The sequence below is a fragment of the Ornithinibacillus liuyingii genome (assembly GCF_055550225.1).
Map to the genome: position 1 here is coordinate 115,343 of NZ_JBPWOS010000002.1, position 57,671 is coordinate 173,013.

Here is a 57,671-nt window from a genome sequence, read left to right on the forward strand (position 1 = left end):
GATCTATCTAGTCATGTTAAGGGAGACTTCCTTACGTTAAGTTATTTGGTTCCAGAAGCATTAGACGAGATGCATAATCAAAATATTATCTCAGAAAACCAATATAAGGTAAACCGCTCCATTTTATTAAACGCGCCCATCTCAGAGGCAGGCTTTTTTCCGCAGAACTATTATCCCAATGACCAGCGCTATGAATATGATTCGGAGGTTAATTTAATCGATCAATATTATATCGGTTATCACCGTGCGTTATGGGGTGGTGATGTTTCTTCCTTGATTACGTTTACAAAAGAGACCTTAAATCAATATGATGGCAAATTATTTGGGCGGTTTTCTAGTGAGACGAAACAACCTACTGTTCAATATGAAGGGACTTCGGTATATGCACTGGCCATTCTTATGTGTCTAGAGATAGGGGAAAAGGAATTGGCAAGGGAATTGTATGACAGGATGAAAGAATATCAGATTCGTGATGAATCAAGTGAATATGATGGAGGATATATCGAGCTTACCAGTTTAAAAACACATGCTTTTGATAATTTGCTTCCATTAATTGCAGAAAGGAAAGGAATAGATGAGGGAGTTTTTGAGTGAAGAGAAACAGTTATTGTTAAAAATTTGCCTACTTGTGGCTAGCTATTTAGTAATGTTTGATTTTTTATGGACAAATGGTCAGGTAGGTAAATTGTTATTCCTATTATATGTTGGGATAACCTTTATAGCATTATTTATGGGAACACTTGTGGGACTGATCATCAGCTTATTCTTCTTATTTGTAGTTGGATCGATTCTTTTATATAACGGATTTCAGAGCTTAGGATATCGTGAAGTTTACACGGAATTCTTAACGATAGAACATTTTGTTTTTTATGGGGTGGGGTTATTAATCGCGGATTTGATTAGTGGTTCCATTCAGGAGCAGCATCGAAGAATAGTTCTAGAAAGAAATCGATTTAGACAGGAAGTAAAGCAGTTTGTTGCTGTTGACCCGGATACGTCCTTTGATAATAGAGAACGCATGGAAATCGAGATTAAACGAGAAATGAATCGGGTTATCCGCTATGGTGGAAAATTTACTTTTTTAGTTTTGGAATTAGATTATTACCAAGAGTTTCTCAAGACTTATGGTCGGAAAGAGGTAGAACATCTGATGAAAGTAATGGGGGAGAAAGTAAGAAAATCCTTACGCTTCTCAGATCGTAAATATAGATACCGCGATAATAAGTTTGCTTTTTTACTAATGGAGACTGGGAAGGACAAGGTTGAAATCGTAGCAGATAAATTAGCAGAACAATTGCGAAATCATCAACTGCTAAATGGGAAAACCGTAACCCTGACCTTTCATATCAGTTTTGAGGAATATCATGATCAAATGAAAGAAGTAGCGTATTTGGAATTTGTCCAGGAAGTAGATAGGGAGACTGTGTTTTATGCGTTATAAAAAGTTAAGCCTATGGAGCGTTCTATTCCTTCATTTTTTTGTATTACTACAACCGGTTGTTACAGAGGCTGGGAATTCGCTTCCTACATTGGATGAACGAAAGGTATTACTCACGTATTATGGGACAGATGATACGACGATGGCTAATATTCATTTTCTAGATAGCTCGTTAAGTGGCTTATTTGAACAGGTTGACATGATAGAACTAGATAAGTTGAAAGAAGAAGATTTGCATCATCATGATATTGTGGTTTATTACGCATCAAAGGAAGGTGCCAGCAAAAATAAATTAGAATTATTTGCTCCCTTCCAGGGTGAAATAATCGGTGTTGGAAAGGATGCACAAGCCTTACCACAATTTCAGGATTGGCAGGTTTTAGGAATGAATTCGGTGCATCGTGTGGGAGGTGTTGACTTGGGTTACCCGATTCAGCTCTTGAGTGTTACACCGCCCGCTAAAGCCAAAGTCATCGTGGAAGGGCAGAAGCATAGTCAATCCTATCCGTTGTCATCCAAGATGGTAAAGCCTCGCTCATCACCATCTCAAATGTATTTGCAGAGGCAAAATATGCCATATCTGCGTCATTCTATGATTTGTTTCAGCTTTCAAAGCCGACTACACATCCAGCATATATCCGATTAGAGGATATTTCACCAGTATCGGATCCGGAGCTCGTGTATGAAACGGCCAATTATTTGTTGAACAAACATATTCCGGTATATTTAGCGGTTATCCCTACTTATGTTGACCCAACAACAGAAGAGATGGTCACATTAGCAGATAAACCGAAATTGTTAGCGGTACTCGATGAATTAGTAAGTCGAGGGGCTTATATAATCGCACATGGTTATACCCATACATATCGGTATCAGGAAACAGGGGAAGGGTTTGAATTTTGGGATTCCGAATTAAATCAGCCTATTACTACATTAGACATTAAGGAAATACCAGAAAAGCTCAAGCCAGAAGATCAATTCCAAAACCGGGAAGAGTATGACCAATATATTCAGGGGAATACAATAGTGGAAACCGAATATGTTACCGCAAAATTAGAGAAATCAATCCACGCATTGACGAAGCTCGGCTTTCCCCCTATTGCATTTGAAGCTCCACACTACACGATGAGTTCAAATGGATATCAGGTGGCATCGCAATATTTTTCAGCGATTTTTGGTCAAATCCAAGCTTCTGATCGAGACTGGCAGGTTATGTTTAGTCCATTATTTATCAGCAAGCCTACGATATTGAGCGGGATGACTTTATATCCTGAAACGATAGGATATGTAGACCCTAACTCGATTAATCCAATGCTTGAAATCGAGGAAGCGATAGACCATGTTTCACAGGTACCTGGATCCGTCATTAGCGGATTCTATCATCCGTACTTAGGATTGGATTATTTGAAAGAGATGATCGCATTGATGGAAGCTGTTCCTAATATGGAATGGATTCAGCTATACAATGAAACACATTATGTTAGAACAGATGCTGTTGAAATCATAACTAGTGGTAATGGTGAGATATCGGTAACAAGTGAATTATCCTGGAAGATGGATATAATGGACAAGTTAGCTGAGAAGTCATTGGAAAAATATTTATGGCTCATTGTATTGGTTACCGCGATATTTGTTTCTTTATTTATCATTCATATCGTGACATTAAGAATGCGTTATCGCAAACGTTTATTTAAGGAGAGAGTACATGGTTAATCTATTATTTTATATCTCATTAAGCATTATCTGGATCATGTTACTCTATCATATGTTTCTTGCCCAAGGAGGCTACCTACACTTTAAACGTTATGAGCGAGTAATCCCTTCCTGGGAAAAGAAAATGAGAAATATAGAAATTCCAACTGTTAGTGTATTTATTCCAGCTCATAACGAAGAAGTTGTTATCAAACAAACATTAACTGCCATGTCGCGACTCTATTATCCTAAGGATAAAATAGAGGTTATCTTAATTTGCGATAATTGCAGTGATCGCACAAAGGAGATTGGGGATCAATTTGCAGAACAGTTTCCATTTATTCGCGTTCTGGAAACAGAAGGTGAGTGGAAAGGGAAAGGAAAATCTAGTGCGTTAAATTATGCCTTACAGAATTCTAATGCGGAAATCATCGCCGTTTATGATGCTGATAATACACCTGAACGTAGAGCCGTCTGGAACCTTGTAATGGGTCTAGTTAATGACCAAAAAGCAGGGGCAATGGTTGGAAAGTTTCGGGTTATCAATGCTAATCATACTTGGCTTACTAAATTTATTAATATTGAAACCATATGCTTTCAGTGGATGGCTCAAGCTGGGCGTTTTCATTGGTTTAATATTACAACGATACCGGGTACGAACTTTGCTATACGACGAGAGATTATGGAGCAATTAGGTGGTTGGGATACCTCTGCTTTGGCGGAGGACACGGAGCTGACAATACGAGTGTATAACTTAGGCTATACCATTCGTTTTTTCCCAGCAGCCATTACATGGGAACAAGAGCCTGAAACATTAAAAGTATGGTGGAGACAGCGAACGAGATGGGCTAGGGGTAATCAATATGTTGTTCTCAAGTTTTTAGGAAAGATGTTTAGTCTTAAACAGAAGAAAATTATGTTTGATATTTTTTATTTCTTCTTTACATACTTTCTCTTTTTCTTTGGGGTTATTCTATCTAACGTCATTTTTGTATGTAATTTAGTTGTAGACCTAGATCTTCATATTGGCAATGTCGCATTGGTATTATGGGGTATGGCGTTTTTACTATTTTTAACCGAAATTATGATTAGTTTAAGTATCGAAAAAAATCAATTAACGATGAAAAATATGTTCTATGTCATCCTTATGTATTTTACGTATTCCCAAATGTGGATAGCCCTTGTGATCTATGCACTAGTTTTAGAGACAAAAAGAGTATTAAAAAAAGAAGAACAAGTTTGGTATAAAACAGAACGTTTTAAAGTAGGAGAGGGAGGCAATAAATCTTGAGTAAGAAAAAGATTTATTATGTAGTCATTATTGTTTTATTTTATTTATCTAGTTCGTTTCCGATAGAAGTATTTGCAAATAAAATGATAGAAATAGATGAACAGTCTATTCAAATTGTCCATAAAGAGGTTACGGAACAAACATTAACGAACGAACCAATTGAATTATACGGTCCGTATGCGGAAGCTCAATTTTATTATGAATTAGACGCGGATGTTACGGCTGAGAACCAATATATTCAATTGGAAATCGCCAAATCAAGCTTACTGATCGATCCTTCGTCAATGACGATTAAGGTGGATGAGGAGCCTATTTATACGGAATCTTTATCTGATGATGATATCGAAACGGTTAAGGTTCCATTAGAAGGTGCAGCATTGGCTGAGGGTGGTCATCTTATTACGGTGAGCTTTGATGGTTTTGTTAAAGAGGGGATCTGTGTTCCGCAATATACAACAGGGAATTGGATGACGATATTAACCGATTCGTATTTGCATATCCAGTCATTACCAAATAATACGGGTGATCTTTCTTTATCCCAGTATCCAAAGTCCTATATTGGATCGTTAGAAAATCAAGTATTAGTGGTTATTCCAGAAAGTCCTTCGATGGAAACCTTGCAAAGTGGACAAATGATCGCGAATTTCTTATCGAACCAATCGCTGGAGGATACCGTTGCAGTGGTTTCCGAGCAGGAGGTTGATCAGATTAATGGGAATGTGATTATCGTAGGCGGTACTGAGGAATTTGAAACTGCATGGGTTAAAAAAGCTATAGAAGGTGAAATAAAACAGGTAGAGCCGGAATTACTTTATCTTTCCCAAGTTCAGCTTCAGCAAGAGGATCGGGCTGTCCAGGCACTAATAGTCCTAGGGGATAATACCGATACGATTCTAAAGAATGTAGAATTATTAACCAATAATCAATACTATGAGCAATTCTCTGGTGAGATAATACAGGTAAGTGAACTACCTACAACCATGGATGACGAATCGGAAGATGGTGAGGTAACTTTTAGTGACATTGGTATGCCGGACGTAGAATTAAATAGTTTGCATACGAAAACCGAGACCTATTATTACGCTCTTCCTATGGAGACGAGCACGATTCAAAATCCATCCATTGAACTTAATTTGAAGCGTTCTGCTACATTAACCTCCGAAAAAGATACGGAGTTGAAAGATGAGGTTGAATTGCTTGTATTAATCAATGAAATACCTCATTCCGTGGATGTTCGCGCTTTGGAAGAGGATGAGAATGGTAATATCCATGTGGTGATACCTATCGATCTAGAAACGATTAAATCACGAAGTTTACTGACACTTCGAGTGGAAACAACTGGTTTACGAATGGATCAATCCTGTGTCGCACTTGATCAAAATAGATGGATCTATCTATTTAACGATAGCAAGCTAAATCTCAAGGCAAGTGGGGATAGGGAGAGTGAGGAGAAATATTTTAATTATTTTCCTAAGCCTTTTGCCAATCGAAACGAAGAATTAATCCTTGTCCTTCCAGAACAAGGAATCGCAAATGGAGATTTACTAGCTTTATTTAATGTGCTATCAACCAGTAATAGACTTCCAGTGATGAAGCTTAAACAAACAACGGAATTAGAAGAGGACGAGTTGAAAAATGGTAATGTTATTTTTATTGGCTCCTTGGAGGAACATAAACAGTTAGTGCCATTCAAAGAGGACCTAATTGTTCATTATGAAGAGGGGGTTCCTCAATTAAGTGAGCAAGGTTTTATTGCCTCTGAAGTTCGTAACTATGGATTTATCCAAGCTAATCCGTGGAATGAACACTATTCTATGGTAGTCTTAGATAGTTTAGATGGAGAAAATCAATACTTTTCCAAGGATTTCTTATCTTATTTACAGTATACAGAGAATGTAGCATCCGTTGCAGTTCAAACTGGTCCAGACCAGTTCTTCACGAATTCCATGCAATTAGAGCAACATAAAACAGACAAAAGAGAAGCAAAGCATGAAGCAAATGATACGAATACAGTCGTGTGGGCGATTGGATTTATCGGATTACTCCTCGTGATTGGTATCTTGATTGTTTATTACATGAAGAGAAGAAAAAGGTTTCATTCAGATAACGAGCAGAATGAGTGAGAGAAGTGGATTATTATATCATAGGAATGTAGCGGCTTTAGACAAAACGAAAAGAATTAAATGTAAAACCGAATGATACACGATACTAGCTCCGGAAATATACGTAGACTCCTGCGGGAGGAAAGGCATCGGTGAGACCCCTAAAGAAGAAGCACGAGGAGGCTCAACAGCCGCCCGCGAACCGCAAGTATATTTCCGGAGCGGGGTCTTTGCTCGTTATTCGGTTTTTCCATTGAGATAAATCGTTATGTCTAAAGCCTAATCAACTAGATAATAAAGAATCGTAGACTTTCCTTATCGAATCAGAGGGATCTAGACCTAACTCCTCAGCCATTAACTTACAATAATCAAAATATAGCTTTATCGCATCAGAACGATTATTTTGCTTGAGAAGGATTTCCATGCTCTTCTTAATATTTTCATCTAAATATGGCTCTATCTTACGCTGAAACTGTAAGTAATAGAGTGCTTTCGTTAAATCTTTTTCTTCATAATATTGGATTATATCGTGGAGTAATCGCATGATGATGTGATGATATTCCTGGGTTTTTTCATATGCCCATTCATATCCATTCAATTCTAAATAAGGCTCTTGATATAAGTGTACTGCTTTTTCTAATTTCGTAATGTTTGATTCGTCGACACGCTCTAAATTATCTACTACATCATATAATTCATAGGCATCACAGGATTTTAGTTCTAGTGATCCTGAATTTATTAAGGTTCCTTCTATCTGGGATGATTATTTTAATAATTTGGACGATAGAATTAATGTCGGGTCATATCGGTTGGTCGTTACGGTACCGGAGGAGGATGAGTATGCTATTAGTGTCCAGTCCATCCGACATGCAAGTCAAATATACATAAACGGTGAGTTAGTGGGTGGACTAGGTACACCTTCATCAAATTCGGAGCAATATGAATATCGTGAAGGGAAAAATATTGTTCGTGGGAAGAGTGAAAATCACCAATTGGATATAGTGGTCCATGTTGCGAATTCCTCCGTGATAAAAAATGGCGGAATAGTAAAATCGATAATGTTTGGTAAAGTAGACCCAGTATACGCTAATTCTGCTAAAGGTAAGTTCTTTGATGGTGTTGTTGTAGCTGGTTATCTCATACTAGGTATTATCTTTCTATTTCAATTTTTACTGAATAAAAACGCTCGTAACGAATTGTATTTCTCTATCTTTTGTTTCTTACAAGGTATTTATGTATCCACACAGACATTCCAATGAACGGGTTATTAAGTATTCAATTGTCTTTCATTAGTCTAGCTGTTCTATTTTTCTTCTTATTCATTCGACATACCTTTCATTTTAATACAACACCTCGGTTAGTAAAATGGATGAAGTGGATTCTTCTAATTCAAACTATTTACTTTGGAATTCCCAAGTCGACTAACTATTTGAAGGAATTATCGTTCATCGTACAATGTACTTATATCGCCGTACTTTCGATGGTGTTTATTTACATTATTGTCATGATCATAAAGGCTTTCCGGCAAAAGGTAGAGGGATCTGACTATCTATTAGTCGCGACTACCTGTTTCTCAGCTTATGGTGCTACTTTAGCATTGGAGTTGCTATTCCAAATTAAAGTAGATCAGATTCCGGTGTTCTTATTTTTAATGATGACCATGACGTTTTCATTCTTTATCGGCTATCGTAGGAAGTTATCCTATGAGAAAATCGATAATCTGTCGAAGGAATTACTAGTGTTAGGGCAATTCAAGGATCAATTCTTGGCTAAGACAACAGAGGAGTTGAAGAAGCCTATATTTCAGATTACCCAGGATACGAATGCATTGATAGAGGGAAATAATGGTCCATTAAAAAAGACCAATATGATTTGGTTTATCGAATGCATTATGCCAGCAAACGTTTACGTAAATTAGTGGATGATTTACTATTTTACGTGGGGAATATGAGCATTTGAACCTGGATGTAAAGCCGATTCGGTTAGATGTTATCAATGAGATAGTAGAGGAACAGAAGTATTTTCTAGGGGTCCAAAATCGGATTATTATAAAAAATCAACTAGCCCATGATTTACCCTATGTGTTAGCGGACAAAAATGGGCTACGGCAAATCGTCTTTCAACTTTTACAAAATGCGATTACCTATACGGAAGAAGGAACGATAACGATATCTGCCATCTATAAAGCAGATAAGGTCTTTGTATCGATTGCAGATACTGGGATTGGGATAGAAGAGCAATATCAGGAGCAAATTTTTGAGAGCTTCTTCCAAATAGCACGGCCGAACCGTATGCAGCAACAAAATTTAGGACTAGGCTTGAGTATTACGAAAAAAATAGTAGAATTAATGGATGGAGAAATTTCGGTTCACTCTACTCCAGGTAAAGGATCATGCTTTACATTTTCTTTACCAGTCTATCAGGCTCAAGAAGTAGCTGCTTCTGTTACTTATGAGGCCACTTAGGAAGAGCGTTACCCCATAAAACAGTACCCAACAGCAACATTCGAAAATTATACTCCTGTTAGACCATGATCATCAGCATCTTCGCTATATGATGAAAGTGCTGGTAAACAATGGTTATTCAGTTATTGGATGTACGAATAGTAGTGATGCGTATACGTTCTTCAAGCAGGAAGCGATTGATTTGGCAATCATTGATGGAGTAGCCGAGGACGGAGTAGGTCAAAAATTAACAAAGCAAATTCGAGATGAGTATGCGTTAGCTGAATTACCGATATTAATGTTATCTGTTACAGGTCAAAATATGCCGTATTATATTCAATTAGGTGCGAATGACGTGATAGCGAAGCCAGTGGAAATGAGGGAATTTATTTCAAGAGTTCAATCGTTATTATTAATTAAAGATTCATTTCGTAAGAGTATCCAAAGTGAATTGAACTATTACAGGGGACAAATAGCTCCACATTTTCTTTATAATACATTGAATACTATAATCGCATTAAGCTATGAAAATCCAGAGAAATCTCGTGAGGCCTTGGAGCATTTATCGATCTATTTTCGCTCGAAATTAGATTCTCAAATCCACCAGGAGCTGATTCCGTTAGCTAATGAAATTGAATTTGTTCAATCGTATGTGGCGATAGAGAAGCTTCGGTTTGGGGACCGACTACAGGTTATCTATGACATAGATGAGGAAATCGATATGGTGATTCCAACGATGACGATTCAGCCATTAGTTGAAAATGCCATTACTCATGGAATTTCCAAACAAAACCAAGGTGGAACCCTAACTTTCACTGTGAAGCGAGAGGATGGAATAGTTCTCATTATAGTCGAAGATGATGGGATCGGCATTCCAGAGGAAAAACAAGAAGAATTGCTTTACGGTAGTAGTAACAGATTAGGCTTTAAAAATCCATATGAAAAAATGAAATTAATTAAAAATACAACCTTTGAGTTAATCAGTAGTGAAGGCAAAGGAACGAAAATAATTATTCGAATGAAACAATGATGAGAAGCGGCTACGTTTAGGTTATATGACCTGAACGTAGCCGCTTGTTTGTAATAGTCGCGATTTATTTTTTGTTCCTAACGGAGGATTCATAATTTGCTGCAACATGTAAAAACTAAACGTGGAGGTGTTCTTATGAGCAAGAAAAAGCTAAGTAGTGGTGGTTTTAGTGATGAGCAGGCAGTAAGAGAAAAGCTATCCAAGCAGTTCGATCATGAGTTTGCTAATGAGCCACTGACACCGAATGAGAAGTATAACAATAAAAAGACTAAAAAGCGTCAATAAAGGAGTAGTTACATGCCACGTCGTTATACGGAATCCATACCACATTACGATGGGAAACAAGAAAGTTTGCTATACCAATCATATGGTACGCAAATTGGGATGACCTCCCAAGTGGGAATGACTACCAATATTAATCGAAATGCCCTCGCTTCCTTCAACCAAATTAAGGATGAGAAACAGAAGCGATTTGAGGAAATGCATCGAGAGAAGCGGTTTGAATATTAGTGGGAGTGCTTGGCGTAAAGCCGAGCACTTTTTCTATTATGAGTGCCATATCATTTGCTTTGACTAATAACTTTGATGTATGGTAAAAATCAATTATGCTATCTCATTAAGGAGTCATAGTTTCGATGAAAATTACAAAAGTATTGAATAATAATGTCGTGATAACGGAAAATGACCAAAAGGAAGAATTGGTCGTGATGGGCAAAGGACTTGCTTTTCAGAAAAAGGTCGGGCAATCCATTGATCCGTCAAAAGTGGAAAAAACCTTTGTACTTCAGAACACAGGTATTTCCGAGAAGCTAGATCAATTGTTAAAGCATACATCAGAAAAATACTTGGACATTGCATATGAAATACTGCAATATGCCCAGTCTAAACTCCCATATAAACTGGACGAATATTTGTATGTTGCCTTAACCGACCATATAAGCTTTGCGATTAGTCGTCATAATCAAGGAATACGTCTTAAAAATGCTTTATTATACGAAATTCGTAAAAATTATAAGCAAGAATATGAAATCGGTTTAAAGGCTATTGATTTTATTGAAGAAGAAACGAAGATACGTCTGGATGAAGATGAGGCGGCTTCGATTGCCTTGCACTTAGTTAATAGCGAAATTTCCGGAGAAAATATGGAAACTGCTATCCTTGTAACGGAGATGGTCAATAATATTCTTAATATTGTGAAATATACCTATCAAATGGAATTAGATGAGGACTCCATTAACTATGAACGCTTTCTTACTCATCTAAGATACTTCTCCATCCGCTTTATTCGGAAAGAAAAGACGGAAGATACTGTTGATGACTTCTTTGTGGAACAAATCCGTCAAAAGTATGTGAAAGCTTACCAATGCACAAGAAAAATAGCAACCTATCTTCAAAGTGAATTTAATTGGGAAATATCGAAGGATGAAGAAATGTACTTAACCGTACATATTCACCGTGTTACGTATCGCCAAAAAAATGGCTAACTATGAAAACGTTTAAAAAATGGTTGACTTAGGTTAAAAGTCATGGTAAATTGTAATTGTTAATTAATTAACACTAATTTAATAATAATTTTAGGAATGTTACCTATTTTGGGCATAACCTGAATTAATTTGATACACACGATAGCTATGCGTGTTTTCAAATTAGTTCAGGTTTTTTATTTACCAAAATAAAATTGAACATTCCGAAGTTTCAAAAATAAAATAGGGGAAAGAGAAGGTGGCCGATTATGAAATACGAACAATTGGCAAAAGACATTATTGCTAACGTTGGTGGAAAAGAAAACGTTAACAGTGTCGTACATTGTATTACAAGACTTCGCTTTAAATTAAAAGATGAAAAGAAAGCGAATACAGATGTGTTGAAAAGTATGGATGGTGTCGTAACCGTTATGAAAAGCGGTGGCCAGTATCAGGTCGTGATAGGAAATCATGTGCCTGATGTGTATAAATCTGTAGTAGCTGTAGGTGGATTTGATTCTGCACAGCCAGTTGAGGCAGACAGTGGGGAGAAAGGGAGTCTATTCAACCGATTTATCGATATGATTTCTGGAATCTTTACGCCAATTCTTGGTGTGTTAGCAGCTTCCGGTATGATTAAAGGTTTCAATGCTTTGTTTGTAGCAATTGGTTGGCTTGATGAACAAGGTGGAACTTATGAGATTTTAAATGCTATAGGTGATGCACTATTCTACTTCTTACCGATTTTACTAGGTTATACTGCAATGAAGAAGTTTGGTGGAACACCGTTCTTAGGAATGGTTATTGCAATGGCACTTGTATATCCTGCACTGGAAGCAATTCCAAACGCAGGTGAGCCATTATACACCTTGTTCGCAGGGTCTATGTTTGAATCACCAGTTTATATTGAGTTCTTTGGAATTCCAGTAATCTTAATGACGTATTCGATGTCTGTTATTCCAATTATCCTATCAGCATTTTTCGCGGCTAAGCTAGAAAAATTCTTTGCAAGAGTCATTCCAGACGTAGTAAAAATGTTCCTTGTTCCAATGTTTACACTATTGATTATCATTCCACTAACATTCATAATTATTGGACCTATCGCAACATGGGCAAGTCAATTACTTGGTCAAGCAACAATTTGGGTCTATGATTTAAGCCCAATTATTGCAGGGGCATTCCTTGGTGGATTCTGGTTAGTATTTGTTATGTTTGGTCTTCATTGGGGACTTGTTCCAATTGGAATTAACAACTTTACTAGCCAAGGCTGGGATCCAATTTTAGCGTTAATATTTGTTCACTCCTTTGCACTAGCAGGGGCAATCCTAGCAGTTTGGATTAAAACAAAAAATTCTAATACGAAAACACTAAGTGCACCAGCATTGATTTCTTCTATATTTGGTGTAACAGAACCGGCTATGTATGGTATTGCATTACCACTTAAAAAACCATTTATCTTTACCTTAATCTCATCTGCAATTGGTGGAGCAATGTTAGGGTTCTTCGGTTCAGTAGGTTATGTGATGGGTGGTTTAGGGATTTTCCAAATTCCTAGTTTCATATCCCCAGACGGTATTGATATGTCACTGATTGGCGCGATTATCGCGGCTGTAGTAGGATTAGTTCTAGCTTTCGTATTAACATTCTTCTTCGGAGGAATTAATAAAAATCAAGACGAAGCACCAACAGAAAAAGGAAATACTACGATAACTAACCGTAAAAGTGAATCTATTGTAAGTCCTTTAAATGGGGAAGTAAAAAACTTAGCAGATATTCAAGATGCTGCCTTTGCATCTGGAGCATTAGGTAAAGGGGTAGCGATTGAGCCAACAGAAGGTAAGTTATTTGCACCTGTATCTGGTACGGTTTCCGCATTATTCCCAACGAATCATGCGATAGGTATTACAACAGATGGTGGAGCAGAAATCTTAGTACACATTGGAATGGATACTGTTCAATTAGAAGGTAAATATTTCACTGCCCACACCACACAAGGTAACCGTGTAGAAAAGGGACAATTATTAATCGAATTTGATGCTAATGCTATTAAAGAAGCAGGATTTGCCTTAACAACACCTGTTGTAGTAACCAATCAATATGACTATGAGATTACACTAGTAGAAACAGATAAGATTCAATCACAAGATCCATTATTAGAAGTAATACCTAAGTAACAACAGTTCTGGCATTCGCCACTAGTAGACGAATGCCAGGTCTATACATGATGAGGGAGGAATACAAAATGACAAAACAATTTCCAAAAGGATTTTTATGGGGTGGCGCTACAGCAGCGAACCAATTTGAAGGTGCCTATCAAGAAGGTGGAAAAGGGCTAAATCTAGCAGACGTTTTACCAGGAGGAAAAGCGAGATTACAACTATTATCTCAAACAGGTTTTGACTTTGAAATTGATAAATCAACATATTCGTATCCGAATCATGAAGGAATAGATTTCTATCACCGTTATAAAGAAGATATCGCATTGTTTGCTGAAATGGGCTTTAAAGTATTCCGTATGAGTATTGCATGGAGTCGTATCTTCCCTAATGGGGATGAATTAGAACCAAGTGAGGAAGGCTTAGCATTTTATGACCGTGTATTTGACGAGCTAAATAAGCATGGAATTGAGCCTTTAGTAACGATTGCCCATTATGAAACACCATTACATTTGATTAAAGAATATGGCGGCTGGAGAAATCGTGAATTGGTTGGTTTCTTTGAGCGCTATGTAAGAACAATCTTTACTCGCTATAAGGATAAAGTTAAATATTGGTTAACATTTAATGAAATCAATGGTGCAACCCATATGCCATTATTTGGACTTGGTTTCTCTCCTGAAAGTGAAGAAACACGCTTACAAGATAGCTTCCAAGGCTTACACCACCAATTCGTGGCAAGTGCACAAGCTGTAAAAATTGGACATGAAATTATTCCAGGATCTCAAATCGGGTGTATGCTTCTTTATGCTCCTGTCTACTCATTTGATTCGAACCCGAATAATGTCATGCATGCTAGACAAGAATCGGATATTTTTAATTTCTTCTGCGGAGATGTTCAGGTTCGCGGGGAATATCCTTACTTTGCTAATCGTTACTTCAAAGAGAATAATATTGAACTAGATATTCAAGAAGGTGATTTAGAAACAATTAAAGAAGGAACAGTAGACTTCATCTCCTTCAGCTATTACATGTCTCGTACGGATAAAAAAGAGAAAACACCAGAAGAGCTAGGTGCAGGTAACTTAATCGGTGGCGTGAAAAATCCATTCTTAAAAGCAAGTGACTGGGGATGGGAAATTGATCCTGTTGGCTTAAGAATTGCTTTAAATGAGCTATATGGCCGTTACCAAAAACCACTCATGGTTGTGGAAAATGGATTAGGTGCTTATGACAAAGTAGAAGAAGACGGATCAATCCAAGACGATTATCGTATCGATTATCTTCGCGAGCATATTGAGCAAATGGGCGAAGCAATTGAAGATGGTGTTGACTTAATAGGATATACAAGCTGGGGCTGTATTGACTTAGTAAGTGCATCATCAGGGGAATATTCGAAGCGTTATGGATTCATTTATGTAGATAAACATGATGATGGTAGTGGTACACTAGAACGTAAACGTAAGAAATCATTCTTCTGGTATAAAGATGTCATTTCTTCTAATGGAGAAAACCTATAAAAATAATAAAATGAGGGAGGGGATTTCCTCTCTCTGATTGATTATGAGGAGGAGAAAAAATATGTCTGGATTTCCAAAAGGATTTTTATGGGGTGGCGCTATTGCAGCGAACCAAACAGAAGGAGCTTATTTAGAGGATGGGAAAGGATTAACAACAGTCGATTTACTCCCAACTAGAGATAAACGTTTTCCCGTAATGCTAGGAAAGCTTTCTTCATACGAACCTTTAGAGAGCGAATTCTATCCATCCCATGAGGCAATTGATTTCTACCATCGTTACAAAGAGGACATTGCACTATTTGCTGAAATGGGATTTAAAACTTTGCGTTTATCCATCTCATGGGCTCGAATTTTCCCAAATGGCGATGATGCTGAGCCGAATGAAGCTGGACTACAATTTTATGATGATGTATTTGACGAATTAAAGAAACACAATATCGAACCACTAGTAACACTTGCTCACTTTGATGTTCCTGTTAATCTAGTAAAAGAATACGGTAGCTGGAGAAATCGCAAATTGGTAGATCTTTTTGAAAAATATGCGAGAACCGTATTTACTCGTTACAAAGATAAAGTGAAATACTGGTTAACCTTTAACGAAATTAATATGCTACTCCATTTACCATTTGTAGGTGCTGGACTAGTATTTGAAGAAGGCGAAAATGAGCAACAAATAAAATATCAAGCAGCACATCATCAGCTTGTGGCAAGTGCTCTAGCAGTAAAAGCTGGCCATGAAATTATTCCAGATGCCATGATCGGATGTATGCTAGCTGCTGGGATGACTTATCCATATTCTAGTAATCCGGATGATGTAATGGATGCGATGGATAAAGACCGTGAATCCTTCTTCTTTATCGATGTACAGTCAAGAGGGGAATACCCAGGATATGCTAAACGCTTCTTCCAGGAGAATGGAATTGAACTAGAAATGGAAGAAAATGATGCAAACATTCTAAAAGAAAATACAGTCGATTATATTGGCTTTAGTTATTATTCAAGTCGTGTCACTAGTACTGATCCAAAGGTTCAAGAAAATCAAACAAGTGGAAATGTATTTGGCTCAATTAAAAATCCTTACTTAGAAACTTCAGAATGGGGATGGACAATTGACCCGAAAGGACTTCGTATTACCGCTAACCAATTATATGATCGTTATCAAAAGCCATTATTTGTCGTCGAGAATGGACTAGGTGCAGTAGATGTACCGAATGAGAATGGGGAAGTTATCGATGACTATCGTATTCAATATTTACAAGCGCATTTAAAAGAGTTGAAAGAAGCGATTCAAGATGGTGTCGATATCCTTGGTTATACGAGCTGGGGACCAATTGACATTGTTAGTGCCTCCACAGGTGAAATGAAAAAACGCTACGGCTATATTTATGTAGACCGTGATAATGATGGGAATGGAACATTAAAACGTACCAAGAAGAAAAGCTTTGATTGGTATAAGCAAGTGATCAAGACAAATGGAGAAGAGCTATAATTAGTTCTTGAATGGATAAAAGCTAGGAAAAACATAGGAAAGAAAAGAGATAGTCCAACTGGTGATAATTGCTTTTGACTCGGGAATAGACACTGCGGTTAATTGGTAGTAGGGAGCACGCTTATGCTTACAATCGCAGATGTCTATCCTACAGGTTAGTCGAGATATCGTTATGGAAGCAACTATTATTCATTATGGATTTTATATCTATTTCTTTTGTGTTTTTCCTAGCTTTACTTTTGGTAACCATCGATTCATTTTACTACTAGTAAGATGAACATGGTATAAAGACCCAAGACATATTAGTTATTTTGATAGGAAGGGAGAGTAAGATGAAGTTAATTGCACTTGATTTAGATGGTACAACATTAGATTCTAATAAAGAAATAAGTGAAGAAAATCTTCGAGCCATCTTAAAGGCCCAAAGAGAAGGCCATATTATAATGGTGTTATCTGGTAGAGCAATGAATAGAATCAAGCCTGTATTAAAGAAATATGGGTTGAAATGCCATATTGGAGCCAATAATGGTGCTTCTTTATATGTCAATGATGAGTTGATTCACAGGACGGTTTTTAAGCCAGAACAATTTAGGCGTATTTATTTGGAATTGGAAAAAGAAGGTATTCCGTACAATATAACAACTAATAAAGGTGTATTTGCGCCAAGAGACTGGGGAGAACGACTGGAAAAGGTGCTTTCCTCAGGATTGGTACCACAGGAGAATTACGAAAATAGGCACTTTGGTATTTTTACCGTATTACCAACAGTCCATGGGCATAAGTTGTTCGATAATATAGATGACATCATAGAAGAAGATTCGTCGGTACAGAAGTTTATGGTCCTAACTTTAGATCCAATACAGAAAAAGAGATTAGAAGAAACATTAGGATTAATAGATGAAATTCATGTTGCGTCTTCTTCTATCAATATAGATATGATGCATCAGGATGCAAATAAAGGAAACGCACTTAAAATAATGGCAGAGCACTTTAATATCGCGTTAAAAGACACGATCGCTATTGGAGATGAAGGTAATGATATTACGATGTTTAAGGTGGCTGGCTTAGCCGTTGCCATGTCAAATGCTACTGATGAAGTGAAAAGTCATAGTAATGTCGTTACGTTATCTAATGATGAGGATGGAGTTGCTTATGCTATAAATAACTATGTGTTAAATACATAAATCAATGCTACCTTGTCCTTGAAGAAAGCCCTCCTCTTGACCATGAGGTTATGCCATACGTTAGATATCCATAGTGAGGAAATGGAAGGAAAGGCGGATTGGGTGCTACATGTTGTAGGAGAAATGAATAGTCCAAAGTTAATATTAATGAACAAATACGGGCTACAAATAGACAGATAAATGATATACTTACAATTGTCGGCTATTTCTCTTTACATTTTATAACTGTAATGGATAGCGTAACCAGTATAAAGAATAGCCTAAAATAATCATACGAGGGGTATACATAATGAAGAGAATTTTTTGGCTAGTGCTGCTAGCGGCTTTATTGTTTATGATTAGTGCATGTTCCGCACAGGATGAAAATCAGGAGAATCATCATTCGGCTTCGGATGAAAATGTCGGTACAGAAAACAATCCAAGCGATGAATCAGAAAGTGCAGAAGAAGCTTCAACATCAACACCTGACTCGGCAGACGGTACATTAGATGTAGAAAGCTACTTAAATGAGCATTATGTAATGGAAAACCTACATTATGTAGCAGAAGCATGGGAAGATGCCGAGGTGGACAAGACGAATTATACCGTTAACATTCTTCCTGATACGAAAGAATTTGGGCAAGAAATAGATGCTATTTTTAAAAATGGCTCGCCTAATGTCGATGATGAACGAACAATAGAAATGTTTGCTATGGCGGAGAAGATAATGGATGATATGCCTACGATTGACGAGACGATTCACATTGATTCCGTTAATTGGGTGTCATATGATGGAAGTAATTCGGTTATGTTAATACAAGATTATGAGAATAGTAATGTACAAGAAGGGAATCAGGATAGCGTACTAACGCAATACTCTAGTGAACAAATCGAATATGCTCGGGTTTGGTTGCAGCTTGGACCTAACCAGGATATTGATGGATTGTATGTTAACTATATTCCAGCTGGTACACCGATTAACCCGATTGATGAGACCAGTGCTAGCTATCCAGAAGATGTTATTCAGCTATCGGGTTCTCGCTTAGTGGATGGTTCGGTAACGTATAGTGGTAATGGAGATGGAACGATTAATGTTTACAATGTTCCGAAACGCTGGGATGGCCAGTACCCTGCAGGTGAGAAATTCTATACCGATATCATCGATAATACAGCATTAGTGTATATTGACCCGGGTAGTGATGAAAAGGTGGCGGAGCTCATCAAGTTGCTACAGGTTAGTGAATAAAAAAAGCTGGAGGATTACTCCTCCAGCACTAAAGCAACAAGCTGATCCCCCTCATCGAGCGTGAGTTTTTCCTTCAACGTAACCAAGACAATGTTGCCATTTTTCTTTTTAATACATAATGGAGTACCTGTAAATGGCAGGTCTTCCTTAAGGACAGTCTTTTTCTCTTCAATAAAGAAATTCTTTAGTTGATAGCCAATATTAACCTTTTTGTTTAATTCGGTAAAGCTTTCTCCCTCGCCAAATAATAGGTTGGCTTTAATAGAAGGTGGGAGCTCTGCCCCTTTGGAATTCTGCCTTTTAGCAGGGAGGGCAAAGATATTTTGGTAGCCAAACTCTGGAATATACGATTGGCAAACGAGTGCATTGTATGCGACATCGCCTGTCATCGCTAGCATCCTATCATACGGAGTCATATCAATATCGAATTCGCTTTGCTCGGATAAAATTTCCCCATGATATGTTTCTATCCCTAATGTTCTTGCTTGGTGTAACCGGGTATTAGACGTATCGGTAATTAATACCGGTGTCCCCATCTCTTTTAAATGAGCGGCTAATGCAATGGAAAAACTGCTAGCCCCAACCATCACGACACCAGTTGATTCATTATTAGCCAAGCCTAGCTTTCTCGCGATTGGACCAATTGAAAATCCATGTGCACAAACCGTGATCAACACTAGTGCTAAGGTTAATGGTGTTAAGATAGTAGCATTGGAATAGCCATCCTCAACCAGTATTCCTGCAAAATAACCTGAAACCGTCAGTGCGACAATCCCTCTCGGTGCAATCCACCCAACTAGTGCTCTTTCTTTTAAGGTCATTTCTGTACCAATGGTGGAAGTCCAAATAGAAAACGGCCTTACGACAAACAACATAACAAGTACAAAGGCAATAATTGGCCATGTGAAGACATCAACTATCGTTTCTCTTGTAAGGGAAGCCGTAAGTAAAATAAACACGGTTGATGTAAGCATGACAGAAATGTTCTCCATGAAATGGGTCACACTACTGATAGAGTGAACATATTTTTTCGTTCTTGCGAGTGTTAATCCCATCACCGTAACAGCCAGCATCCCAGTTTCATGCATAATCGATTCTCCGATGGTAAAGCAAATGAGCACGAAACAAAAGATGATAGGAGACTTTAGGTATTCAGGGAACCAGCCTTTTCCTGCTAGAAAACTTACTACTATTCCAATCACAATCCCCACTACCACCGCTAAAAGGGAGTCAATAAAGAATGGAATAAAATTATGAAAGCTAAACGATTCTAATGATGTAATCTTAATAATCTCATAGGCAAAGAGGGCAAGCAACGGCCCGATTGGATCAACAATAATACCTTCCCACTTTAAGACAGAAGATACCCGTGAGGTTAATTTTGCTTGTCTTAATAAAGGGATAATAACGGTAGGACCTGTTACGACAAACAGGCCACCAATAATAAACGATATTTCTAAACTAAGTCCTGCAATGAAATGAGCAGCTAAGGAGCCACCAATCCAGGCTAACGTAGTACCAAACGTGACGATTCGGAATACCGACTTCGATACCCCCTTTAATTCCCGTACATCTAAGCTTGTACTACCTTCAAATAAAATTAATGCCACTGCAAGCGAGATAATGGGACTATAAAGACTCCCAAGCGCTTCTTGCGGATTAATTAATCCGAATACCGGACCAATTAATAATCCGGCAACAGACATGATGACAATAGATGGCCATTGAATTCTCCAGGCTAACCATTGTGATAAGATACCGAGTGAAATGACAATAACAATACTAATGAGTACAAATTCTGTATGAATATCTAGTCACCTTCTTATGTTATATGTAAATGATTGGAATAAGCGTATTTTATCACTGGCTTCGTTCAATAGCTAATGTAATGTTTTATTTTTTTGCTAACATAGAAAAATGAATACGACTACTAACATCTTATCCCCAAATTCCTTTTCTATTAGGGTGAAAATAGAAAAGGAAGCAGGGCAGACGAGTTCTTTCGTTAGTTCTTTGCAAATTCACCATCAATTTCAACGGTTTGAAAGATGTTAATAAACGCTTTGTCATCGTGTTGACGAACGATTTCTTTAATTTTCACGGTCTCATAACGGGTCACGACCATCATTAGAATTTGTTTCTTTTCTTCTGTATAACCACCGAATCCCTCCGTAATCGTAATCCCACGATAAACGGATTGCAGTAATTCTTTTCTAATTTGATCTCCTTTTGATGTCACAATCTGCATGGTCAGTTTGATATGACTTGTGTGAATCGCATCGATAACTTTCCCCGTCAAATAAATAGATAAAAGGGTATATAATGCAATGTCCCAGCTGAAGATAGCACCAGATAGCAGGACAATGACACCATTCATTCCGGTAAGGAGTAGCCCTACACTAATATTACTATTACGGGAAATAATAATCGCGATAATGTCCAACCCACCAGAGGTTCCGGAATATTTCAGTATGATACCGACTCCAATTCCACCAATAATTCCTCCAAAGATGGTTGAAAGCAAAATATCATCCGTTATCGCAACTACTGGTAAAATATATAAAAAGAAAGATAGGGACACGACACAAATCAGCGTATTCACGGTAATCCTCTTCCCTAATTTAACATAGCCCAATAAGAGTAACGGTAAATTAAAGATAAAGGTCAGAATTCCGATATCAAGTGGCGTAATGAGTCCAATTAAAATAGCTATACCACTAACGCCACTACTTAAGATACCAAAAGGGACCAGAAAGAAATTAAAGGCAAATGCAACAATAAAGGATCCGATGATGACGATTATATTTTTCATGATGTAACTCTCCCTAGTGTATGTAAATTAGTATCTTTAGCTAAAATTCTGCTGAATCATCTAAATGGGCGTTGTCTGCCTGTGAACTACTAATTTACAGAAATAATCAAGCTGTTTTCTTGCTCGCTGTATGGTTTCCTCATCTACTATTGGTATTTCCCTCTGTTTATTGATTGTTTGATCCAATAGGTAGAGGCCTTTTAAATTATGCGCCTTTAATGTGGCTAATAGTGGCTTCAGTGTATATTCGAGGGCTAAAAGATGGGAAGGACTCCCACCAGTCATAATCGGAAGGACTGGCTTATGCTTCAACACATCCTGTGGCAGAAGATCAATGAATGCTTTTAACACCCCGGAATAAGCTCCCTTATAAACCGGTGACCCAATCAGGATACCGTGGGCATTTTCGATTAATGCTGTCATTTGTTTTATTTTTGGACTGTTTATATTCATGTCAAAAAGATCTTGATATGGTACATCTCTTACCGAAATATGGGTTACTGAAAATTGTCTATCATGTAATAGGCTCCCGAAATAACGTAATACCTGCTCAGAGCCAGATAATGTAGCAGTACTACCAGAAAATATAACGATCTCACTCATTCCTACTCAACCTTTCCTATTTCCTTGCATCGATTCATTTGAAAAATGGACATTCGGTCCTTTTTGCGATTGTGTTTTTTCCTAGCATTTACTTCCTATCAGCAGAAAAATCCCTTATTCTTCTGGTGAGAATAAAGGGATTTTACATTGTTGTATGTAATCTCTTATCTCTCAAGAATAATCTCGTCGGAATTAGCACCTTTCTGACATGATATATCAGAGGTTGCTGAAGCGTCATCGGGCCTGTTCCCTCGACTTCTCTTGATAAGAAGTAGTGGTGTGCAATTATTGTTATATTCTATTCGAACAATTCCTATCAGTCAAGTAGGAATTAATGATTGACAAGGTGGAAAGGGTTACTTTATGATAGAGGAAATAATCAAATAATTTTTGATCTTATCAAGAGAGGTGGAGGGACATGGCCCTTTGAAGCCTCGGCAACAGGTTCTTTCATAAGAATACTGTGCCAATTCCATCAAGCAATTGCTTGGAAGATAGGAGAGTGCAAACTTATTTTTAGTAGTTATCTCTTTTCCTATCTAGGGAAGGAGATTTTTTTATGTTTTACAGATAGAACACAAGTGGATGAGGAGGAAGTTTTATGAAGTACGGATTTTGGTTACCGATTTTTGGCGGGTGGTTACGTAATGTCGAGGATGAAAAGATGCCACCAACGTTTGACTATGCAAAGAAAGTAATTCAATCAGCAGAAAAATGGGGCTATGATACTACCTTAATTGCGGAGCTTTACTTGAATGATATTAAAGGCACAGACAAGGATTCCTTAGAGGCATGGTCTACTGCAGCAGCTTTAGCAGCCGTAACAGAAAAAATCGAGATCATGACAGCGGTTCGTCCCGTGTTTCATAATCCAGCTGTTACAGCAAAAATGGCGGCAAACATCGACCATATTAGTAATGGACGCTTTACCTTAAATGTTGTTTCTGGCTGGTGGGCCGAGGAGGCGAAGCAATATGGTGGTGATTTTACCGCACATGATGAACGATATGACCGAACAGCAGAGTTTATTGAGATTCTGAAAGGATTATGGACGGAGGAAACCTTCTCCTATCAGGGCCAGTTTTATCAAATAGAGAACACCAAGCTTTCCCCTAAGCCAGTCCAACGGCCAAACCCAATTTTATATGCGGGTGGCGAAAGTGAGAAAGGGAAACAGGTCATTTCATCGCTTTGTGATGCGTATGTCATCCATGGACATACGGTGGAGGAAGCACAAGCCAAGATTGCTGATATGAAACAGCGTAGACAAGAAGCAGGACGAGAGCCTTTCCGCACAATTGGGATGGCAGCCTACGTCATTTGTCGTGATACAGAGGAAGAAGCACAGGAAGAATTAAAACGAATCACAACCGTAAACGACCTAAGTGGATATGCAGGATTTAAAGACTTTACATCGAAATCAGAGCTGGAACAGCAGATTCAACTACAGGATTATTCCGTATCCAATCGAGGAATTCGTCCAAATCTGATCGGCACACCGGAGCAAATCGCGAAACAAATCATCGCCTTTGAGCAGGTAGGGGTAGACTTACTATTGTTACAATGCTCCCCACAGCTAGAGGAATTAGAGCGATTCTCACAACAGGTAATGCCTAAGGTAGAAGAATTACGCTCCGCATTAACAAATTAGAAGCAGGGGGTTTTTATGATGAGTAAAATTTATGTGATACATGAGAATAGTGAATGGACAGAGCATTTATTCAAGCGATTGGAAGAGTTAGATTTACCCTATGAAGATTGGAATCTAGTACATGGCACGGTGGACCTTACCTCCGTTCCACCTGAAGGAGTTTTTTATAGCCGTATGAGCGCCTCCTCCCATACAAGGGGACATCGCTTTGCCCCAGAATTAACAAGTGCGGTTCTTTCCTGGTTGGAGCATCATGGCAGGGTCGTCATTAATGGAAGTCGTGTGCTCCAGCTAGAAATAAGTAAGGTCCTACAATATTTGGAGCTTGAGAAATTCGGAATTAAGACCCCGAGAACGATTGCCGCAGTAGGAAAAGCTGACATTTTAAAGGCAGCGAAGACATTTGAAAGAAAGAAATTTATTACCAAGCATAACCGAGCAGGGAAAGGGCTTGGTGTACAACTTTTCACTTCAGTGGAGGCATTAGAGCAATATTTAGATGGGGATAGCTTTGAAGAACCAGTGGATGGCATTACATTACTTCAAGATTATATCGAGTCCCCGGACTCTTTTATCACTCGTTGTGAATTTGTTGGAGGGAAATTTCTCTATGCTGTTCGCGTTGATACTTCGGAAGGCTTTGAATTATGTCCGGCAGACGCATGCACAATAGATGATCTCTTCTGCCCAGTAGGCGAAGAAAGCTCCCAACCAGCAAAATTCCAGATAAGAGAAGGCTTTAACCACCCGATCATCGAAAAATATGAACAACTACTAGCAGCTAATCATATTCATATCGCTGGAATTGAATTTATTGAGGATAAAGATGGCAATATTTTTACCTATGATATTAATACGAATACAAATTATAATAGCGAAGCAGAAGCAAACGGTGGGGTATATGGAATGCTTGCGGTTGCAGAGTATTTAGGGAAGGAATTGGCGAAGGTTGTGGAGTTGGTAGATTTGTAGAGTGTGTGGGTAGGCTTGGGCTCGCGCGGGTGTAGGTGTATTTCGCGCGAGAAAGGATAAGTGTCGCGCGAGGAATAGTGAAAAAAGCGCGAGCCTGGAGTGAAATCGCGCGGGGTAGTGAATGTGGCGTGAAAGGTGATGGGAGTCGCGCGAAAATGGGAGAAAGTGTCGCGAGTTAAGGGGTTTCTCGCGCGAAAAGGGTAGAAAGTCGCGCGAGAGTAAGTTTGATTGAGAACGGAAAGTAGAGTTCGCGCGGGGAGAAGTAAAAAAAGCGCGAGCCTGGGGAGAAATCGCGCGGGATTGTGAATGTGGCGCGAAAAGTGATGGGAGTCGCGCGAAAATGGGAGAAAGTGTCGCGAGTTAAGGGGTTTCTCGCGCGAAAAGGGTAGAAAGTCGCGCGAGAGTAAGTTTGATTGAGAACGGAAAGTAGAGTTCGCGCGGGGAGAAGTAAAAAAAGCGCGAGCCTGTGGAGAAATCGCGCGGGGTAGTGAATGTGGCGCGAAATAGGATAAGGTTCGCGCGAAAAGGGAAGAAAGTGCCGCGAGTTTAAGTGATTCCCGCGCGAAAAGGAATGAATCTCGCGCGAGTTAGTAATATTCTCGCGCGAAGTTTTACTACTACTTCGCGCGATTTCTTTCCATGTATAAATGAATTAAAATGCTGCGGTCCATCCACCATCTGCAGTGATGACTGTACCATTTACAAAGCTAGATTCGTCGGATGCTAGGAATAATGCAACTTGTGCTACTTCTTCAGGTTTTCCAATGCGTGGGATAACACCTTGGACTGGTTTGGTGCGCTCCATTCCAAATGGGTTAATGTTTTTCATGGATGCAGAAATGTTGGTTTCCACTGCACCTGGAGCTATTGCATTACAGCGGATGCCTTTTTGTGCATACATGTAGCCGGTATTTTTAGTAAGACCAATTACCGCGTGTTTAGAGGCTCCGTATGTTGCACCAGCATGGGCACCATTCATGCCACCTGTTGAAGCGGTGTTGATGATGTTGCCTTTTCCTTTTTCCAAGAAAATAGGAATGGCTTTGCGCATGGCACGCATAACACCCTTCGTATTAATGTCGAAAATTAAATCCCAACGCTCGTCCAAAATATCGCCAACAGGTTCAAAGCCATCCATAATACCAGCATTGTTAACTAAAATGTCTAATGTTCCAAATTCATTTACTGCTGTGTCAATCATGTTATCGATGTCTTCTTGTTTTGCGACGTTTACTTGAATAGCCTTCGCTACTCCACTGTTTTCTTTGATACCGCTTACAACCGCTTCCGCACCGTCCAGGTTTAGATCAGCAACAATCACTTTAGCACCTTCACTAGCATAAAGCTCTGCAATAGCCTTCCCCATTCCAGATGCTGCACCAGTTACAACGGCAACTTTGTCTTTTAATTTCATGTAATCTCCTCCTATACTTGTCAAAAATAATGAACATGTGTACAGTAAAATTATACGACAGCTCTTCGTGATTAACAAACAACGAAAAGTCGGAAAAACGTTGATTAGTCAACACTTTAGGAAGCATATGTTGATTTTAGGGGTGAAAAAATTTGAAACATGATTTAAGAGTGATCAAAACGCAGGAAAGTTTACGCCATGCTTTGTTGGAATTATTGAAAAAGAAGCCTTTAGAGGATATTTCGGTAGCGGAGTTATGCCGCTTAGCACAGATTAATCGTGGGACATTCTATTCGCATTACAAAGATGTGCATGAAGTATTTAAGCGCTATTTAGAAGTGATTGTGGATGATTTTAGACGGGCTTACGAGGAACCGTATCTTAAAACAAGTTTTAACATAGAAAAAATGAGTGCAGACATGATCCAAATTTTCCATCATGTGAAAAAATATCAATCCTTTTATCAAATTGTCTTTGACCGACAGATTCCGATGATGTATTATTATTTGCTTTTTGATACGGTTCGTTCGTTTATACAAGAATCACTTGAGCAGTCAAAGCTAGTACCGGATAGTACAGTACATATCGATTATTTAATTAGCTACCAGTCCAATGCCATCCTCGGATTGTTAATGGAATGGCATCGACAGGATTACCAATCATCCGCTGAAGAATTAAATGAACAATTAATCATGATTCTCTCGCTTAATAGCCCGTTTCGAGCAGGGCGGGGTTAGGATATATTTGTTTTTAAAAATTCCATATCTTCTTTGGTCAAGGGCTGTTGGTTAATGGTTAGGGAGCTTGGCTTGGTGATGTATCCATTCTCTAAATCTTTTTCTGGTAGGTAGCTCGGAATGGGGTAATCGACCAGGTTTCCGGCAATATCATAAAAAAGATAGCCCTCTTTTTCGTCGTAAAGAAATGAGTTAATTTTCATATTTGGTGTTATAAATAAGGTCATTTTCTCCTCATCATTCCAAATCATCTTGATGAGGACTTTTTTATTTAGTTTCTTTTCTACTAATGCTTTCCATGTGGTTAATGAGATTTCCATTGTTGTTCCTCCGAGTTATTGATGTGTTTTAGTTTACCACGAATGAGGTAATTATTCTCTTCTCATACTATAGATGGATGTCTTATTACGGTCATAAGGAAGATGAACTGATGGAAGAATTTAAGTTAACCGCGGAGGATGGGCTAGAATTATCTGTAGCGTTGTTTGAGGCAGTTAGTCTGCGGGAGTATGAGCCTGCTTCGGGAGAATATGTGGCCGTGTGGGGAGAGGATGAGCCCGAAGTGAGAGAAGATGCGCCCGTGTGGCGGGAAGATGCGCCCGAAGAGGAGGAGAATGCGCCCGTGCGGCGGGAAGATGAGCCTGAAGTGGAGGAAGATAGGCCCAAGGCGGAGGAAGATGCGCCCGTGCGGCGAGAAAATGAGCCCGAAGAGGAGGAAGATAGGCCTGTCCCGCGAAAAGATGTGCCCGTGCGGCAGATACATGAGCCCAAAGAGGAGGAAGATGCGCCCATCCGGCGAGAGAATGAGCCCGAAGAGGAGGAAGATAGGCCCGTCCCGCGAGAAGATGCGCCCGTTCTGCGAGAAGATGCGCCCAAAGTGGAGAAAGATGCGCCCAAAGTGGAGAAAGATGCGCCCGTTCTGCGCGAAGATGAGCCCAAAGTGGAAGAAAATGAGCCCGCCCCGCAAGAACATACTAAGAAATCAAAAGCAATAGTACAAATAATTCATGGTGCGAACGAGCATAAGGAACGGTATTATGATTTTGCTAACTATTTGGTTAGGCATGGGCTAACTGTCATTATTTCCGATACACGGGGGCATGGTTATTCTGTTAGTAAGGATTATCCATTAGGGTATATGAATGGTGTGGAAGAGATTGTGGCAGACCAGCTTCTTATTACGCGCTATGTGAAAAAGCGGTTTCCTAATCAGGATGTTTATTTAGTTGGTCATTCCCTTGGGTCTATCTTTGCTAGATGTTATCTGCAGGAGCATGATCATGAGATAAAGAAGCTAGTATTAAGTGGAACCGCTAATTATGTACCAGGGGTTAGCCTTGCTCTTATGATTGGTAGCGTGCTTTCGTTTTTCTCTGGTAAGCATGGCTATAGTAAAATCCTCCGTGATATGGGTGGCAATAGCGAGGACAATTCCTGGCTTAGTTATAATGAGGAAAATATCGAGAATTATCTTCTTGATCCTTTGTGTAATTATGAATATCAAAACAGTGCCACCTTAACGGTATTTAGCGCCGATCGTGAGCTCCATCGCTTTCACAAATATCAATGCAGGAATCCAGAGCTGAAAATTCTTAGTATCGCTGGGGCTGAGGATCCGATTACAGGTGGAGCGAAAGGGTTGAAGGATTCTTTAGGTTCTTTGCGAAAAGTGGGGTATAAGCATATTACGAGTAAGGTGTATCCGAGGATGAAGCATGAGGTGTTGAACGAGGTGGAGAATGCGGTTGTTTATCGAGATGTGCTGGAATTTTTATTGGGGTGAATTTTCTTGATGGTGTTAGATAGGGCTGTCAGTTTTCTGCGCTAACCTAGTCACTACAAGCCATTTAAATAGTGGTTGGTCATTTTGATGTGTGATGAAAAAAGAAGTAATCGCTATCCACTGAATCTGGGGCGGTTACTTCTTTTTATAAAGGATATGGAATTTTCCGTAAATGCTAGACAAAATGGAACATCTAGGATTCGGAATTATCTTTTCCTCGCTTCTTCTCGATAAAAACCCAGCATAGTAGAATACCCAAAATAATAGGACTACTAGTGTTGCGAAATATTTTTGACCTATAGGAAGATAAATTCCCAATAGAACAGCAATGATGAGAAAGGGTGGTAAAAGTATTCCGTATTTTTTCCAGTGCATAGGATGTTCACTCCTTTATCATCACATTTTACCACGAATAAACAGATTATTCTTTCATTATCCTGAGAACTTTTCTCTAAAATAAGCAGCAGCCTGTATCATCTTAGCCCCATACCAAAACATCTCCCCATCGACAATGACTGGTTTTACATCGGGTAACATCGCTTGAAATTCTGTTATATGTTTTTCCCGGAATGGGTATGGTTCGGTGGCTAATAAGATGAAATCAAGCTCTGCTTGGCGAAAATCTTCTTCTGTGACTGCTGGATATCTGCCTTCCAGCGCTGTGAAGGGGTTAGTAAAGCCCATTTCCGTAAGTAACGATTGAATGTATGTGTCTTTTCCCACGACCATGTACGGTCTTTGCCAAATGACATAGGCAGCGCGTTTGCCCTTTACATTTGGTAGATGTGAGATTTCGTGTTGAATTCCTTCTACTAGATTGGTAGATTCCGCCTCTCGCTCGGTTAATCTTCCCAAATCAGCAATCATCCGATAAACATCTGCAATGCTTTTCACTTCAAAGACGAAGACAGGGTAAAACAGCTCAAGCGTCTCGACAATCTCTTTCGTATTCTCTTCTTTTTCCGCGATAATAAGATCAGGCTTTAAATCATGAATGCGGTCAAGCTTAATTTCCTTTGTTCCCCCAATGTTTATTGCTTGTTGGACTTTGTCCTTTGGATGAATGCAGAATCGTGTGCGTCCAACGATTTTATCTTCTAGTCCTAGGTGGTACATCGTTTCGGTGATAGCTGGGACTAGGGAGATGATTCGTTTTGGTGGGTGGGGTAATGGAACTGTTCTTCCAATATGGTCTTTTATCGTCAGCATAGTGAACCTCCTATTTATAATAATATAAACTTTAAGTCTAGCAAGTATAATTTATTCTAAAGATAACGATTACTTCAACCGGAAGGGAGAGCATCTTGGTTATAATCCCAAATTTCATTGATTTTATGGCTAATTAACAATATTAGTATAAATTATAAAGTGAATTCCTAATTGCCCACTATATTACTATGTATTTTGTTAATATTAATTTACCACAATAGAAGAATAGGGAATATAAAAACGGAAAGTATGTTATTTCTAATTTCGTATGCTAATCATAAAAAGGGTTTACTATGTTGGGCCTTATGTAGATTTGTCAGTATTTGTTATTAACTTACATATTTATGTTTAATTTTATTGTAATATTGCAACGAAATAAATAGTCTTAAAATGTCTTTTTGGTTAGAAACGATAATTTACTAGTTCATTTATCACGATTTCGTTCATGATTTTCAATTAATCTGTGATAAAATAACTACATAACAAGAAAATTTTAACAATCTAAAATTTTTTAGACAAAAATCGAATTTGGATATATGTATTGAAGTCTAATTTGAAAAAGTCTATGAAACTAATAGAAAGGGTGATAACTTTGCAATTAGAAAAGCTAAAAAGTAGAAAATGGAAATTCTCACCAATCCCAAATATAGAGGAGTCTAGCTTTAATAAATCGTTAGAGTGGTTTCATGATATGGGAGTAAATGGATTAACGAGAGAAAACATACAAAATTCACTTGATGGTCGTCTGTTACACGCTGAAGGACCGGTAGTCTTGAAAATAAAAACTGGAAGTATTAATAAGAATGATATCCCTGGGATTGAAGATGTAATAGAACGAATTTTAAATCTTGAAGGACGTAACAATTACACAAATGAAACAATTAATCATATGAAAATGAAGATTAATCAGGAAGATGTTAGATATATATCTTTTGAAGATATAAACACTAGGGGATTAACAGGTGCAAAAAATGGACAGAGCAACTCCAAAAAAGATACATGGGGTATTTATGCATACAATAAAGGGGTTCACTTTGAAGAGGATAATAATGAAGTAGAGGTTTCAAGGGGAGGATCTCATGGTATTGGTAAAATTGCTTCGAATGCTGCATCTGATTTGCACGTTATGTATTTTGCTAACTGTGATGAGAATGGGGAACAACATTTAGGCGGAACAGTACAATTGATTGAGCATATGTATGAGGGTCAGGCTTTTAGATCTACCGGCTATTTTACTGATATTGAGCTTTTAGGAAATAATATTTCGAAGTTTTATCCATATGAGAATCACTTCCATGACGTATTTAAAAAAGATACAAGAGGATTAAAGATCATAATCCCATATTTTCGAGCAGATTATGATGACGAAAGGTCCATCATTAAAAGTATTTGTGATAGTTTCTTTATATCGATTATAAACAATAAGTTGGAAGTCCATGTGAATGAGAAAGTAGTTTCAAAAGATACAATATTAAATTATGTGAGAGATCAAGCGTATTATAACCAAGATATTACGGAGGCAAAAAAGGAATTTACTCCTTTGTATCTAGATACATATTTGAATGCGCCTTCAGAGGAGATCGTTGTATCAAATGGAGAAGAGGACTTTCATTTTAATCTTTATTTTACGTATGATGAAAGAATTCCAAAAGGGAGAGTAGCGGTTGTACGAACGATTGGGATGAAGATCGAGGACTTTACGGTTAAAGGAAATGCTACTAAACCATTCAATGCAGTATTAATAGGTGGCCCTAATGAAGATGCCTATTTAAAATCGCTTGAAAATGAATCACACACGAAGCTGACTAAAGACCACTTTAACGATGCAAAGTTAAAAAGGCTAGCTAAGAAGTTTATAAATAATCTATCAAAGGAGATTGCTAAGGTAATTGAGGAGGCAATAAAGAAAAACAATCCTACAGATGGTCCAATGAATACAGAAGATATTCTCTATGTGGTAGAAACCCAATTTAAGAAAGACTTAGAGAATTCACTAGGTACTGTCAAAATAAATAAAGGTAAGACTCTAGTGAAGACTACCGGGAAGCAGTCAAAAAAGGAAAAGCGTAATAAAAGAGTAGATAATGGGCAAAAAGTAGATAATAAGAAAGATCTTACTAAGAGAAAACGTGATCCCTTAAAATGGCAAAGGAGCAATGATGAATTTGATAACACAATTGCAGAAGGAAAAGAGCGGTATAGTGCGCATCCAGAGATAGTAGAAAGGGTAATTTTGAATGATAAAGAATTGATTAAATTCGATTTTGCCAAAAGTGATCAACTAGGTGCAGCAAAAGTTTGTGATATTTCTCTATCGATTATCGATGGGATGGGTACTGAATATAAAAATGAATTTAAAATACAGGACAATTATCAGGAAATTATAGACATTAATGCTGGACAATCCTGTGATTTTAATAAAAATGTAATTAAAAATGTCCAAATTGAAAATGGAGTTGCTCAGCTCAAGTTAAAGCTAAAGAATACGTTCAATCGATCTTTGAAGTTTGTTTATTATGTGGAGGTGTAATAAGTGATTTATCGAAAAGATGCTAACTTTCCATACCCTGTCTTATCCAACACATCTCACAGTTATGAAGCGGGTGGTTTCGACCTGGATGTAAATGTAAGTGAGAATGTAGATTGCTTTCATTTTGACTTTACTTATGAGATTGATTCTGAATTTATAATTAGTCTATTAAAGAGAAGGAAGGCCCAATTAATCTTAATTATCCAATCTAAGGATAATAAATTTTTTAGACTAGAGCCAGGACAAAGAAATGTGAGAATTCATAAATCTCGTATATCCCTTAATAAACGTACTTCCATCCAATTACATATACAAGCTTTACAAGATGTCAATTTTGCTGACAATAATGATTTGGCTGAATTCTACATCCAATTTAAAGAAGAATTGAATGTTCCTAAGTTTTCATTATTAGGATATTCAAATGTAATTGTATTTGATGGTAGTATTACAAAACCTTTTGATCTTTTTGAAAAAAAGGTAGATGAGAATTTGAAATCTGATATAAAGATTGAGCTTGGACAAGAAACCATCATAATTCATTATAAAAAACCGGAATATCAATTTAACCATCTTCCCAAAAGTAATGTACTAAATAACCCTTATATCTATACAGGTTTATCTAAAGCTCTACATACCTTTATATTAAATAATAGCGAAGATGGAGATGTTGATTTAGAAAGCTTAGATGAACCGGACGGGTCCCTAGATTTGAAACTTTATAATTTGATGAGGAAAAAGAAGGTTACAAAAGTGAATATGGATAATATTGATGAAGTCATATATTGGATTTCTGATCGTATTATTGAAAGATACACTTCTGCATTAGGAGGGTTAGTTACTGATGGAAATTAGATTATTAGCAAAAGGCTATAAGTCATTTGTTGGGTTATACCAGGATTTTTTAGAAGATAGAATAAACTTAAATGATGATTATTTTTCTAACGAGGTTGTCTATATTAGAGAGGCCCCTGATTTTCCAATATATTTAGGAAAGGGAAGTGAAGAAGAAAAAAGAGAAAAATTCCTTAAAGCATTTCATGTAATCTCTCAATCTTATTTAGATATGGATAGAGAACTAGTTTTAGATGAGAGATTTTGGCATTCTTTACTTTTGACACAAAAAAGAGAGTTTATTTTAAATCATTATCCTGAGGTTAAAGAAGGAATTAGTAAGTTTAATAATGTGGTACTAAAAAAGTTTGATTGGGAGAATTATATTTATAAAAGTATACTCGGAGCTCAATATATTATGGACAATACTAGTAATGCTGATGAGCGTGAGAGATATTATGAATTAGTTATTGAGAACTTAGATCTTTATAATTATATTATTAAGTATGAGATTTTTCGTAATGATAAATTCTTAATGAATATATTAGATATAATAGATGAACTAAAAATATCAAAAGTATTAAAGGCAAAAATAAAGGGGCGCGAAGATCTTGGAGATGATGAACGTTATGGAAGACGAGTAATATTTGAGTTTAATAAAAGTTATCCGGTGATTATGGCTCCAATGCTTGAGAAAGAAGATTTAAAAAAACAATTTCTTACGTATCTGAGTTATTACTATGATATATCACAATTGATTTCAAAAGAAGAGGATAGCAAAGTTAGAATTGGAATATAAAATTTATATTCCAACCATCCTGACAACATTCCTTTTCAAGTTGAATCTGCTAATCTTTTCTTTGGAATTAATATCTCTAATATAACTAAAAATGAAAAAATGGGTAAGCAAGATGGCTTATTCGCTGTTCTAGATAAGAAAATCAAGCAACAAGAGGAATTTAATATAGAGGAACAAGTTGAGCTTCTAGCTTACTTGAAAAATATGAATTAGAATTTATTGGCCATCAAGATAAAGTTTGCTCTTTTTGGGTTATAGGTGATAATAGAATTGAAGCATATTTAAATCATTAAAAGGATTAGGAGATTTATATTAGATCTAAGTCGTCTGGTGATAGGTCATCGAAACATAAGCTGATTGGTTTTGATATAAATAGTGGAAAAGTATTGCTAAAAATTGTCAGCGTTATTATTAGTCAATAAAATAGAAACTATTATGAATTATAACTTATAACTTATAACTTACAGTATAAAAGGGTGGGGATTATTTATGGGGTATCAAAATAACGAAATAACTAGAAATGACTTTGAAAATGAGATTTTGGAAATGGAAAAAAAGTACTTTGAAAAATTGAGAAATGTAATAGAATCATCAGAGTTTATTAATGACTTATTATTAATTGAAAAAGAAATTAAAGAGAACTATCCTGAATTTAGAGATATTTGGGATTTGAAAAACAAGATAAAGATACCTGCTGAAAGAGTAGTACTTCATCATATATATACACAATGGCATTCTGAGATTCAGGGAATATACCCTTCCCCAGTTAGTTCTGATGTAGGAGTCCGGATGGAAGATGCAGTTATTTGTGTAGATATAAAGACAATTGATACAAATGGTAATAGTGGGGATATTAAGTCTACTCAAGTGGAAAAAAATCAAACGTCATTTGTTAATAAAAATTACCCATATATTTCTACAGTCTCCAATTTAAAATCAATAGATCATTATTCTAGATTGCCAGTATTAACATATATTGTAAAAATAATATATACAGATGATAATTATAGCTTTAAACTCTCTAGAGATAATCATCCATCGTTAGTATTAGTTTGTATTCCTAACGGTGAAATTTCTAAATTATTCGATTATAATATAATTGACAATATTAAAACCTATGATTATTTCTCAGAATCTGAAGATAAACGTTTTAAGATGATAGAGATACCATCTAATCTAAATAATAAGGATGAGATTGAAAGTTTTATGGACAATGAATGTGTAAATAAACGTAATTTTAATAAAGTTAGAGTTGGAAATAAGACTGCTTATTTCGACATGGTATCAAGAACTCTCTGGTGGAAGACAACGCATAACAAAAAAAAAGTAATTAGAGCAGTGAAATCAGGTTCAAATGTTAGATTTAATAATGAAATACTAAGAGAAAGAGTAGATACTTATGGAAACGAATGGAAAGGATACCTTGAATTACAGTTACCTTCCCCCTTGTAAAAGGTATTATTTAAAAAGAAATAGCCCCAAACGGGACTATTTCTTTTTAGTGTGCGTCAGGCATGACGACTACCTGAGTGGTTGGTGAAAGTCCACTGTGGGGTACCCATCAACTAACCACTATAAGAAACGAAGGTTCTTATCGCGAGGTAAGGGCAGAAGGATGCGTGTATCAATATCATGGCTCGACGAACAGAAATCTGATACCAAGGCTCTATTGGTGGAAAAGACTTCAAAACAAGTCAAAGTCTGAAAGATGTGCTTAACCCTATCGAGTAAAAGAGGAAGATAGTTGTCTTACCCTGAGGGACTCGCGGACAACTGAGGAGTTCCATATAAAGAAAGCTGGTCTTAAAAGTTTATAGCGAGAAGTCAGCCGATGCAATAGTAGTGACGAAATCATGAAAGGCTGAACAATTTATAGTGTTTTCTACGTCATAAAATGTACGGTAGATATATTTCTGAATGTGTTAATGAGGAAAGTATGAGCGTATCTCGGAGGGTACTCAAAAGAGAAGTTTCTTACCTTCACGTGAAAGAAAGAATCAAGTGTGGAACTTTTAGAAGAGATTTTAAGCAATAAGTATATGAACCGAATCCGAACCACAAGCCTATAAGCATGTATATCGCAATAAAAGTGCAAGTGGAGTAGATGGGGTGAGTGTAGGTGAGTTGAAAGAATATCTTAATGAACATAAAGGAAAACTTCGTGCTCAAATCCAGAAAAGGAAATACCAACCTTCGCCAACACTTGGAATAATAGACATAAACTCCGCTCCAGATTGCGAGTAATCATTTGGAAGCAATAGAAGACAAGTCCAGCAAGAAGAGAATAAAAGCCCTTGTCCAATCGGCATTTCTGAAGAAGAAGCAAAGGGCTTAACGTACAGTAGAAGGAGGCATTGTTACATTTGACTATCGAAGGTAATTCAAAAAGCATTATCTAAAAAACGCCTAAGGCAAAGGGGGATTCCTTTTGCCTTAGGCCGCTACTTAAAAGTAACACATTGTAATATAAATTGAACCGCCGTATACGGAACCGTATGTACGGTGGAAGGAACTTAACTTTCTTCTCTACTCGATTAGTATTTATTACATATTTGCAACTAAATTCTTTTCACTTTGAGTGGTACCTAAGAGAAGATTATCTTTATTACATATAAGTTGTTCTTTTATACACTCTGCGATCTTGTATGATAGCAACACTGGTACTGCATTGCCAACTTGACGATACTGACTGTTTAGACTTCCTAGGAATTCAAAATTATCAGGGAAAGTTTGTAAAATAGCACATTCTCTTACAGATAGACGTCTTAACTTATTGATGTGAATTTCTGGTCCGGATGCTGTTATTGTATCACTAGGACGTTCCCAATTAGTTATTCTAAGAGACTGCTCATATCTAATCTCTTTTTCTTCATATTCAGTTACAAGTTTATCGAATTTATTATCGAAACCAAGCAATTCTTTTAATTTCCACCAATCTTCAGGCTTTGGGATAGAACCAGAGTTGTTATCCTTTCTAAACCAATGACCAGCCGTATGTCTATATCCGAATATTTCATCTATTTTCTTTACTGATAACCCTGATTTTTTTCTCCATTCTTTTAAGTAGTCACAGACATCAGCTTGATTTACTTCATGCTTTCTACCATAAAACTTATCGCTTACATTGGTGGAAGCGATATGGTTAAAAATCATTTTTCCTTCATGCTCAAAAGGTAAATCTCTAGTTCTTACATTAGCTAAATGTCCTATTGCATCTTTGACGGTAACAAATGGTTTTTTGTTCTTTAAGAACAACTCCTCTTCAAGTAGAGTACTATTTTCAAAGTCTGCATGTGTTGGTTCAGGGAATTTGTTTTCCAAATCTAATCTATTTCCCATTATGAATACTCGTTCTCTCGCTTGAGGAACACCATATTCAGCTGCATTTAAAAGTTTAACATTAACTTTATATCCTAATGAAATGAAGTCATTTTTTATCATTTCAATGACTTTACCTTGCTCCATGGATAATATGCCTTTAACATTTTCTGCTAAAAAGAACTTTGGTTTTTTATCTTTTATTATACGTAGCATTTCTTTATATAAAAAATTCCGCTTATCTTTCATATTTCTTTTAGTGTTTGCAACCGAAAATCCTTGACAAGGAAAACCTCCTATAATTACATCTGGAGAATCAGGGATATCCGAGCTATCAATTGTAGTTATATCCCCTAAAACAATGTGATTTCCTATATTTTTTTTATAAGTTTCTACTGCATCTTTCTCAAAATCATTGGCCCATAGTATGTCAAAACCAGCATTAACAAATCCTTTATCCATACCACCTGCACCTGCAAAAAGGGAAACTACTGTAGGATTATTAGTCATAATATCACCTAAATTCGATTTTATTCTCCAATATATCATAACATAGATCAATAAAATATATTGTTAATTCATATTATAAAGAACACTTGCTCTAATTGCAAGTGTGATTTAATAAATGAATAAAGTAACATTTTATCATAAGCTTATAAATTTTGTATACATAATAGATTAACTAATAGAATAATTGTTTAGTTATTCTTATATTTGGTTCTATTTTTTGAAATATAATATATAAAACTGTATAATAATTGAAAAATTATAAGTTTCTGGTATAGGGGGAGGAGCATGTTAGATAATGATGAACTAATGAGTTTAGAACTAAAGTACTTTAAGATTATTAGTGAAATGATTGAAACTCATTTAGGAGAAATACTTGGTCAAATCTCAAGTCATAAGAATTTGGTTAGAACAGCTAACCCAGGTTCCAAAAGCAATATGTTTGAAAAGAAAGTCGAGAATGTATTAGAGTCAATAATTAGTCGTCAATTAGGATGGTATGTATCTTCTACAACTATATCTTCTGATAGTTGTTATGAGTGTGGTGATGCAATAATACATATTGATGCAAAAACTAGATCTACCGCACCTGGTTCTGATCTGGATGCTAGAGGAAACAAAATAACTGTCGAAAGAAATGAAACGACATATGATTCAAATACCACTTTAACACAAGGGACTAAGACTTGGGAGGCAAACCTTGAACATTATGTATATCATAGCATAAGCGGGGAGATTCCAAATTTAACTTATTTCTTCATAATGGACTATAATGAAAATGATAATATTGTAAGACTTTCTTTTGTTTGTGTTCCACATGGTCAGTTCCAATCTATTTTTACTAATCGAATTTTAGGTGCTGGTAGAACAGTAACTGGTTCAATTAGAAATAATATTAGATTTCTAATAAATGAATTTACGGCACAACCTGGTCACAGTTGGAGGGAGAAAGTAGTTTACGTTAGAAGATAAAAATATCAATCTTGCTAAATTTAGTGTACTTGTAGACAAGATTTATAAACTATTAATTTGTAGTTTTCTGTAGGAATAGGATTTTACTATGTTTAATATAACTGCCATTACTCGGTAAATGTAAAAATGGGACTTCTATTATTAAACTAATAAGAAATTTGAGGAAAGGTTCATTTGTTAATAAAGAAAGTATATAGTTTCAGATTAGAATACAAGCCAAGGAATATTATTCATTAAAGAAAAAGGAAGTCTAATCAAATGATTTTGGACCCCAAAGTTAGTGAAGATCTAAATTCTGGGGTCTTATTTTATATAATTAATTTTAAACCACTTTTGACTCTTCAATGATGTACAAGAGCGTTCCCACTACCTGTAATCGTTCTTACTTTAATTCACGCCCTCAGAAAAAATTCCACCGAGTTACAGCAAAACAAACCATTCTACCAGCTCGTTCAGACTTAAATTCAGATAAGAAATCCTCTCTTTACTTCTATCAACCCTGCATTTTGAAAAATCGTAATCACGCTTGGATAATATACCGAAATTTGCTCATAATTGAAAGGATAGAATAAGAAATTCCCATTGTACTCATATAATACGTCTTTGAAAATCCTACCATTGTTCTAATGTATTTTCATATCCGATATCTCGAAGATAACAGTTGGATGATGACCTTGCATTTTCTCTCTAGTAAGTTGATGGGATAGAGATAAGATAATCATCAGATTTTTTACCAAGTTAATTTTATAATAGAGTACATCACTTCCTCAAAAAATTCTCCGTATAAAACGGCTGATTCTCCTCATTAAAAGCAACCCCAACCGCTAAGGAATCAAATCCAGCTTTTAAGATATTTTCCCTATGACCCAGCGAATTCATCAATCCTTCATGGGCAAAGATACTGCTTGGTTGACCGGTTGCGAGGTTTTCGCCAGCTCCACGGAAGGATATGGCGTCGTCGGCCATTCGGTCAAAGGGGGATTTTCCTTCTAGGTTTTCATGGCTAAAGTAGTTATTCTTCGCCATGTCTGCACTGTGATCACGGGCTGTTTTTCGTAATGGTTCTTCCCAAGAAAGGACAGAGAGCCCTCGCTTTACTCGTTCAGCATTCGTAAGGTCGAATAATTGATATTCTAATCCTTGTTGTAATGCAGGTGTTGCATCTCCAAAATAGGCTGCTTTCTGTTTTTCTAAATCAGCGCTGATGATTTGAATAGCAGTCACTCTATTGTTTTCATGCAGATCATAAAAGATCGTGACATAATTGTTATCGATTAGAAAGGTATTGTACTCGTCGGTTTCTTGTACCTGGTAGAGAATCCTCCCCTTGCGAATCGCTTTAATCGGGTCATCTAGAGTGGACAATACGTCATTTCTCGAACTGTTGAATGTTATTCCGACTTTCGATGCTAATAAGTCTTGATTCGTGTATAGTCCAGCAACCTTGTCTGAGGAATCATACGCTACCATGAGGAAGTTATGGTAATTCTCATGGTAGGTAGCCCATTCGACGCCGTATTCATTTAATGTGGAACGCTTTGGTTTTCCAACTTGTTTTTCCACCTCGGAGCGCATATCACCAATTTCAATATTATGGATTGAAAAGGTTTGATCTGTCGGCTGCGTTAATTTTGGCGCTTCTGGTGTTGGTTCTGTAGGAGAAGTATTCTCCTTATTCGAGCTGAACTTATTCCAGAGAAGCTCAAATTCTTGTTTAAGGGTATCCAGTGTTAAGGCAATTCTGGGACTATCCATTATTTCTTCTACATCGTGCTTCATTTTGTCATAAGTACCTCGGTAGCCAGATTCCTGGAAGGCATCACCATAAAAATGCCAAAGTACCCCTATCAATAATACTAAAAATAGTATAGTTCTTAATTTAGGCATGATCGTCATCCTTATTTTTATAGCTTTCTAGATTATTCGTAATAACAGTATGAACAAAAGGGTGGGGAAATAGTAGTTTGAGAATTAAAATATTATACGACAATGTTTATTCAAAGGAAACAGTAATTGCTTATTTGATTCGGAGTTTTTACTGAAAATTAACATTCCTATGAAATGGGAAGCGATCTTGTACTATTAAAAATTCCAAATAAGCATGTAATATTCTATTTCGTATTATTGGTGTTTAAACAAAGCGCTTTTATCTATCTCTTAACTCATTTAATTCTGGAATTTGTTTATAAATATCTGATAGCTTATCGACAACTTCTAATTTCATTTTATCCCCGCCATTCCCCGTCATAGCAGTATTAACAAATCCATAGGTTAATTTTAACAACGATTTAGCATCCTCTTCCGAAAGATGATTAATAGCATGTATCGTATTCTCAAACTCATTAGTCTCTCTATCTTTCAATATAATCCCTCCATCTAACATAGATTCCTTAAAAACTAACTTGCTCACCTTGTTTAACGCGTGCGCCCGCTTATGAAATTTATCATTGTTTTCCAGTTAAGATTTCAAATACCCTCTCGGAAGCTGCTTCAGATAACGTAACATAATTCGATTGTCCGACGATGATCAGTTCTAATGTTCCATTTTCATTTAACCAAACATGGTGTTCATAAGAATTCCAAGTAAATTGATAATCTGGGGGACGTATATCAAGTTTGATATTCTCTTGCCAATCGGCATTATCTAAAGCCTCGATAATTTCATTAACTACTTCCCTATCATCTATTTCATTAATTAGTTCATAATTCCCATTACTATTTTTTTGTTTAACTATTACAGGATTACCGTCCCACGTATTACTATAAACTCTTTCTTTTGTGGAAAGGTTCATTTCGCTATTACTATTAGGTGCATCTTGACTACATCCAACCAAACTGATCCCCATTACGAGGATTAACAAAACTAGTTTTTTCATAACTTTACCTCAATGCCATTAAATGGTTACATTTCCTTACTAATCTTGCTTATTCGTATATAACTACTATCTAAATACTAACATAATATTCCAATAATAGGATTAATCGTATAGAAAAAGACGATCCAATTCAAAGACCGCCTTATAACCTTGCCCCGACATCATGGATGATTCTATTGATACCACTTGGGTTTTAATCTACTGAAGTAATCATGATCTTCTAAATACATATACACTTTATCTAACATCTCATTCATGTTGTTTGGAATAGTTTTTAAAGTCCATACTACAGTGGAGAAAACGCACATTGCTAAGTATAGTGAATACAATCTCCAAAAAGCTTCATCTGGTTCTTTATTATTAAAATAACCTTTGATTTGTCCAATTGAAAAGGGAATGCTTACTCCACGACTAAAAATTCCTATCTTCAGAAATTCGTGAATAGGATCACCCCAATCATACCTGCCAAAGTCAATAACTCCCGCGAATTTTTTATTATTCACAATGATGTTTCCAAGGTGAAAATCATCATGTTGAAATACGTTTGGGCGTTGTTTCATGAGATGAATATTCTCATCAATAAAATTCATGATGATATGATCATTTTTAACTTTTACCCCACAATCTAAGTAGGCATCTATATATTTGTTATGTTTTGCAACTTTCCTTGAATACCACGAAGAAATATGTGCTGGAGCAGATAATTGGTGCATTTTTCTTAATTCTATTCCAGCCTCAATACCAATATTCAATTGCTCTTGTTCTGAGTATTTTAGGATTTCATTCTCAGCATCCTTGCCCTCTATATAGGATGTGACCATATATCCTCGATTACCTACCTCACCAATTGAAATCGGTTTTGAACAGGTAACATTATAATCCTGCATCTTTTCTAAAATAGAGTATTCTGTCTTCTTTACTTCCAACTCTTCTAAATCAAACATCCGAAGTAGAAATTTATTGTTACCATCTTGCATATGTATAAGAAATTTTTCATCTGAGGAAAACCCCTTTGTAATTTCAATAATTTCTTTGTAATCGCTTATTATTGGAATCTGTTTTATTAATGTTTCACTCACAACCTCACCCCTGGTATTATGGAAATTAACTTTATAATCTAGTTATCTATGAAAAAATGGATTTCTTCCTTTCATTAAACCTGTCCTCCATACTTTTAGGCCTGCTAGTTGGTTTCGTATCAATATCTAACTATCACTCTGGATTTCATTATATTGCATTATCGTAGCTGTGACAAAATGCAATATTAATTATTCTTAGAAGTCCTTTGTCATCACTTTAGATTCTTAGAACTTAGGTGTATCAATATATCAAGTAAATACTATATTGTCCTATAAAACAATCAAACCATTCCCATCCTAAACAAAAATGCTTTCTATCATTCAACTCAATCCTAACCAATTTTTTCACCACCAATGCCTCTTTTTCCTCCCTCGCCACGATTATAACTATGAAGAACCAAAACAATCCGAAATAAACCAACAACTTGCTAAAGGAAAGGAGGTCTATCATGGAACGACGAACTTTAACGGTCAAGGAAGTTGCCAATTATCTAGGTGTGCACACGGATACGATCTACACCATGGTCAAGCTAAAGCAGATTCCACATCTAAAGCTACGGAATCGGATTTTATTTACGAAGGATTCCATCGATTTATGGGTACAAGACGAGGCGAAGAAGAGTCTGGAAAATGAATAAAAAAAGCTAGGAAAGTGAGGGAATGATAATGGATTTTAATTTGGAAACGATGGCTTTTCGAAAATGGGCAAAGAAGCATAAACTAACGAATAGTGCAATTTCCTTGTGGTATGCCTTAATGGAAGTGAATGCTACCGTCGGGTGGAAAAGGAAGTTCAATGCACCAAATTCTACCCTTCAGGAAATAACAGGTTTATCGAAGCAGGGGCTTATTAATGCGAGAAATATGCTAAAGGAGAACAAGTTAATTCATTATAAGAAAGGATCAAAGGGGTGTGCTGGGGAATATCAACTTATTTCCTTAGTCCAAACACTTGACTCATCTGTCCATTCTGTTGACCAGGCAGTCCAAATTGTAGACCCCTATCGGTCAAAATATTTGCCCATACATAGACAAAGACATGGACAAGGACAAGAAAGACAGATGGATGAGCAAGCGATTATTTATTTTTATGAAGCACATATTGGCATGATGAGTATTTTCGGACGGGAAGAATTGCTCAGCTATAGGGATAAGATGTCGGATGAATTGATTTTGGCGGCGATTGAGCATGGGGCGGATAACGGTGCGAGGACGGTAAAGTATGTGGTGAGAATTTTAGAGGAATGGCTTGAAAATGGGCTGGAGACGGTAAAAGACGTGCTAGCTTATCGGAAGGCTCGGTTAAAACAGGTGCAAAAGACTGTTCCATTTCCGAAAAATAAGCAGGATGATTATCAGGCGTTATTTGATGAATTGAGGAGGGAGGGCTAGTGAACCGGCAGGAAGCAATTGATATTTTACAGTTGATTAAGGAGCTATATCCGAAGTTTAATGTGAAAAAGGAGCGGATGACATTTTTGATTCCGCTATTAGAGAAGATGGATTACCAACAGGTGATGGATAACCTTACCCACTATGTTTCGCAAAATCCCTTTCCACCAACGATTGCTGATATTGCTGCACCAATACAGGTGGAAAATGATTACCTGGAAGAGATGCAGGTGTGGGCGGAAGAGGCTCAGCAAGTAGCCCCTGAAGTGAAGGCGCGATTTCATACGGAATTGCAGAATTTAGTGAGGAAGAAGTCAGGCTATGAAGCTGGAAAACTATGAAGCGGAGGTAGCGGTGCTTGGGGCGGTATTGCTAGATGGTTCGTTATTTCAGCAGATTACCGTGCAGGAGGAGCATTTTTACTTTGCTAAACATAAGACTATCTATCAGGCGATGAAGCAGGCGGTCAGTCAGGGGGAGTTTATCGATATTGTCGTTGTGACGACTTTTCTCGGAGAAGCGATCGAGGCGGTTGGGGGGACCACTTATCTTCTGGAGATGGCGGAATCTGTTGCTTCAACGGAGAGCATTACCCAGCATGAGCGGCTGATGCTCGATGCATATCGGAATCGAAAGACACGGGAATATGTATTGCAATATGCCACGGCCCCAAATGAGCAAGCATTAGATAGGCTAATCCAGCGACTGCAGGATTTTCAGACCATTGGTGTGGATAAAACGGAGAAGACGACCTATGATTATCTGTTAGAAATTACCGATGATATGTGCTTTTCGGATGGGGTATCCTCGGGACTGTTAACGACTTATGGGGAGCTGGATGCGATGACAGGAGGCTTTCAGCGTGGGGATTTAATTATTATTGCAGCCAGGCCCTCCGTTGGTAAAACAGCCTTTTCTCTTAATCTTGCAGCAGGGATTTGTAAGAATGGTGGGACGGCGGCTATCTTTAGCTTAGAGATGGGGACGAAGCAATTATTGCAGCGTGTCATTTCGGCGGAGGGGCTGATTAACAGTCAGAAGTGGCGGAGGATGACATTTTCTCAACGGGATTACGAGCATGCACTCCGGGCTATTGGGGAGATTGCCGATTGGGATTTGCGAATTTATGACCAGAAGCGTACAGTCCAGGAGATTCGGGCAACCATTCGAAAGCTCGTCTATAAACAACCAACGAAGAAGCATGTGGCGATTATAGATTACCTGCAGCTGATTACACCGGCAGTCAAAATGAATCGACGTGACTTAGAGATAGGGGAGATTACGCGCGAGTTAAAGCTACTAGCGATGGAGTTGAATATTCCGATTGTGCTACTTTCACAATTGTCTAGAGGGGTAGACTCCAGACAGGACAAGCGTCCCATGATGTCCGATCTCCGGGACTCTGGGAACATCGAACAGGATGCAGATGTCATTGCCTTTTTGTATCGGGACGATTATTACCATCGGGATACGGAACAGGCAGAACAAATTGAAATTATTATTGGCAAACAGCGAAATGGTCCAACCGGTACAGTACGAATGAAATTTCAGCGGGAATATGGGCGGTTTGAGGCAGGAAAGCAGGACAAAGTTGTAATAAGTAGATAGTAAAGGAAGTCAGGCTGTTAGAGTTCCTAGGTGATCGTTTTCTGTCCATTCACTAAGGGAAAAGGTACACTAGGAAAAGTTAGGAAGGATGATGACAATGGAGGTATAGCTATCTAGAACCCCGACAGCTTTTCAATTATCATGGATGAGGGAGTTTTGGCCCTGTTTTAAAAAAATTATCGTGAAACTTTTAGTCTGTATTTTCGTACTATAGTTATCAGACGCCCCTCTATTATCTATTTTAGAAAGAAAAAAAGTCTAATAGATAGGATGTGTTGTATGAAAATCATCATTATGTTAGCAGTTGTCTATAGTATTTCATTGGTATTGATTTTAGCATTTGTGTACAAAAGTAATCAAAAAGAACCAGAAGAGGAAAAGATGAGTATATGGATGGTTTGGTTTGTTTCGGTATTGCTAGCCTTAATGCCAGCGATTGCGATTGCCATCCTATTATTGACGATACTTGGTTCAGCAAATGTAGTCGATATGCTGTTTTCTCTACAGTTAAGTACGAATCAATTAATCATGCTGACTATTATTATCCTCATTTATCTGTTTACAATAGATAGTATTGTAGAGATAGTGGTTAAATACATAGTTGGAAAAGGGATCATCTATTATGTCATTATCCTGCTTTCTCGAACATTCGTATTCTATTGGATCGCGCTATTACAGAAGATCAACCAAATGAATAGCTTTATCATTGCACTAGGAGTGGCTTTCATTATCTTAATAATAGAGTTGCTATATCATGGTAGAAAGAAAAAATAACGGATCTACTGTTTCCAATAATAAGGAGGTCTCTACATATGCGTGATAGAAAATTAGCACATACGTTATCACCATCCTTCCCTAAAATACGCATGATTTCGGACACGCTAACCAATTTGGGTGGATTGGTAGTGGTTGGAATCCTATTTTGGTTATATCAGCTATTCGCATGGCCGATGTGGGCTTTTTGGATATTGCTGGCGGCACTTGTGTTTACGATAATAGGGTTTATTTGGTCGTTTATCGAGCCAATCTATTTGTACCGGAGCTGGAGCTATCAGGTGGATGAAGAATATTTACAATTAAGCTATGGCGTGCTGAAAAAGGAATGGGTAACCGTTCCGATGACAAAGGTTCAATCCGTATCAACTGTACAAGGTCCAATTATGAAACGCTATCAGACCCGTTCCATTAAGGTTGAAACGATGGGGTCTTCCCATGTGATTCCAGCTTTAGAAGAAACGAAAGCGCTCGAATTAAGGGAGCGGTTAATCGAATATGCGAAGTTGAAGGAAGTGGATGAATAATGCGATACCATCCATTGACCATTGCTTTTCGAATCTATCAATTTGTAAAAAACAGCTTTTTTATTATTCTTCTCTTATTTGTGCTTAGAAAGGATTCTGAGTTTTGGCTTTTTGAATATGGTCGGTATGCCTTTATCATTATTGCAGTATTACGGCTCATACATATTGTTCTTGCGTGGTTTGTGGAAAAATATGAATGGCATGAGCGCACCTTTCACCTCTATAAAGGGGTCTTTGTGAAGCAGACAAATACGATTCCATTCTCGAAAGTTCAAAATGTAACGAGAAAAACAACGGTTTTCCATAAAATACTTGGTGTTACCTCGATAACATTTGAAACAGCGATGGATGGGGAGGATGATTCCATTCATTTTGATGTGGTAACAAAGGATCATGCGAACTATTTGACAGACTTGGTTCGAGCTGGTAAAGAGAATGAAACCGAAACTACCAATCATATCGAGCTAGAGGAACAAGTGCCGGTGGAAGAATCCGTATCCAAGCCAAGGAGAACCATTCATTTCACCCCAGAACGAAAGGATTTATGGAAGGCAAGCTTCACATCGCTAAGCTTCTTAGCTATTATTCCCATTGCTTTTGGGGCGTGGGATTATATTCAGCCCTTCTTACCGGACGAGGATGAGGTGGAAGGAATCCTTCAATTGTTACTAGCTAGTAAGTGGTTAGTTGCCATCTTGATTATCTTGTTAGTCTTCGTTGCAGTTGGATTTGGTGTTGCTAGAACGTTTATACGGTATGGGAAATATGAGATTTCCTCTGATGCAACCCATATCTACATTGAGCGCGGTGTACTGGATGAAAGTCAGTTCGTCATTGAGAAAAGGAAAATTCAAGGCTTGGAGATTACCCAGACATGGATTAAGCGGTTATTTGGCTTAGCGGAAGTGAAATTAATTAGCTCCTCTAACCGCATTCTAGATGGTGAGGTAAATGTAAATTCACTTTATCCTTTCTTACCTGTAGCGAAGGCTTATCAATTAATTGAAGAATTAATGCCAAGCTATCAATTAGATGTAGCATTGCACAGGCTTCCTCGTAATGCATTATGGGTGAAGCTAGTAAGGCCAAGCTGGGTATGGATAATTGCAACGATTGCTTTAATTTATTTCAAACCAGACCTTTTTCAAATAAAGCAAGCATGGTGGATTGCGATTATCGGGCTATTTGTGTTGATTGTTGTCCAGCGCATACTGGATTATGTGCACACGAAATATGCCTTTACAGAAGATCAGGTTCTGTGGTGGCATGGGGGCTTTACGAGTAGCATGTTTATCACGAAAAGGAAAAATGTGATTGAAATGAACTATTCGCAATCGGTGTTACAGCGATTTTTTTCGGTTGCGTCTGTCACTACCATTAATCGTTCTATCCCACCTCGTCACGAGACGATTCAGGATATTCCGTTTGAATATGCGGCTGCGATGAATGCGTGGTATTTACAACGAAGGCAGGATGTACAAGTGAAGTAGTGCTTTATAGAATTCTCGAAGTCGTCATTCGACAATATTCCTATATTTCCGAGGAAATAATCGTATAGAAATGGAGAAAAGAGAGGGGCGTGACCATGCTATTAGATAAGGATACACAATATCTAAAAAGCATCGATTTAAAACGAGAGAGTATAGCATCCTTTCAAACGTTCCCATTTAATCTACCGGTAGTCCAGGAATTTGAAAAGATCGACTTTCATCCGAATGTGACATATGTTATCGGGGAAAATGGGATGGGGAAGTCGACGTTATTAGAAGCGATTGCGATTGGATTAGGGTTTAATCCTGAAGGTGGTACATTAAATTTTAACTTCTCTAGTTATGACTCCCATTCCGATTTACATCATTATTTACGGATTGCAAAAGGTGGATACCGGCCGAAGAATAGTTTTTTCTTTCGGGCGGAATCCTTTTATAATGTAGCAACGCACATTGAGGAGTTAGATAAGGAAATACTTGGAGGTAGAATTATTGATTCCTATGGTGGAAAATCACTTCATGAGCAGTCCCATGGTGAGTCATTCTTTGCAGCATTTATCCATCGATTTGGTGAAAATGGCCTATATATTTTGGATGAACCGGAAGCGGCCTTATCTCCTTTAAGACAATTGTCGATGCTATCCCGGATTCATGAGCTAGTAAACGAGGAAAGTCAGTTTATCATTTCCACTCACTCGCCAATCATCATGGCTTATCCAAATGCCAAAATCATTCAGCTTACGGAAGAGGGAATGGAGGAGTTGGCATTAGAAGAAACAGGACATTATAAAACGATGAAAAGCTTCTTTGAGGATAGGGAACGATTATTGCATCATTTGTTGAAGTGAGAATAAGCTAATTAGTGATCATTTCAGTAAGGGGCGAGTTTAGTACTATTTTTAAAATGATTATTATAAATATTTGTAAAAATTTAAAAATATGTTAATATAAGTTTTGAAAAATACTATAAGGGTGGGATTGATAATGAGGAGATTTGTATTTTTATTTCTTGTTTTTACTCTATTCTTTCCAAGTGTAAGCATCTTTGCCGAAGAACTCAATGATGACACACTAAACATCCCAGAGTCTACTAAAGAAATTAATTATATTGAGTATGATTTAGAAAAGCAAGAAAAGTCAATTATAAAGATTGGTGATACTACTAATCTAGGTAGTAAACGGTTTGAATACCAAGGTAAACAGGGAAACGGAGAAAAGGAGAAAATAAATCTTGATGAAATAATTGATAGAGATAAACCTGTCATTGATCCTTTAACTAGAGAGGAATTAGGTAAAAGAGTGAATCCTTTTGTTATAATTGGAGATGACGGTAGACATCAGGTGCAAAATACCACAATAATGCCATATCGTGCTATGACTTATATTCAGTTTGATAGTTTATTTTCAGTTGCGATGTGTTCTGGTGGTGTAATAGCTGATGATTTAGTCGTCACAAATGCCCATTGTATTGATAACTCTATATTAAGAGCAACTGTAATACCTGGTATGAATAATACTCAATTTGCCTATGGAGCTTATACTGTTACTCATATAATTGTGCCAGAAGAGTTTAGTGAAACAGATGCCGCTGAATATGATTATGCAATTTTAAGAGTAGCACCTGATGAAAATGGGAACTCGATAGGGGAAAGAGCAGGTGTATTATCTTGGATGGAAGCTGGTACAATAGAGGATAATACTCTTTTAAAAACTTATGGATATCCCGGGGATAAGATGGATGAAACTGGTGAAATTTCATTATGGGGAATGGAAGGCCGTTCAGCTTTCAGTAATCCTTCAATGTTGTTTTATAATATGGACACATTTAGTGGCCAATCAGGTTCCCCAGTACTTAATTCATCAAATCGAATGATTGGTGTTCATAATGGTGCGTACGGGTTAACAAATGGTGGCCAGATTAATGGTGGTCCAAAGATTAGAAGAGATTTCACGAATTTATTTAATTATATGGTAAACCAGTGAGTTTTCTCTACTGAATAGTAATAAACTAAATAGTTGGAGGGTGTTTAAACTGGATAAGCCCCCACCGTATAAAAGGTTACTATTAGCTTGTTTACTAACTTTATTATTTTCTATAAATTTTAAAGACATATTATCCGAAAAGGAAACATCTAGTGATTTACAAAAACTACCTGAAAATTATATTACGATAGAGGGTTATATAGTCTCTAAAAGAACTGACACAATATGGATAGCAGATGAATCTATAAGTATTGGAGAAAGAATATTTGGTTTTTTTACTTCAAACTATGGTTCTGAGATCACAATAGTATCAAAGAATAATGATGCTGAGAATGACAAATTATTTAATGACCTTAAAATCAATCAAAAAGTAACCGTTTATGGTGATTATTTAATAGAATCTAATCCAAGTAGAATTTCTGCTTATCATGTAGAGGTAATTAAGCGTGACTAGACTTTTTAACACCAATACTTATTTTATATGTAAGAGGACAAAGAAAAAATCTTTGTTCTCTTTTTATACCGCCGGGTAGAGATTATCATGAATGCGAAGGAAGAATAGGTGGATCAATAAAATAAGGGTAGGTATTCTACATGTTAGTAGGATACCTGCTCTTATTTTATTGAATACAGTCCTTAAAATGTTAACACATTGTTAAAAAAATACAGATAAAATTAAAATATTACCACTTGTTAACGCTTTCATATGGATGAATCGCTTATATAATGAAACATGTAGTAAAGAAGAACTATAAAAGGGGAGATTAAGTTGAAACATTCAATGAAAGTATTTGCCTTAGGATTAGTTGCTATCCTGGCAGTATTTGTACTTGCTGCTTGTAGTGACTCAAGCAGTGGTAGTGGTGGAGCTGTAAGTGTAGGTATTGTTCTTCCTACAAAGGATGAACCAAGATGGGTGCAGGATGAGGAACGATTTAAGGCTGCTTTAGAGGGGTCTGATCATACAACCGAAATTCTGTTTAGCCAAGGTTCTTCGGCTAAGGAAAAAGAAAATGTGGAGACATTAATTAGTAAAGGGATTGAAGTACTGATTATTGCTCCTCATGATGGTGCAGCTGCTGGTGCTGCGGTTGAGGCTGCAAAGGCAGAAGGAATTACCGTAATTGCCTATGACCGATTAATTACCGACACCGATGCGGTGGATTACTATGTAACGTTTGATAGTGTAGCGGTTGGTGAGGCACAGGGACAATATTTAATTGATCATGCATCAGGCTCTAATGTTCCACTTTATTTATATGCTGGTGCTTCGTCTGACAATAACGCGTTCTTATTCTTTGAGGGTGCATGGAAAGTACTTCAGCCAAAGATTGCCGACGGTACATTTGTTATTGCTAACTCCAGTGAAGCAGAGAAATTAAAGGATAAGCCAGAGCTTACTCGTGATGAAATGAGTGCGATCTTAGGTCAGGTTACAACGAACTGGGATCCAAATGAATCGAAGAACAAGGCAGAAACACATTTAACAGCTGTAAGCAATGACTTAAAAGGAGATGTAGCAATCCTGGCACCAAATGATGGTACAGCACGTGCTATTGCCGATGTATTCTCATCTGACCCAGCAATTTCTAGCTTTGTTGTTACAGGTCAAGACGCAGAGAAAGCTTCTATCCAATACATTATCGATGGTAAACAAACGATGACCGTATTTAAAGATGTTCGTACCCTTGTAACGGATGCTATGGGAATGGCTGTTGATGTGTTAGAAGATAAAACACCAGAAACAACTGGTTCTTACAACAATGGCTCTGTAGATATTAAAGCAAAACAAACCGACGTTATTGTAGTGAATAAAGACAATGTAAAATCAGAACTCATTGATACTGGCTACTACGAAGCAGATGAATTTACAGGACTAGAATAATAGCTTGGCAGGTGAAGTAGTAATAGGCAAACTATTACTATTTCACCATTCTAACTTGTCTTAAAAGGGTGGGAGCAATGAGTGAATACATTCTAGAGATGGATCAAATAACCAAGGAATTCTCAGGTGTTAAAGCACTGAGTAATGTGAATTTCAAAGTTGAAAAAGGTGAAATTCACTGTTTAGTTGGAGAAAATGGAGCAGGAAAATCAACCCTAATGAAGGTATTAAGTGGGGTTTATCCTTATGGGACTTATGAAGGCAATATTATTTTCGAAGGTGAAATTCAACAGTTTACAACGATAAATGATAGTGAAAATGCAGGAATCGCCATTATCTATCAGGAGCTTGCCTTATTTCCTGACCTTCCCGTATATGAAAATTTATTTATCGGTAATGAAATCCACCATAAAGGGGTCGTGGATTGGAACAATACGATTCATGCCGCCAAAAAAGTACTGGAAAAAGTAAATCTAAAGGTGGACCCAGAGCGTCTAGTAAAGGATTTGGGAGTTGGACAACAACAGCTGATTGAAATTGCCAAAGCATTAAGCAAGGATGTAAAGCTACTTATATTAGATGAGCCAACCGCGGCATTAAATGAAGATGATAGTGAGAATCTATTACATTTACTTCGGGAGTTAAAGAAACAAGGGATTACTAGTATTATGATTTCCCATAAGCTGAAAGAGGTTATTTCGATAGCAGATAGTGCAACCGTGCTTCGAGATGGAAACACCATTTGTACACTACAAGCTTCAAAAGGCGAAATAACGGAAAACAATATTATAAAAAATATGGTTGGAAGAGAAATTAATGACATTTATCCAAAGCGTGAGAAGAAAAGCTTTGGCGATACGATTTTGGAAGTATCGAATTGGTCTGCCTATGATACGCAATTAGGTAAACAAATTCTTCATCATATAGATTTTCATGTAAAAAAAGGCGAAATTGTTGGAATCGCAGGGTTAATGGGAGCAGGACGTACGGAATTCGCCCAAAGTATCTTTGGAAATCCAAAGTCCTATAAACTCCAAGGCGAATTAAAGGTCGATGGTGTCACAAGGAAATTTAAGCACACGAGTGATGCGATAAAGGCTGGAATTGCTTATGTGACAGAGGACCGTAAAGGTGATGGATTGTTTTTAACACAAGATATTAAGAATAATATTTCCATTGGCAATTTAAAAGCGATATCTGTCAGTCATGTTATTAATGAAAATGAAGAGGTAAAGATTGCCGATCAATATAAGAAGGACCTCACGATTAAAGCGTCTTCTATTGAACAATTGGTTGGTAATTTAAGTGGTGGAAACCAACAGAAGGTTTCTCTGGGGAAATGGTTATTTATTGAGCCGAATATTCTTATTCTCGATGAGCCAACGAGAGGGATCGATGTAGGGGCAAAGTTTGAGATCTATACGATTATGAATCGTCTCATCGCTGAGGGAATGAGTATCATTATGATTTCATCTGAGCTTGGAGAAGTATTAGGAATGAGTGACCGTATTTACGTCATGGCAGAAGGTGAAATGAAAGGTGAGCTATTGGCTGAGGAAGCAACACAAGAAAATATTATGGAACTTGCAACACAATAGGGGGTGGAACCATTGAGTTTTTTTGCTGAATTAAAATCATTACTGAAAAATAATATCCGAGATTATGGTATGTATATTGCGCTACTCATTATCATGTTAACCTTCACCATCTTAACGGACGGATTATTTTTATCCTCTCGTAATATTAGTAATTTACTAGATTCCGCTGGATATATTGCCGTTCTAGCGGTTGGGGTGATGATTGTTATCGTCATTCGTCATATTGATTTATCCATTGGATTCCTAGCAGGGTTCCTTGGAGCTATTGCGGCTATTTTATTAATGAGTGCTGGTATGCCGGTATATTTCGTTATACCGTTAATTCTGTTAATAGGAACGATAATTGGACTTACGACTGGTTTTCTTGTTGCTAAGGTCGGAATTCCATCCTTTGTTGCAACACTGGCTGGATGGTTGATATTCCGTGGTGCTTTATTACAAGTAACAGAAGGATCGGGAACGATTATTATCCAAAATGATGCATTTAATGCGATTGGGAATGGGTATATTCCATCCATTATTGAAATTGGTGGATTACACTTACTGTCCTTATTACTAGGGCTTTTCGGTATTCTATTCTTTATTTATAGTTCCATTTCAAAGCGCAGAAAGATGCTGAAATATGAGTTTGAAGTAGTATCAAAACCAATCTTCATCTTACAGCTCGTGTTTGTTTCGGCAATTATTGGTTATATTACATGGATTCTTGCAGGCTATAATGGATTATCATGGACACTGATTATTATTTTAGTAGTTGTGATGGTATATCACTTTATTACGACTAAGACGGTTATTGGTAGGCATATTTATGCAGTGGGAAGTAATCCAGAAGCGGCACATCTAAGTGGTATAAACGTAAAGAAAATCACGTTGTTAGTGTTCGGATCAATGGGATTCCTCGCTGCTTTATCGGGGATATTATTTACATCCCGTCTGCAATCGGCTACGACAACAGCAGGTACTTTATTTGAGCTAGATGCAATTGCTGCTGCCTATGTTGGTGGGGTATCATCAGCAGGGGGAGTCGGAAAAGTAACGGGAGCCATTATCGGTGCGATCGTTATGGCCTCACTCACCAACGGAATGAACCTGCTTGGAGTCGGGATATCCTATCAATATATGATTCGCGGAGGCGTCCTAGCCTTAGCAGTAATATTTGATGTTATGACTAGAAAACGTGCTAGTTAATGATAAAATAGGGGCAGTTTGTTGCCCCTATCCTAATTTTCCCTTCCGAAATGCTTACATCCCCTTCTCATTACACTACCAATCTACTATCCTCAGTAAAATTAATTTGTTGTATCAATAAATATGGTGGTATGATAATGAATATTCATTCATTACACGACTACCAATTTTACCGTAAAGAAATAGAGAATGGAGGTATTTCTCTTGCGTAAGACATCTCTGCTTATACTTAGTATGATATTTATTGTGCTCTGCTTTTTTACGACTACATCAGCAATTCATGTCTTCGAATCCGATTGGGAAATGCCAACCTCCATCAAGGAAAGCCAGTCTGCATACCGGCTAGTACTGATTACCCAAGATATCGATACACCCTTTTGGGATCAGGTAGGTAGAGCAGCAGAACGAGAGGCTAAGAAACTCGGAGTAAGTCTTGAGGTATGGGGGAATTATGGTGGCCATCAGGAGGACTTTCTAAAGAATTTAGAAGTTGCCATCCAGTCGAAGGTAGATGGAATCATTGTCCAAGGGCTTGATTCGGAAGACTTTAAAGAATTAACAAAGGTGAAGGCTTCCTTTTACGGTATTCCGATTATGACAATAGCGAATGATGTACCAATCGAAGAGAGTCTGAGAAGAACCTATGTGGGCTCAGATCACTATAAGGCTGGCGAGCTCATCGCAAAACAAATGCTTGCTGATATGGGAGATACTGGGGATGTGGTGCTCATGTTTAATCGAAATGTCGAGTATTACCAGGAGCAACGAATTGCCGGGATTGAAGCCGTATTGCAGGATTATGAACAGATAACGATACATTATGCAGGGACCTCCAACACACGGGAGGATATGGTCGCGGTTACACAGGAGATCTTAAATCAAGTACCTCAAGCCAATGCGTTTATTGCGGTTAACGCCAATAGCGCCGGTGCTATTGTACAAGAAATAAGTAAGCGCTACCAAGTTGAGCCGTTCTATATTTATTCCTTTGATGAAGGACCGGAATCACTATCCTTACTTAGACAGGGTGCACTAAATGCGATTATTCAACAATCACCAGAGCAAATGGGCAAACAGAGTGTTGACTTATTAACGAAATGGTTAAACGGTGACGTCGTACCACTCGATACAGATGGTTATTTAACTGACATTCATGTGTTAAAGGCAGCTGCTTTTTATGAGTAAAATACAAAAGAAAATATGGACGGTTTCCGCTATTATGCTTGTGATTATGTCTTCTATTTGGATTGCGCTTACCTATTATAATAATAAAACATTAAATCAATACAATGAAATCTTGCAGCGCTACTTAAGCTTGAATGAAGTATCGACAGCTAGTCAAGAAGTAATCAATAACGTCAATGATTTTATGTTGAATCCAACTCCGCATAATATGGAGCAAATCGAAAAAGGAAAAAAAGCAGTTTTACAAGCGAAGGAGCAAGTATTCCATCTAAGAAATGTTGATAATAATTTCACGATAACGAATTATAGCAACCTGATTGATAGTTTTATCGAATCGACGAATCGCTTCCTCTTATATTACGCAGAAAATGAGGTAGAGGCTAAGGCGAAGGAATTTGCTGAAGCTAGTAGTATTTCCAATCATATAGCCGATATGACGTTATCACTCATGGAGAAGGAATTAAAGACCTATGACTTATTTTACGTAGGCATGATTAAACAATCGAATGAGTTAAAGGAACTGGGAATATGGATTATTTTATTAATTGCCTTTGTCCTACTTATTCTTTCGTATTGGTTCTCACGAAGTATTACGAAGCCTGTACTCGAACTTACCGAAGCGGCAAACGAGCTTTCGAAAGGACGATTTGATTTACAGGTTAAAGTAGAAACGAACGATGAAATTGCGTTTCTTGCTAAAACCTTTGACCATATGCGTAAAAATATCAATAAGCTATTTATCGAAACACAGCAAAAAGCGAGGCTGGAACATGAACTGCAGCAGAATAAAATTTTACTGCAAGAAAGCCAGTTTCGTAGTTTGCAAAGTCAAATCAACCCTCATTTCCTATTTAATACGCTAAATGCTATATCAAAGAAGGCGTATTTAGAAGGAGCACAGGAAACGAGTGATT

General features: G+C 37.3%; 54 protein-coding genes and 2 riboswitches (2 of these 56 running past the window's edge). Of the genes, 42 read left to right on the top strand and 12 right to left on the bottom strand.

Annotated features, from left to right (window positions below; all coding sequences use genetic code 11):
• The 6 genes in view from ACSKT4_RS03485 to ACSKT4_RS03510 are tightly spaced (each overlapping or abutting the next) and all read left to right on the top strand, a layout consistent with a single transcriptional unit that may run on beyond the window.
• Positions 1-594, top strand: partial view of a glycosyl hydrolase family 8 gene (locus tag ACSKT4_RS03485; protein ID WP_186869123.1) — the 3' portion only. It extends 492 nt beyond the left edge of the window; the window shows 594 of its 1,086 coding nt (coding positions 493-1,086); the start codon falls outside the window, past its left edge; it ends in the stop codon at positions 592-594.
• The gene (locus tag ACSKT4_RS03490) at positions 587-1,441 is read left to right on the top strand and encodes a GGDEF domain-containing protein (protein ID WP_186869124.1); all 855 of its coding nucleotides are present in this window, start codon (positions 587-589) and stop codon (positions 1,439-1,441) included. Before ACSKT4_RS03485 ends, ACSKT4_RS03490 begins: the two co-directional genes overlap by 8 nt.
• A complete protein-coding gene (locus tag ACSKT4_RS03495; RefSeq protein WP_465822821.1) occupies positions 1,431-2,084 on the top strand; it encodes a hypothetical protein in 654 nt (217 codons plus the stop codon). Before ACSKT4_RS03490 ends, ACSKT4_RS03495 begins: the two co-directional genes overlap by 11 nt.
• Positions 2,036-3,151, top strand: coding sequence for a DUF2334 domain-containing protein (locus tag ACSKT4_RS03500; protein WP_465822822.1), 1,116 nt, complete (start codon positions 2,036-2,038; stop codon positions 3,149-3,151). The genes ACSKT4_RS03495 and ACSKT4_RS03500 overlap by 49 nt, the downstream gene beginning before the upstream one ends.
• Entirely contained in the window at positions 3,144-4,421 is a 1,278-nt protein-coding gene (locus ACSKT4_RS03505) for a glycosyltransferase family 2 protein (RefSeq protein ID WP_186869127.1), read from the top strand. The genes ACSKT4_RS03500 and ACSKT4_RS03505 overlap by 8 nt, the downstream gene beginning before the upstream one ends.
• Positions 4,418-6,544: a cellulose biosynthesis cyclic di-GMP-binding regulatory protein BcsB gene (locus ACSKT4_RS03510; RefSeq protein WP_465822823.1), complete on the top strand. Its 2,127-nt coding sequence runs from the start codon at positions 4,418-4,420 to the stop codon at positions 6,542-6,544. Before ACSKT4_RS03505 ends, ACSKT4_RS03510 begins: the two co-directional genes overlap by 4 nt.
• 262 nt (positions 6,545-6,806) lie before the next feature.
• On the opposite strand, the gene ACSKT4_RS03515 is transcribed toward ACSKT4_RS03510, so the two are convergent.
• Positions 6,807-7,277 (bottom strand): bacterial transcriptional activator domain-containing protein, encoded by a 471-nt coding sequence (locus tag ACSKT4_RS03515; protein ID WP_343457806.1) that lies wholly within the window; start codon positions 7,275-7,277, stop codon positions 6,807-6,809.
• A 22-nt stretch (positions 7,278-7,299) separates the two neighbouring features.
• Here ACSKT4_RS03515 and ACSKT4_RS03520 point away from each other — a divergent pair, with 22 nt between their 5' ends.
• The 12 genes from ACSKT4_RS03520 to ACSKT4_RS03575 all read left to right on the top strand — a co-directional run bounded on the left by ACSKT4_RS03520 (position 7,300) and on the right by ACSKT4_RS03575 (position 19,034).
• Entirely contained in the window at positions 7,300-7,782 is a 483-nt protein-coding gene (locus ACSKT4_RS03520; protein WP_465822825.1) for a hypothetical protein, read from the top strand.
• Positions 7,779-8,441, top strand: a complete 663-nt coding sequence (locus ACSKT4_RS03525; RefSeq protein ID WP_465822826.1) for a hypothetical protein — start codon at positions 7,779-7,781, stop codon at positions 8,439-8,441. The genes ACSKT4_RS03520 and ACSKT4_RS03525 overlap by 4 nt, the downstream gene beginning before the upstream one ends.
• Before the next feature lie 37 nt (positions 8,442-8,478).
• Positions 8,479-8,988 (top strand): sensor histidine kinase, encoded by a 510-nt coding sequence (locus tag ACSKT4_RS03530; RefSeq protein ID WP_343457767.1) that lies wholly within the window; start codon positions 8,479-8,481, stop codon positions 8,986-8,988.
• 55 nt (positions 8,989-9,043) lie between these two features.
• Positions 9,044-9,997 (top strand): histidine kinase, encoded by a 954-nt coding sequence (locus tag ACSKT4_RS03535; RefSeq protein WP_343457807.1) that lies wholly within the window; start codon positions 9,044-9,046, stop codon positions 9,995-9,997.
• A gap of 135 nt (positions 9,998-10,132) precedes the next feature.
• Positions 10,133-10,282 (top strand): small acid-soluble spore protein O, encoded by a 150-nt coding sequence (gene sspO / locus ACSKT4_RS03540; protein WP_343457768.1) that lies wholly within the window; start codon positions 10,133-10,135, stop codon positions 10,280-10,282.
• 12 nt (positions 10,283-10,294) lie between these two features.
• On the top strand, positions 10,295-10,507 hold the full coding sequence (locus ACSKT4_RS03545) for a hypothetical protein (protein ID WP_343457769.1): 213 nt from the start codon (positions 10,295-10,297) through the stop codon (positions 10,505-10,507).
• A 125-nt stretch (positions 10,508-10,632) separates the two neighbouring features.
• Positions 10,633-11,481 carry a BglG family transcription antiterminator LicT gene (gene licT, locus ACSKT4_RS03550; protein ID WP_186869133.1) on the top strand — a complete coding sequence of 283 codons (849 nt, stop codon included), beginning with the start codon at positions 10,633-10,635 and terminating at the stop codon, positions 11,479-11,481.
• Between the two features lie 248 nt (positions 11,482-11,729).
• Positions 11,730-13,634: a beta-glucoside-specific PTS transporter subunit IIABC gene (locus ACSKT4_RS03555; protein WP_186869134.1), complete on the top strand. Its 1,905-nt coding sequence runs from the start codon at positions 11,730-11,732 to the stop codon at positions 13,632-13,634.
• A 68-nt stretch (positions 13,635-13,702) separates the two neighbouring features.
• Positions 13,703-15,136, top strand: a complete 1,434-nt coding sequence (locus tag ACSKT4_RS03560; protein WP_186869135.1) for a glycoside hydrolase family 1 protein — start codon at positions 13,703-13,705, stop codon at positions 15,134-15,136.
• Positions 15,137-15,197: 61 nt separating this feature from the next.
• A complete protein-coding gene (locus ACSKT4_RS03565; protein WP_465822828.1) occupies positions 15,198-16,625 on the top strand; it encodes a 6-phospho-beta-glucosidase in 1,428 nt (475 codons plus the stop codon).
• A 332-nt stretch (positions 16,626-16,957) separates the two neighbouring features.
• Complete coding sequence (locus tag ACSKT4_RS03570) at positions 16,958-17,809, top strand: Cof-type HAD-IIB family hydrolase (RefSeq protein WP_339216339.1); 852 nt, start codon at positions 16,958-16,960, stop codon at positions 17,807-17,809.
• Between the two features lie 289 nt (positions 17,810-18,098).
• Complete coding sequence (locus ACSKT4_RS03575; RefSeq protein WP_465822830.1) at positions 18,099-19,034, top strand: hypothetical protein; 936 nt, start codon at positions 18,099-18,101, stop codon at positions 19,032-19,034.
• A 14-nt stretch (positions 19,035-19,048) separates the two neighbouring features.
• Here the strand turns inward: ACSKT4_RS03575 and ACSKT4_RS03580 are convergent, their stop codons facing one another.
• The 3 genes from ACSKT4_RS03580 to ssuE form a co-directional block, all read right to left on the bottom strand.
• Complete coding sequence (locus ACSKT4_RS03580) at positions 19,049-20,842, bottom strand: cation:proton antiporter (protein ID WP_339217813.1); 1,794 nt, start codon at positions 20,840-20,842, stop codon at positions 19,049-19,051.
• 197 nt (positions 20,843-21,039) lie between these two features.
• On the bottom strand, positions 21,040-21,846 hold the full coding sequence (locus ACSKT4_RS03585; RefSeq protein ID WP_186869141.1) for a YitT family protein: 807 nt from the start codon (positions 21,844-21,846) through the stop codon (positions 21,040-21,042).
• Positions 21,847-21,906: 60 nt separating this feature from the next.
• Positions 21,907-22,449, bottom strand: coding sequence for an NADPH-dependent FMN reductase (gene ssuE / locus ACSKT4_RS03590; protein WP_186869142.1), 543 nt, complete (start codon positions 22,447-22,449; stop codon positions 21,907-21,909).
• 161 nt (positions 22,450-22,610) lie between these two features.
• Positions 22,611-22,720, bottom strand: a riboswitch (SAM riboswitch).
• A gap of 122 nt (positions 22,721-22,842) precedes the next feature.
• A riboswitch (SAM riboswitch) is annotated at positions 22,843-22,950 on the top strand.
• A gap of 100 nt (positions 22,951-23,050) precedes the next feature.
• Here ssuE and ACSKT4_RS03595 point away from each other — a divergent pair.
• Positions 23,051-24,100, top strand: a complete 1,050-nt coding sequence (locus ACSKT4_RS03595; protein ID WP_186869143.1) for an LLM class flavin-dependent oxidoreductase — start codon at positions 23,051-23,053, stop codon at positions 24,098-24,100.
• A gap of 18 nt (positions 24,101-24,118) precedes the next feature.
• Entirely contained in the window at positions 24,119-25,072 is a 954-nt protein-coding gene (locus tag ACSKT4_RS03600) for an ATP-grasp domain-containing protein (RefSeq protein WP_465822832.1), read from the top strand.
• Positions 25,073-25,724: 652 nt separating this feature from the next.
• On the opposite strand, the gene ACSKT4_RS03605 is transcribed toward ACSKT4_RS03600, so the two are convergent.
• Positions 25,725-26,486, bottom strand: coding sequence for an SDR family oxidoreductase (locus ACSKT4_RS03605; protein WP_343457779.1), 762 nt, complete (start codon positions 26,484-26,486; stop codon positions 25,725-25,727).
• A gap of 152 nt (positions 26,487-26,638) precedes the next feature.
• Between ACSKT4_RS03605 and ACSKT4_RS03610 the strand changes: the two genes are divergently transcribed.
• Positions 26,639-27,223, top strand: a complete 585-nt coding sequence (locus ACSKT4_RS03610) for a TetR/AcrR family transcriptional regulator (protein WP_343457780.1) — start codon at positions 26,639-26,641, stop codon at positions 27,221-27,223.
• Here ACSKT4_RS03610 and ACSKT4_RS03615 read toward each other — a convergent pair.
• Complete coding sequence (locus tag ACSKT4_RS03615) at positions 27,220-27,543, bottom strand: hypothetical protein (protein ID WP_465822833.1); 324 nt, start codon at positions 27,541-27,543, stop codon at positions 27,220-27,222. The genes ACSKT4_RS03610 and ACSKT4_RS03615 overlap by 4 nt on opposite strands.
• A gap of 302 nt (positions 27,544-27,845) precedes the next feature.
• On the opposite strand from ACSKT4_RS03615, the gene ACSKT4_RS03620 reads away from it, so the two are divergent.
• Positions 27,846-29,006, top strand: coding sequence for an alpha/beta fold hydrolase (locus ACSKT4_RS03620; protein ID WP_465822834.1), 1,161 nt, complete (start codon positions 27,846-27,848; stop codon positions 29,004-29,006).
• 432 nt (positions 29,007-29,438) lie between these two features.
• On the opposite strand, the gene ACSKT4_RS03625 is transcribed toward ACSKT4_RS03620, so the two are convergent.
• Positions 29,439-30,215 (bottom strand): ABC transporter substrate-binding protein, encoded by a 777-nt coding sequence (locus tag ACSKT4_RS03625; protein WP_465822835.1) that lies wholly within the window; start codon positions 30,213-30,215, stop codon positions 29,439-29,441.
• A gap of 592 nt (positions 30,216-30,807) precedes the next feature.
• On the opposite strand from ACSKT4_RS03625, the gene ACSKT4_RS03630 reads away from it, so the two are divergent.
• The 4 genes from ACSKT4_RS03630 (at position 30,808) to ACSKT4_RS03645 (ending at position 35,827) form a co-directional block, all read left to right on the top strand.
• Complete coding sequence (locus tag ACSKT4_RS03630; RefSeq protein ID WP_465822837.1) at positions 30,808-32,745, top strand: hypothetical protein; 1,938 nt, start codon at positions 30,808-30,810, stop codon at positions 32,743-32,745.
• 3 nt (positions 32,746-32,748) lie between these two features.
• On the top strand, positions 32,749-33,597 hold the full coding sequence (locus tag ACSKT4_RS03635) for a hypothetical protein (RefSeq protein WP_339216319.1): 849 nt from the start codon (positions 32,749-32,751) through the stop codon (positions 33,595-33,597).
• A complete protein-coding gene (locus ACSKT4_RS03640; RefSeq protein WP_339216317.1) occupies positions 33,587-34,375 on the top strand; it encodes a DUF6339 family protein in 789 nt (262 codons plus the stop codon). The genes ACSKT4_RS03635 and ACSKT4_RS03640 overlap by 11 nt, the downstream gene beginning before the upstream one ends.
• A 489-nt stretch (positions 34,376-34,864) precedes the next feature.
• A complete protein-coding gene (locus ACSKT4_RS03645; RefSeq protein WP_339216315.1) occupies positions 34,865-35,827 on the top strand; it encodes a hypothetical protein in 963 nt (320 codons plus the stop codon).
• Between the two features lie 1,092 nt (positions 35,828-36,919).
• On the opposite strand, the gene ACSKT4_RS03650 is transcribed toward ACSKT4_RS03645, so the two are convergent.
• Positions 36,920-38,203: a DNA cytosine methyltransferase gene (locus ACSKT4_RS03650; RefSeq protein ID WP_339216313.1), complete on the bottom strand. Its 1,284-nt coding sequence runs from the start codon at positions 38,201-38,203 to the stop codon at positions 36,920-36,922.
• A 285-nt stretch (positions 38,204-38,488) separates the two neighbouring features.
• On the opposite strand from ACSKT4_RS03650, the gene ACSKT4_RS03655 reads away from it, so the two are divergent.
• On the top strand, positions 38,489-39,172 hold the full coding sequence (locus ACSKT4_RS03655; protein ID WP_339216311.1) for a hypothetical protein: 684 nt from the start codon (positions 38,489-38,491) through the stop codon (positions 39,170-39,172).
• Positions 39,173-39,931: 759 nt separating this feature from the next.
• On the opposite strand, the gene ACSKT4_RS03660 is transcribed toward ACSKT4_RS03655, so the two are convergent.
• The 4 genes from ACSKT4_RS03660 to ACSKT4_RS03675 all read right to left on the bottom strand — a co-directional run bounded on the left by ACSKT4_RS03660 (position 39,932) and on the right by ACSKT4_RS03675 (position 43,127).
• Positions 39,932-41,059, bottom strand: coding sequence for a CAP domain-containing protein (locus ACSKT4_RS03660; protein ID WP_339216309.1), 1,128 nt, complete (start codon positions 41,057-41,059; stop codon positions 39,932-39,934).
• A 259-nt stretch (positions 41,060-41,318) separates the two neighbouring features.
• Complete coding sequence (locus ACSKT4_RS03665) at positions 41,319-41,534, bottom strand: hypothetical protein (protein WP_343457786.1); 216 nt, start codon at positions 41,532-41,534, stop codon at positions 41,319-41,321.
• Between the two features lie 82 nt (positions 41,535-41,616).
• Complete coding sequence (locus ACSKT4_RS03670; protein ID WP_465822838.1) at positions 41,617-42,048, bottom strand: YhfM domain-containing protein; 432 nt, start codon at positions 42,046-42,048, stop codon at positions 41,617-41,619.
• 173 nt (positions 42,049-42,221) lie between these two features.
• Entirely contained in the window at positions 42,222-43,127 is a 906-nt protein-coding gene (locus ACSKT4_RS03675; protein WP_343457788.1) for an aminoglycoside phosphotransferase family protein, read from the bottom strand.
• Between the two features lie 449 nt (positions 43,128-43,576).
• On the opposite strand from ACSKT4_RS03675, the gene ACSKT4_RS03680 reads away from it, so the two are divergent.
• The 15 genes from ACSKT4_RS03680 to ACSKT4_RS03750 all read left to right on the top strand — a co-directional run.
• Positions 43,577-43,765, top strand: coding sequence for a helix-turn-helix domain-containing protein (locus ACSKT4_RS03680; protein ID WP_343457789.1), 189 nt, complete (start codon positions 43,577-43,579; stop codon positions 43,763-43,765).
• 28 nt (positions 43,766-43,793) lie between these two features.
• A complete protein-coding gene (locus tag ACSKT4_RS03685) occupies positions 43,794-44,519 on the top strand; it encodes a DnaD domain-containing protein (RefSeq protein ID WP_339216299.1) in 726 nt (241 codons plus the stop codon).
• Positions 44,519-44,860, top strand: coding sequence for a replicative helicase loader/inhibitor (locus ACSKT4_RS03690; protein ID WP_186869158.1), 342 nt, complete (start codon positions 44,519-44,521; stop codon positions 44,858-44,860). Before ACSKT4_RS03685 ends, ACSKT4_RS03690 begins: the two co-directional genes overlap by 1 nt.
• Positions 44,841-46,127: a replicative DNA helicase gene (gene dnaB, locus ACSKT4_RS03695; protein WP_343457791.1), complete on the top strand. Its 1,287-nt coding sequence runs from the start codon at positions 44,841-44,843 to the stop codon at positions 46,125-46,127. The genes ACSKT4_RS03690 and dnaB overlap by 20 nt, the downstream gene beginning before the upstream one ends.
• Before the next feature lie 279 nt (positions 46,128-46,406).
• The gene (locus tag ACSKT4_RS03700) at positions 46,407-46,901 is read left to right on the top strand and encodes a hypothetical protein (protein ID WP_465822840.1); all 495 of its coding nucleotides are present in this window, start codon (positions 46,407-46,409) and stop codon (positions 46,899-46,901) included.
• Between the two features lie 38 nt (positions 46,902-46,939).
• Positions 46,940-47,428 carry a PH domain-containing protein gene (locus tag ACSKT4_RS03705; protein ID WP_186869160.1) on the top strand — a complete coding sequence of 163 codons (489 nt, stop codon included), beginning with the start codon at positions 46,940-46,942 and terminating at the stop codon, positions 47,426-47,428.
• Entirely contained in the window at positions 47,428-48,918 is a 1,491-nt protein-coding gene (locus tag ACSKT4_RS03710) for a PH domain-containing protein (RefSeq protein WP_465822841.1), read from the top strand. Before ACSKT4_RS03705 ends, ACSKT4_RS03710 begins: the two co-directional genes overlap by 1 nt.
• A gap of 95 nt (positions 48,919-49,013) precedes the next feature.
• A complete protein-coding gene (locus ACSKT4_RS03715) occupies positions 49,014-49,766 on the top strand; it encodes an AAA family ATPase (RefSeq protein WP_339216290.1) in 753 nt (250 codons plus the stop codon).
• 136 nt (positions 49,767-49,902) lie between these two features.
• Complete coding sequence (locus tag ACSKT4_RS03720; protein ID WP_186869163.1) at positions 49,903-50,901, top strand: trypsin-like serine peptidase; 999 nt, start codon at positions 49,903-49,905, stop codon at positions 50,899-50,901.
• A 40-nt stretch (positions 50,902-50,941) separates the two neighbouring features.
• Positions 50,942-51,355 carry a DUF3221 domain-containing protein gene (locus ACSKT4_RS03725; protein ID WP_186869164.1) on the top strand — a complete coding sequence of 138 codons (414 nt, stop codon included), beginning with the start codon at positions 50,942-50,944 and terminating at the stop codon, positions 51,353-51,355.
• Positions 51,356-51,670: 315 nt separating this feature from the next.
• A complete protein-coding gene (locus ACSKT4_RS03730) occupies positions 51,671-52,786 on the top strand; it encodes a sugar ABC transporter substrate-binding protein (RefSeq protein WP_255488088.1) in 1,116 nt (371 codons plus the stop codon).
• Positions 52,787-52,863: 77 nt separating this feature from the next.
• Positions 52,864-54,384, top strand: coding sequence for a sugar ABC transporter ATP-binding protein (locus tag ACSKT4_RS03735; RefSeq protein WP_186869165.1), 1,521 nt, complete (start codon positions 52,864-52,866; stop codon positions 54,382-54,384).
• Between the two features lie 69 nt (positions 54,385-54,453).
• On the top strand, positions 54,454-55,572 hold the full coding sequence (locus ACSKT4_RS03740) for an ABC transporter permease subunit (RefSeq protein ID WP_186869398.1): 1,119 nt from the start codon (positions 54,454-54,456) through the stop codon (positions 55,570-55,572).
• A 204-nt stretch (positions 55,573-55,776) separates the two neighbouring features.
• Entirely contained in the window at positions 55,777-56,757 is a 981-nt protein-coding gene (locus ACSKT4_RS03745; protein WP_186869166.1) for a substrate-binding domain-containing protein, read from the top strand.
• Positions 56,750-57,671: the 5' portion of a sensor histidine kinase gene (locus tag ACSKT4_RS03750; protein WP_186869167.1), read on the top strand. It continues 542 nt past the right edge of the window; 922 of the gene's 1,464 nt are visible here — the first part of the coding sequence; its start codon is at positions 56,750-56,752; the stop codon falls past the right edge of the window. The genes ACSKT4_RS03745 and ACSKT4_RS03750 overlap by 8 nt, the downstream gene beginning before the upstream one ends.

Bases quoted from the DNA above. Each gene is read 5' to 3' on its own strand.
- ACSKT4_RS03670 (WP_465822838.1), bottom strand. From the start codon at position 42,048: ATGAAAAAACTAGTTTTGTTAATCCTCGTAATGGGGATCAGTTTGGTT.
- ACSKT4_RS03625 (WP_465822835.1), bottom strand. From the start codon at position 30,215: ATGCTGACGATAAAAGACCATATTGGAAGAACAGTTCCATTACCCCAC.
- ACSKT4_RS03685 (WP_339216299.1), top strand. From the start codon at position 43,794: ATGGATTTTAATTTGGAAACGATGGCTTTTCGAAAATGGGCAAAGAAG.
- ACSKT4_RS03705 (WP_186869160.1), top strand. From the start codon at position 46,940: ATGCGTGATAGAAAATTAGCACATACGTTATCACCATCCTTCCCTAAA.
- ACSKT4_RS03615 (WP_465822833.1), bottom strand. From the start codon at position 27,543: ATGGAAATCTCATTAACCACATGGAAAGCATTAGTAGAAAAGAAACTA.
- ACSKT4_RS03495 (WP_465822821.1), top strand. From the start codon at position 1,431: ATGCGTTATAAAAAGTTAAGCCTATGGAGCGTTCTATTCCTTCATTTT.
- ACSKT4_RS03645 (WP_339216315.1), top strand. From the start codon at position 34,865: ATGGGGTATCAAAATAACGAAATAACTAGAAATGACTTTGAAAATGAG.
- ACSKT4_RS03570 (WP_339216339.1), top strand. From the start codon at position 16,958: ATGAAGTTAATTGCACTTGATTTAGATGGTACAACATTAGATTCTAAT.
- ACSKT4_RS03565 (WP_465822828.1), top strand. From the start codon at position 15,198: ATGTCTGGATTTCCAAAAGGATTTTTATGGGGTGGCGCTATTGCAGCG.
- sspO (WP_343457768.1), top strand. From the start codon at position 10,133: ATGAGCAAGAAAAAGCTAAGTAGTGGTGGTTTTAGTGATGAGCAGGCA.
- ACSKT4_RS03700 (WP_465822840.1), top strand. From the start codon at position 46,407: ATGAAAATCATCATTATGTTAGCAGTTGTCTATAGTATTTCATTGGTA.
- ACSKT4_RS03655 (WP_339216311.1), top strand. From the start codon at position 38,489: ATGTTAGATAATGATGAACTAATGAGTTTAGAACTAAAGTACTTTAAG.
- ACSKT4_RS03555 (WP_186869134.1), top strand. From the start codon at position 11,730: ATGAAATACGAACAATTGGCAAAAGACATTATTGCTAACGTTGGTGGA.
- ACSKT4_RS03710 (WP_465822841.1), top strand. From the start codon at position 47,428: ATGCGATACCATCCATTGACCATTGCTTTTCGAATCTATCAATTTGTA.
- ACSKT4_RS03650 (WP_339216313.1), bottom strand. From the start codon at position 38,203: ATGACTAATAATCCTACAGTAGTTTCCCTTTTTGCAGGTGCAGGTGGT.
- dnaB (WP_343457791.1), top strand. From the start codon at position 44,841: ATGAAGCTGGAAAACTATGAAGCGGAGGTAGCGGTGCTTGGGGCGGTA.
- ACSKT4_RS03715 (WP_339216290.1), top strand. From the start codon at position 49,014: ATGCTATTAGATAAGGATACACAATATCTAAAAAGCATCGATTTAAAA.
- ACSKT4_RS03545 (WP_343457769.1), top strand. From the start codon at position 10,295: ATGCCACGTCGTTATACGGAATCCATACCACATTACGATGGGAAACAA.
- ACSKT4_RS03680 (WP_343457789.1), top strand. From the start codon at position 43,577: ATGGAACGACGAACTTTAACGGTCAAGGAAGTTGCCAATTATCTAGGT.
- ACSKT4_RS03735 (WP_186869165.1), top strand. From the start codon at position 52,864: ATGAGTGAATACATTCTAGAGATGGATCAAATAACCAAGGAATTCTCA.
- ACSKT4_RS03660 (WP_339216309.1), bottom strand. From the start codon at position 41,059: ATGCCTAAATTAAGAACTATACTATTTTTAGTATTATTGATAGGGGTA.
- ACSKT4_RS03585 (WP_186869141.1), bottom strand. From the start codon at position 21,846: ATGAAAAATATAATCGTCATCATCGGATCCTTTATTGTTGCATTTGCC.
- ACSKT4_RS03600 (WP_465822832.1), top strand. From the start codon at position 24,119: ATGAGTAAAATTTATGTGATACATGAGAATAGTGAATGGACAGAGCAT.
- ACSKT4_RS03505 (WP_186869127.1), top strand. From the start codon at position 3,144: ATGGTTAATCTATTATTTTATATCTCATTAAGCATTATCTGGATCATG.
- ssuE (WP_186869142.1), bottom strand. From the start codon at position 22,449: ATGAGTGAGATCGTTATATTTTCTGGTAGTACTGCTACATTATCTGGC.
- ACSKT4_RS03560 (WP_186869135.1), top strand. From the start codon at position 13,703: ATGACAAAACAATTTCCAAAAGGATTTTTATGGGGTGGCGCTACAGCA.
- ACSKT4_RS03525 (WP_465822826.1), top strand. From the start codon at position 7,779: ATGAACGGGTTATTAAGTATTCAATTGTCTTTCATTAGTCTAGCTGTT.
- ACSKT4_RS03640 (WP_339216317.1), top strand. From the start codon at position 33,587: ATGGAAATTAGATTATTAGCAAAAGGCTATAAGTCATTTGTTGGGTTA.
- ACSKT4_RS03740 (WP_186869398.1), top strand. From the start codon at position 54,454: ATGTATATTGCGCTACTCATTATCATGTTAACCTTCACCATCTTAACG.
- licT (WP_186869133.1), top strand. From the start codon at position 10,633: ATGAAAATTACAAAAGTATTGAATAATAATGTCGTGATAACGGAAAAT.
- ACSKT4_RS03595 (WP_186869143.1), top strand. From the start codon at position 23,051: ATGAAGTACGGATTTTGGTTACCGATTTTTGGCGGGTGGTTACGTAAT.
- ACSKT4_RS03605 (WP_343457779.1), bottom strand. From the start codon at position 26,486: ATGAAATTAAAAGACAAAGTTGCCGTTGTAACTGGTGCAGCATCTGGA.
- ACSKT4_RS03575 (WP_465822830.1), top strand. From the start codon at position 18,099: ATGAAGAGAATTTTTTGGCTAGTGCTGCTAGCGGCTTTATTGTTTATG.
- ACSKT4_RS03720 (WP_186869163.1), top strand. From the start codon at position 49,903: ATGAGGAGATTTGTATTTTTATTTCTTGTTTTTACTCTATTCTTTCCA.